The organism is Burkholderia cenocepacia (assembly GCF_900446215.1).
In the GTDB taxonomy this organism is placed as follows: domain Bacteria; phylum Pseudomonadota; class Gammaproteobacteria; order Burkholderiales; family Burkholderiaceae; genus Burkholderia; species Burkholderia cenocepacia.
Genome location: NZ_UAQZ01000013.1, coordinates 681,492 through 737,364 on the forward strand (window position 1 = coordinate 681,492; position 55,873 = coordinate 737,364).

A 55,873-nucleotide genomic window follows, 5' to 3' on the forward strand; every position below is an offset into this window, starting at 1 on the left:
CGAGCCCGAGCGCATGCTGCCGTTCGTTCCCGGCCTGCCGTCGCTCGACGAATTTCCGGTTGCCCAGTGGCGTCGTTGCATCGAGCGCGCATGGAAGACCATCACGCCGGCCCGGCTCGCGTACGGGCCGGTCGAAGGACTGCCCGAGCTTCGACGCGCGGTGGCCGCGTACATTCGCGTCTCGCGCGGCGTGCGCTGCGACACGGGCCAGGTATTCATCACCGACGGCACGCAGAGCAGCCTCGAACTGTGCGCGCGCATGCTCGCGAATCCCGGCGAAAACGGCTGGCTCGAGAACCCGTGCTACAACGGCGCGAGGACCGCGTTCCGCTCGACCGGCCTGAATCTCGTGCCGATCGAGGTCGATCGCGACGGCATGGCGCCGACCGACGAGCAGTGGCGCACTCACCCGCCCCGGCTGATCTATGCGACGCCGTCGCACCAGTACCCGCTCGGCGCGCTGATGAGCCCCGGGCGGCGCACGGCGCTCGTCGAGCGCGCCCGCGCCTGCGGCGCGTGGATCATCGAGGACGACTACGACAGCGAATTCCGTCACGGCGGCCAGCCGCTGCCCGCGATCCAGGGCCTGCATGCCGACGCGCCGGTGTGCTATCTCGGCACGTTCAGCAAGACGATGTTTCCGGCCCTTCGGCTCGGCTTCATGGTGGTGCCGCCGGTACTGGTCGACCGCTTCACGAGAACGCTGCGCGAACTGGTCCATCGCGGCCATTCGGCCGACCAGCTGGCGATGGCCGAATTCATCGATACCGGCCTCTTTGCGCGGCACCTGCGGAAGATGCGGGCGCGCTACGCGGACCGGCGCAGCTGCCTCGAAGCGGCACTCGCGCGCCATCTCGGCACGTCGCTGAGCGTGCGGGAAAGCCCGGGCGGCATGCATCTCTCCGCGGATCTCGCCGCGCCGCTGCACGATACCGACGTCGCGCGGGCAGCAGCCGCGGAAGGCTTGCTGCTGCAACCGCTGAGCAGCTACTGCATCGGCGACGGCCGCCGATACAACGGCTTCGTGCTCGGCTATTCAGGGCTGAGCGACGCGACGATCGAGACAGCGGCGATGCAGTTCGCGGCCGTCATCGACCGGCACCGCCGCGCGCGGCGCTGAATGTCGCTCACAGTTGCGATTCGATCGGGAACAGCCCGAGAAACCACACTTCCATCCGCCGCGCGGCGGACACCTCCGGCTCATGATCGATCTCGGTGACCTTCCCGCCATCGGTCTGAATCCACTTCAGTCGCCCTTTGCCGGCCGGATCGGTTCTCGGCTCGACACGCCAGGCGATCTGGTCGAGTCGCCCTTCCAGGTCGTTGGCGACCTGCGATGCAATCGCCGGGCTCTCGCAGTAAACGCCGATTTCCGTATTGAGGTTCAACGAGCGCGGATCGAGATTCATCGACCCGATGAAGATGCTCTTGTGATCGAACACGTAGGTCTTCGCATGCAGCGACGCGCGCGACGAGCCGATGATGACCTGCTTCGAAATGCTCTTGTCGCCCGATGGCCGGCGCTCGTAAAGCCGCACGCCCGCATTCACCAGATCGCTTCGATAGCGCCGGTAGCCGGCATGCACGGCCGCCACGTCGGTCGACGCGAGCGAATTGGTCAGCACCGTCACGCGCACGCCGCGCGCCGTCAGCGCGCGCAGCCGCTCGACGACGTCCTTGCCCGGCACGAAATACGGCGACACGATCAGCAGGTCGTGCTGCGGCTGCAACGCGAGCGCACGCAACTGCGGCATCAGATGCCCGTCGCTGTCCTTTGGCGCGTGCGCGATCTTCGACGGATCGTCGTACAGCACCGTCGCATGCCCCCACGACAGCTCCGTGCCCTGCCCGTGGACGATCCGGTCGAGCCGCTGCCGGGCTTCCAGCACGTACGGATTGTCCTCCATGGCCCGCAGGTAGTCGCGCAGCCGTTCGCGCTCGCGGTCGAGCCCGCCTGGCGCCGCATCGTGGCCGACCAGCGTATCGACCGGATACGCGTACGGCGAATTCCAGAACGTGTCGAATTCGGTCGAGATGTCCTTCACGACCGGGCCGTGAACCACGACGTCGAGATCGCCGAATTCCAGCATCGACGACGCGCCGAAGTACTCGTCGCCGATATTGCGGCCGCCGACGATCGCCGCCTGGTTGTCCGCGATCATCGCCTTGTTGTGCATGCGCCGGTTGACGCGCGAAAACTCGAATACCGTGCCGAGCTTCTTGAACCGGCGCGTGGCCACCGGATTGAACAGCCGGATCTCGATGTTCGGATGCGCGCTGATCTCGAGCAGCTTGCGGTCGTCCGCGTTGGTGCCGAGATCGTCGAGCAGCGCGCGCACGCGCACGCCGCGATCGGCCGCGCGGATGACCGCATCGGCCAGTTCGTGGCCGGTCAGGTCGTCGTGCCAGATGTAGTACTGAAGGTCCAGCGAGCGGTCGGCGCGATCGGCGAGCAACACGCGGGCGTCCAGCGCATCGACCGGATCGGTCAGCAAATGAAATGCGTCCTGCCCGGGATGCGTACCGGCCTGCTGCCGGAACGCGGCGCCGAGCCGCGTATCGTCCGTATCGGTGAATGCATGGGTCGGCGCGCGATCGGCCTGCGGCGGAAGACTGGCGCACGCGACGAGCGCCAGCGACGAGAGAATCGCACCCCACGAACGCAGCATGGTCATGATGGCCGCCCCTCACGGTCGGGCAAAGTTGGTTGGTGTTTGTTCTCGCTGCCCGATCGCGCGCGGCGCGGGTCGGCGGTCGCGCGCTCGACGGGAATCCGGTCGTGCGCGGCGGTCGCGCCACAGCATACTTCGATTGATAGCGGGACGGCACGCCCTCCGTGTTTCCCCGGTGGCGGCGATACGACATGCGGCGCCGACGTGCACCCGTTCAACGCGTTCGACACATTCGGACCGCACACAAAGAAAAACCCGCGACGCATGATGCCATCGCGGGTTTTACGACGTTCCGCGATCGCTCGAGGAACGTAATCTGGTGGGCCCCCCGGGAGTCGAACCCGGCACCAACGAATTATGAGTTCGCTGCTCTAACCAAGCATGAGCTAGGGGCCCAGACGAGAAGCGCGGCGTGCTACACGCCACCCCGACAACGAAGCCGGGCCGGCATTGTAACAACAAAGACGACAGAGGGAACGAACGCCACCGGCATCATGCGGATACCGGCGGCGTTCGTAACGGAGACGCTGGAAATCAGTTCCCTTCGAGGAACGACTTCAGCTTGTCGGAACGGCTCGGGTGACGCAGCTTGCGCAGCGCCTTGGCTTCGATCTGACGGATCCGCTCGCGCGTGACGTCGAACTGCTTGCCGACTTCCTCGAGCGTGTGATCGGTGCTCATCTCGATACCGAAACGCATCCGCAGCACCTTCGCCTCGCGCGGCGTCAGCGAATCGAGCACGTCCTTCACGACGTCGCGCATGCTGGCATGCAGCGCGGCATCCGCCGGCGCGACCGTGTTGGTGTCCTCGATGAAGTCGCCGAGATGGGAATCGTCGTCGTCACCGATCGGCGTTTCCATCGAGATCGGCTCCTTCGCGATCTTCATGATCTTGCGGATCTTGTCTTCCGGCATCTCCATCTTCTCGGCGAGCGTTGCCGGATCCGGCTCGAGACCGGTTTCCTGCAGGATCTGCCGCGAGATGCGGTTCATCTTGTTGATCGTTTCGATCATGTGAACCGGAATACGGATCGTGCGCGCCTGGTCCGCGATCGAGCGCGTGATGGCCTGACGGATCCACCACGTCGCATAGGTCGAGAACTTGTAGCCGCGACGGTATTCGAACTTGTCCACCGCCTTCATCAGGCCGATGTTGCCTTCCTGGATCAGGTCGAGGAACTGCAGGCCGCGGTTCGTGTACTTCTTCGCGATCGAGATCACGAGACGCAGGTTGGCCTCGGTCATTTCGCGCTTCGCCTGACGTGCCTTCAGTTCGCCGGCCGCCATCTGACGGTTGGTTTCCTTCAGGTCCTTCAGCGGCAGCACGACGCGCGCCTGCAGGTCGAGCAGGCGTTGCTGCTGTTCGCGGATCGCCGGGACGTTACGCGACAGCACCGCGCTGTACGAATGGCCTTCCGCGGTGATCTTCTCGGCCCAGTCGAGATCCGTCTCGTTGCCCGGGAAGCGCGCGATGAATTCCGAGCGCGGCATGCCGCACTTGTCGACGACGATGTGCAAGATCTGACGCTCGACCTGACGCACTTCGTCCACCTGCGCACGCAGCGTGTCGCACAGGCGTTCGACGGTACGCGCGGTGAAGCGGATCGTCATCAGCTCGCTCTGGATCGTTTCCTGCGCCTTCAGGTAGGCCTTCGACTTGTAGCCTTCCTTCTCGAATGCGCGGCGCATCTTGTCGAACCACTCGCTGATCTGCGAGAACTTCTCGAGCGACGCGCGCTTGAGGGCTTCGAGCTGGGCGGCGTTCGCCGATGCCTGCGCGGCACCGTCGTCTTCCTCCTCTTCCTCTTCTTCCTCTTCCTCTTCGGCTTCCTCGTCCTCGTTCTCGATCGCTTCCGCTTCCTTCGCGGAGAAACCGTCCGTATCGGCGGCGTCCGCAGCATTCGGATCGAGCAGGCCGTCGACGAGCTCGTCGACGCGGATCTCTTCGTTCGCGACGCGTTCGGCCATCGCGAGGATGTCGGCGATCGTCGTCGGGCACGCGGAGATGGCCATCACCATGTGGCGCAGGCCGTCCTCGATCCGCTTCGCGATCTCGATTTCGCCTTCGCGCGTGAGCAGCTCGACCGTGCCCATCTCGCGCATGTACATCCGGACCGGATCGGTCGTACGGCCGAATTCCGAATCGACGGTGGACAGCGCGACTTCGGCTTCCTCTTCGACTTCATCGTCCGACGACGCGGCGGGCGCGTTGTCGTTCAGGAGCAGCGTTTCCGCGTCCGGCGCCTGCTCGTAAACCGCCACGCCCATGTCGTTGAACGTGCCGATGATGCCCTCGAGGGCTTCGGTCTCGGTGAAGTTGTCCGGCAGGTGGTCGTTGATTTCGGCGTACGTCAGGAAGCCACGCTCCTTGCCGAGCTTGATCAGCGCGCGCAGTTTCACGCGGCGCTCTTCGAGCTCCTCGGCCGTGCCCGGCGTGCTCGTCGCGAACGCTTCCTTCAGCAGCGCCTTTTCCTTGGCGCGACGATCGCGCACCTTGGATTTGCCCGGTGCAGCCGCGGCTGCGGGCTGCTCGTCGCTCTGATTTGCGTCGTCTTCGACGGATACTTCGTTCAGCTTTTTGGTCATGGAGTTCGCCGTACCGGCTATATCGACTCGCGGCTGCTGGACGACAGCCGGTTGAACCGTGGGTGCATGAGTAGTACGTACTGCCGTTTCGTCCGCGTCGGCAGTCGTGTCCCTTGCGCTTTTCGCACTTGCCCGCTTCGCCGCCGGCTTGGCCGGCCCGGAGTCGGGTCTGGCGGCAGCCCGTGTTCTGGCTGCCGGCGCCGGCGCAGCCTGAGCAGTGCCGGCCGCGGTTTTCTTTCCTGCAGGGGCTGACGTGGCTGAAGACGTTGTCCTGGTGGAAGAAGCAGACTTGGCCGCTGTGACCTTCTTGGTCGGCTCCGTCGAGCCCTTGCCTGTTGCTTTCTTTCCGCCTGTCGTCTTTGCCATCGCGATTCTCGCCTCTGCTTAGAAAACAAACCGCTGGAAACCTTATATTATAGCACGCTGGGGAGCCCTCTCTAAGCGCCCCGGCCGCCTACAGCCCGAGCCGACGCTTCATGTCGGTTCGCTGCTGGTTCAATTCCGTCAATTCGGCCAATTCCTCGGGGGTGAAGGTGGATTGCCGCGCCAGCCTGTCCAGCCGGTCGCAGCAGGCGTCATAGCGCATCTTGAGCACCGCTGCCTGCAGCTCCTCCCCCGCAATCCGCTCCTGCTCACGTTGCCGCTCGGGCACCGTCTCGTCTTCCGGATTCTGTAACAGCAAATCGCGGACGTTTTCATCATAGTCCAGAATTTCGCGGAAGATTTCCTCGTAAGTCGCCCCGTTCGAGGACGTCCTCAGGACATCCGACAGCAGCCGGAACTCCGCGCCTTCGCCCAGCGCACGCGCATGATCGACGACTTCCGCGAACAGCTCGCCGATGCGCGGCAGCGCGCGCAGGGTCGCAATCTGTTCGTCGTCGAGCTGCGATGCGACGCGCGGATGCATCACCAGCGTGCGCAGCGCGCGCTTTTCGCTGTCCGTCACGCGGCGCCGCTCGCTGCGCGCGGGCGCCTGGCGCGGCGGCGTCGCGATGCGCGTGTCGACGTCCGACAGCCCCGCGACCTCCTCGAACGGGATATCGAGGCGGTCGGCGAACATGTGCATGATCTGCGCGCGCAACGCGTTCGCGGGCAGCGCCTGCAACAGCGGCTTCGCATCGAACAGCGCCTTCGCGCGGCCTTCCGGCTGATCGAGCGCCTTGCCGGCAATCGCTTCGTTCAACAGAAATTGCGACAGCGGCATCGCGCGCTCGACCTGCTCGGAGAACGCCTCCGCGCCGAACTCGCGCACGTAGCTGTCCGGATCGTGCTCGGTCGGCAGAAAAAGGAACCGGATCGTCCGGTTGTCGCCCGCATGCGGCAGGCATGCCTCGAGCGCGCGCCGCGCCGCGCGCCGCCCGGCCGAATCGCCGTCGAAACTGAAAATGACCGTGTCGGTCTGGCGCAGCAGCTTCTGCACGTGAATCGGCGTGCACGCGGTGCCGAGCGTCGCGACCGCGTTCGGAAAGCCGAGCTGCGCGAGCGCGACGACGTCCATGTAGCCTTCGACGACCAGCACGTACTTGCGCTCGCGAATCGCGAGGCGCGCCTCGAACAGCCCGTACAGCTCGCTGCCCTTGTTGAACAGCGGGGTTTCGGGCGAGTTCAGGTACTTCGGTTCGCCGCTGCCGAGCACGCGGCCGCCGAACCCGATCACCTGCCCCTTCACGTTGCGGATCGGGAACATGATCCGCTCGCGGAACCGGTCGTAGCGGCGCGCGACGCCCTGCGCGTCGGTTTTCTCGCTGACGATCACGAGCCCCGCCTCGACGAGCGACTCGTCGCGATAATCCGGGAACGCGGCCTCGAGGTTCTGCCAGCCGTCCGGCGCATAGCCGAGCCCGAAGCGCGCGGCGATCTCGCCGGTCAGGCCACGGTTCTTCAGGTACTGGATCGCAACGGTCGCGCCGCGCAACTGCTTGCGATAGTAGTCGCACGCCGCCGTCATCGCGTCGGACAGCGCGGTCGCCACCGATTTCGACACGGGCGCCGGATAGTCGCCGCCACCGCCGCCGCCCCCACCGCCGCCGCGCATCGACGGCTCGTGCGGCACGGTCAGGCCGACGGACTGCGCGAGTTCCTGCACGGCCTCCGGGAACGTGAGCCCCGCATGTTCCATCAGGAAGCCGATCGCCGTGCCGTGCGCGCCGCAACCGAAGCAGTGATAGAACTGCTTGGTCGGACTGACGGTAAACGACGGGCTCTTCTCGTTATGGAACGGGCACAACCCCATGAAGTTGGCGCCGCCCTTCTTGAGCTGCACGTACCGACCCACCACGTCGACGATATCGACGCGGTTCAGCAAATCCTGCAGGAACGAATGCGGAATCACCGTGGGATCGAGCGAAAAAAGACAATACGACGCCCGGCGCACGCATCGCTGGGCGCGCCGGGAACGGGTTTTACTTCGTGAGCGCGGCCTTGACCTGCGCGGAAACGGCCGTCATGTCGGCACGGCCGGCGAGCTTGGCCTTCAGCACGCCCATCACCTTGCCCATGTCCTGCGGGCCGGCTGCGCCGGTTTGCGCGACCGCCGCCTGGACTTCGGCCGCCACTTCGGCGTCCGACAGTTGCGCGGGCATGTAGCCGCCCAGCACGGTCAGCTCGGCCTGCTCCTTCGCGACGAGATCGTCGCGGCCGGCCGCCTGGAACTGGCTGATCGAATCCTTGCGCTGCTTGATCATCTTGTCGATCACGGCCGTGATGCCCGCGTCGTCGAGCGTGACCCGGTCATCGACTTCGCGCTGCTTGATCGCGGCCATCAGCAGGCGAATCGTTGCCAGGCGCTCGCTGTCCTTCGCGCGCATCGCGGCCTTCATGTCTTCGCTGATCTGCTCTTTCAAACTCATCTTTCACCCGGGATGGAAACGTGAATCCGACGCCCGCGAACGGGCGTCAACACAAAAACCCGCTTGGGACAGTGTCTCAAGCGGGTTGCTCGAATCCGGCATCGGCGACTCGCCGCCTGATCGGTTGCGCGATCGCACCCGATCGCACGGAGTCGCCGGTGCGCCGCTCAGCGAACCGCGCGGCGCCCAATCGTTCAGTACAGCTTCTTCGGCAGCGTCTGGCTGCGAATACGCTTGTAATGACGCTTCACCGCAGCAGCCTTCTTGCGCTTGCGTTCTGCGGTCGGCTTCTCGTAAAACTCGCGCGCGCGAAGCTCGGTCAGCAGACCGTTCTTCTCGATCGTGCGCTTGAAGCGACGCATTGCAACTTCGAACGGCTCGTTCTCTTTAACGCGAATGATCGTCATGATCCGACACGAATAAAGGTTTGCAGGGAAAGACTACCGAGTATAGCAGAGCGATTGCCCAAAGGCACGGGGCCGGGCCCCGCCAACCGGGCGCCGGCCGGGCGCGTCAGGCGCCGCGCGCGTACTCGGCCGCGGCCTGCCCGGCCGCCGTGCCGGACGCCCATGCCCACTGGAAGTTGTAGCCGCCGAGCCAGCCCGTCACGTCCACCGCCTCGCCGACGAAGAACAGCCCCGGCACGCGCGCGCTCATCATCGTCGCCGACGACAACTCGCGCGTATCGACCCCGCCCTTCGTCACTTCGGCCTTCTTGTAGCCTTCGGTGCCATTCGGCGTCAGCGTCCAGCCGGACAGCGCGTCGCCGATCTGGCGCAGCGTCTTGTCCGGCAGGTCCGCGAGTCGCGCGTCGGCCGCGACGCGATGCGTGTCGAGCCACGCATGCGCGAGGCGCGACGGCACCCAGTCGGCGAGCAGCGAACCGATCTGACGCTTCGACGTGCGTTTCGCGTCGAGCAGGTCAGCCACCGTATCGCGCTGCGGCAGCAGGTCGACGCGAATCGGATCGCCGGGCTGCCAATAGCTCGAGATCTGCAGGATGCCCGGCCCGGACAGCCCGCGATGGGTCAGCAGCAGGTCCTCGACGAATTCGCCGCCGCGCTTCTTGTCGCCGGTCGAAACGCGCACTTCGAGCGATACGCCGGACAGCGGCGCGAACGGCGCCCAGTCCTGCGGCGCGAACGTCAGCGGCACGAGCGCCGGCCGCGTATCGACAAGTTTGTGGCCGAACTGCTTCGCGAGCCGGTAGCCGAAGTCGGTCGCGCCGATCTTCGGGATCGACAGGCCGCCGGTCGCGACGATCAGCGCGCGCGCACCGATCGGCCCCGCCTGCTGCGTGTCGAGCGTGAAGCCGTCGGATGGCGCATGGCGCACCGCGTCGACGACGACGGGCCGGCGCCACGCGATGCCGCCCGCGTCGCACTCGTGCTTCAGCACGTCGATGATCGCGTCGCTGCCGTGGTCGCAAAAAAGCTGACCCTTGTGCTTTTCGTGCCAGGTCACGTGATGGCGCTTGAGCAGCCCGAGGAAGTCGCGCGGCGTATAGCGCGCGAGCGCCGAGCGTGCGAAATGCGGATTCGACGACAGGTAGTTGTCGGGCCCGGCGTACAGGTTCGTGAAATTGCAGCGGCCGCCGCCCGAGATGCGGATTTTCTCGGCAAGCCGCGGCGCGTGATCGAGCAGCACCACGCGGCGGCCGAGCTGCCCGGCGACCGCGGCGCTCATCATGCCGGCGGCACCCGCGCCGATCACGGCGATGTCATAGGTTTCCATGGCGCGGATTGTACCTGCCCGGCATCGGGCCCGGGCCGCCGCCAGCGGCCGCCTGCCCTCGCCTGCTATACTTTCCGGTTACGTTGACCTACCTGCGGCGCGTCCGAAACGGCGTGCCCCGCCCTCACCCATGCTCGTTCTCGGCATCGAAAGCTCCTGCGACGAAACCGGCCTCGCGCTCTACGACACGCAGCGAGGCCTGCTCGCGCACGCGCTCCATTCGCAGATCGCGATGCACCGCGACTACGGCGGCGTCGTGCCCGAGCTCGCGTCGCGCGACCACATCCGCCGCGCGCTGCCGTTGCTCGAGGAAGTGATGGCGCAAAGCGGCACGCGCCGCGACGACATCGACGCGATCGCGTTCACGCAGGGCCCCGGCCTCGCCGGCGCGCTGCTGGTTGGCGCGAGCATCGCGAATGCGCTCGCGCTCGCGTGGAACAAGCCGACCGTCGGCATCCATCACCTCGAAGGCCATCTGCTGTCGCCGTTGCTGGTCGACGCGCCGCCGCCGTTCCCGTTCGTCGCGCTGCTGGTGTCCGGCGGCCACACGCAGCTGATGCGCGTGACCGACGTCGGCGTGTACGAGACGCTCGGCGAAACACTCGACGACGCGGCCGGCGAAGCGTTCGACAAAACCGCGAAACTCATCGGCCTCGGCTACCCGGGCGGCCCGGAAGTATCGAAGCTCGCCGAAACGGGCACGCCGGGCGCGGTCGTGCTGCCGCGCCCGATGCTGCATTCGGGCGATCTCGACTTCAGCTTCAGCGGCCTGAAGACGGCCGTGCTCACGCAGATGAAGAAATTCGAAGCGGCGAAGTTCGACGGCGAAGCGCTCGAACGCGCGAAGGCCGACCTCGCGCGCGGCTTCGTCGATGCGGCCGTCGACGTACTCGTCGCGAAGTCGCTCGCCGCGCTGAAGAAGACGAAGCTCAAGCGCCTCGTGGTCGCGGGCGGCGTCGGCGCGAACCGCCAGTTGCGCGCGGCACTGTCGGCGGCCGCGGCCAAGCGCGGCTTCGACGTGCACTACCCCGATCTCGCGCTCTGCACCGACAATGGCGCGATGATCGCGCTCGCGGGCGCGCTGCGGCTCGGCCGCTGGCCCGAACAGGCGAATGCCGACTACGCGTTCACGGTGAAGCCGCGCTGGGATCTCGCATCGCTCGCGGGCTGACTCGCGTCACGCGCCACCACCGGCAGGAAAACAAAAAGGCCGCTCGTTCGAGCGGCCTTTTTCATTGGCGTGACAAAACGCCGCAGCGTTATGCAGCCTGCCGCTTGTCGCGCTCGATCAGCGCATACGCGCTGTGATTGTGGATCGACTCGAAGTTCTCGGCTTCGAGCACGTAGGCGACCACCCGCTCGTCCGCATCGAGACGCTGCGCGACGTCGCGCACGAGATCCTCGACGAACTTCGGGTTCTCGTATGCACGCTCGGTCACGAACTTCTCGTCCGGCCGCTTCAGCAGACCCCACAGTTCGCACGACGCCTCTTCTTCCGCGATGCGGATCAGCGCCTCGACCGGCAGATCCGCAGCCAGCTCCGCGTCGATCGTCACGTGCGAGCGCTGGTTGTGCGCGCCGTACTGCGAGATCTTCTTCGAGCACGGGCACAGGCTCGTCACCGGCACGAGCACCTTCAGGAACAGGCGCGTATCGCCGTTGCGGCTTTCGCCCGCGAGCGTCACTTCATAGTCGAGCAGGCTTTGCACGCCGGACACCGGCGCCGTCTTGTTCACGAAATACGGGAACGTGACTTCGATGCGGCCGGCCTCGGCCTCGAGCTTCTCGAGCATCGACGCGAGCATCGCGCGGAAGCGCTCGACCGTCAGCGGCGCGCGATTCTCTTCGAGCAGCGCGACGAAGCGCGACATGTGCGTGCCTTTCTGGTCGGCCGGCAGACGGACGTCGAGGTTCCAGACACCGACGGTCGGTTGCACGTCGCCGCTTTCGGTGCATACCGTCAACGGATGCCGGACCGCCTTCACGCCGACGCGCTGAATCGGGATCTGACGGGTATCCACCGTGCTCTGCACGTCGGGCATCACGAAGGCGGGATTCATCTGGTTCATCTTGTTCAATCCTTGTAAGCCGCGCGTCCGACGACGCGCACGCCGCATCATGCGGCAGCCGGAAAAGCAACATGGGCCCGCAGGCCCATGTTTTCCGCATCAATGAAGACCGGTTGCGCCAGTCGCACCGACGCCGCCCGCGGGCGGCGCCAGCTTACGCGACGCGCTTCGCCTGACCGGCGACATCGGCCGCCGGATTCAGAAAGCGTTCGCGAATCGATTTCGCGATGCCCGCGCCGTCGAGGCCGCATTGCGACAGCAGCTTCGCGGGGTCGCCGTGATCGATGAACAGGTCAGGGAGGCCCAATTGTAGTACGGGTCGGATAACCCCACTCTCCATCAGGGCTTCCACGCAGGCCGAGCCCGCGCCGCCCATCACGCAGCCTTCCTCGACCGTCACGACGTAGTCGTGCGTTTCGGCGAGCTCGCGCACGAGCGCTGCGTCGACCGGCTTCACGAAGCGCATGTTCGCGACCGTTGCGTCGAGTTCCTCGGCCGCGGCGAGCGACGGTGCGACCATCGTGCCGAACGCGAGGATCGCGACGCGCTTGCCTTCCGGCTGCGACGTGCGGCGACGCACTTCACCCTTGCCGAGCGGGATCTCGGTGAATTCCTTCACCGTCGCCACGCCCGTACCCGCGCCGCGCGGATAGCGCACCGCGGTCGGGTTCGGCTGCTGCAGCGCCGTGTGCAGCATCTGGCGGCATTCGTTCTCGTCGGATGCGGCCATGATCGTCATGTTCGGGATGCAGCGCATGAACGCGAGATCGTACGCGCCCGCATGCGTCGCGCCGTCCGCGCCGACGAGGCCCGCGCGGTCGATCGCGAACACGACCGGCAGGTTCTGCAGCGCGACGTCGTGGATCAGCTGGTCGTACGCACGCTGCAGGAACGTCGAGTAGATCGCGACGACGGGCTTCAGCCCTTCGGTCGCGAGACCGCCCGCGAACGTCACCGCATGCTGCTCGGCGATGCCGACGTCGTAGTAGCGATCCTTGAAGCGCTTCTCGAACTCGACCATGCCCGAGCCTTCGCGCATCGCGGGCGTGATGCCGACCACGCGCGTATCGCGCTCGGCTTCATCGCACAGCCACTCGCCGAACACCTGCGTGTACGTCTTCTTCGCGGGCGTCGTCGACGGCTTGATGCCTTCGGCCGGGTTGAACTTGCCGGGGCCGTGATAGAGCACGGGATCCGCTTCGGCGAGCTTGTAGCCCTGGCCTTTCTTCGTCACGACGTGCAGGAACTGCGGGCCGCGCAGTTCACGGATGTTCTGCAGCGTCGGGATCAGCGAATCGAGATCGTGACCGTCGATCGGGCCGATGTAGTTGAAGCCGAACTCCTCGAACAGCGTGGCCGGCACGACCATGCCCTTCGCGTGCTCCTCGAGCTTGCGCGCGAGTTCGAGCACCGGCGGCGCGACGCTCAGCACGCGCTCGACGCCCGCGCGCGCAGCCGCATAGAAGCGGCCCGACATCAGGCGGGCGAGATGGCGATTCAGCGCGCCGACCGGCGGCGAGATCGACATGTCGTTGTCGTTGAGGATCACGAGCAGCTTCGCATCTTCCGACACGCCCGCGTTGTTCATCGCCTCGAACGCCATGCCGGCCGTCATCGCGCCGTCGCCGATCACGGCGATCGAGAAGCGGTCGTCGCCGTTCAGCTGGCTGCCGATCGCCATGCCGAGCGCCGCCGAGATCGACGTGCTCGAGTGCGCGGTGCCGAACGTGTCGTATTCGGATTCGCTGCGACGCGGGAAGCCCGAGATGCCGTCGTACTGACGCAGCGAATGCATCTGGTCGCGGCGGCCCGTCAGGATCTTGTGCGGGTAGGTCTGGTGACCCACGTCCCAGACGATGCGATCGTTCGGCGTGTTGAACACGTAGTGCAACGCGATCGTCAGCTCGACCGTCCCGAGGTTGGACGACAAATGGCCGCCCGTCTTCGACACGCTGTCGAGCACGAACGCGCGCAGTTCATCCGCGAGCGGTTGCAGTTGGCGACGATCGAGGCGGCGCAAATCCGCCGGGTCGTCGATGGTTTTCAGCAAGTCGTACATCGTCGTTCCATTGTAGGAAATCAAACGCGCCCGCATTCTTTTGCACGCACCGTAGCGTGTGCGCGGCGGCGGGCTTTCGCGTCAGCTGACCCGGTTCACTACCAGGTCGGCAAGTTCGGCCAGACGCTGTGCGCGTGCGCCGAACGGTTTCAGCGCGTCGTGCGCTTCGGCGCGCAGCTGCGCTGCCAGCTCGCGCGACGCCTCGAGACCGAGGATCGATACATAGGTCGGCTTGTCGTTCGCCGCGTCCTTGCCGGCCGTCTTGCCAAGCGTCGCCGAATCGGTCGTGACGTCGAGAATGTCGTCGACGACCTGGAAGGCCAGACCCACGGCCCCCGCGTACACGTCCAGCGCAGCCATCGTTTCCGTCGAAGGCGTCTCGCCGGCCAGCGCACCCATCCGCACGGCCGCGCGCAGCAAGGCGCCCGTCTTCATCCGGTGCATCGTCTCGAGCTGTTCGCGCGTCAGCTTCAGGCCGACGCTCGCCAGGTCGATCGCCTGCCCGCCGGCCATGCCGATCGAGCCGCTCGCGAGCGCCAGCTCGCGCACGAGCGCCGCCTGCTGCACCGGCGACAGCGCGTCGGCGTCGGTCAGCGCGACGAACGCCTGCGATTGCAGCGCATCGCCGACCAGCAGCGCCGTCGGCTCGTCGTACTGCACGTGCACGGTCGGCTTGCCGCGACGCAGCGCGTCGTCGTCCATGCACGGCATGTCGTCGTGCACGAGCGAGTAGACGTGGATCATCTCCAGCGCCGCCGCCGCCGCGTTGCGTGCCGCCTCCGTCGCACCGGTCAGCTCGCCTGCTGCATGGCACAGCAGCGGGCGAACGCGTTTGCCGCCACCGAGGACCGCGTAGCGCATCGCCTCGTGAAGTTTCGCGGGCATCGCGGTTTCAGCCGGCAGATAGTGGCCGAGTGCGTCCTCGACACGGTCAAGCACGGACCGCATCCATTGTTCGAATGTCATAGATCGTCGTCTTCGCCGTCCGTGGCGGCCGTTCCGGACGAAAGCGGCTTCAGCGTCGCGCCGTCGAGCACGCGAACCTGCTGCTCCACTTTCTCGAGCTGCTGTTGGCAAAACGCAACGAGGGTCGCACCGCGGCGATACGCCGCCAGTGAATCCTCGAGGCTCAGCGCGCCGCCTTCCATCCGGGCAACCAGCGTCTCGAGTTCCGCGAGCGCCATCTCGTAATTGTCCGGCAACGGTTCGGTGCCATTGCCGGGCGGCGTGGCGCCTGGGGATGCGGTTTTCGCCATGGACGAGGGTGTCAAATTTCAAAACAAGTCGGACATTCTACGGCAAAAGAGAATTTTCCGACCTGCCGTCTTGGGCGCCCGCGCACAATCCCGGCCCCATCTTCGATGCACAGTGTGCGCCTTTCGACGGCCGCCCGACAAAAAATTGACACAAATCAGGCACTTAATCCTAGCCTTGCGAGGCGAACCGGGTATAATTCTCCGTTTCCCTAAATCGATTTTTCGATGGTTGGGTTGTTCACTGCTTTCACGCTAACACCGGGAGTGGGAATGTCCAATCTGAGCGATGCGCTTCAGTTGAAGTCGGCCCACAGCCAGCTTCCAGTCACTGCATATTTCGATGAGGCGCTACTCGAGCGCGAGATCGAAACCCTCTTCAAGAAAGGACCTCGTTACGTCGGGCACGAGTTGATGGTGCCCGAGGCGGGGGATTATTTTGCGCTGCCGTCCGAGAAGGAAGGCCGCGTGCTGGTCCGCAACCAGACGAACCAGATCGAACTGCTGTCGAACGTGTGCCGCCACCGGCAGGCGATCATGCTCAACGGGCGCGGCCACACGCAGAACATCGTGTGCCCGCTGCACCGCTGGACGTACGACCTCGAAGGCGAGCTGCTCGGCGCACCGCACTTCCCCGACAAGCCGTGCCTGAACCTCGGCAAGAGCCCGCTGCAGAACTGGCAGGGGCTGCTGTTCGAGGCCGAGGGCCGCAACGTCGCGCGCGATCTCGCCAACCTCGGCACGAAGCATCACTTCGACTTCTCCGAGTACCAGTTCGATCACGTCGAAGTGCACGAGTGCGATTACAACTGGAAGACGTTCATCGAGGTCTACCTCGAGGATTATCACGTCGTCCCGTTCCACCCGGGCCTCGGCAGCTTCGTGTCGTGCGACGATCTCAAATGGGAGTTCGGCGACTGGTACAGCGTGCAGACGGTCGGCGTGCACAACGCCCTCGCGAAACCGGGCAGCGCGACCTACCAGAAATGGCACGAGCAGGTGCTGAAGTTTCGCAACGGCGTGCCGCCGGAGTTCGGCGCGATCTGGATGGTCTACTACCCGGGCCTGATGATCGAGTGGTATCCGCACGTGCTGGTCGTGTCGTGGCTGATCCCGCGCGGGCCGCAGAAGACGACCAACATCGTCGAGTTCTATTACCCCGAGGAAATCGCGCTGTTCGAACGCGAATTCGTCGAGGCCGAGCGCGCCGCCTACATGGAGACGGCCGTCGAGGACGACGAGATCGCGATGCGGATGGACGCGGGCCGCCGTGCGCTGATGGCGCGTGGCGAGTCGCAGGTCGGCCCGTACCAGAGCCCGATGGAAGACGGGATGCAGCACTTCCACGAGTTCCTGCGCCGCCACCTCGGCGACCTCTGACAGCGGAGGCGGCGCGCTGCCGACGCCGGGCCGCCGGCAAACGAAAAGACGGGCTTCGGCCCGTCTTTTTTTGTTTAGACTTGGAGTGTCAGGCCATTTGCACTCCAGGGAGCCGTCATGCCACACACTCATTACACCACGCTCATCTCCGCCGCCAATCTCGCCGAGCGCCTGGCCGCGGCGCCCGGCAGCGTGGCGCTGTTCGACTGCCGCTTCGATCTCGCCGATCCCGGCGCCGGCGAAGCCGCCTACGCGGCCGGCCACCTTCCCGGCGCGCAATACCTTCATCTCGACCGCGACCTGTCGGGCCGCAAGACAGGCACCAACGGCCGCCATCCGCTGCCGACCCGCGACGCGCTCGCCACGCTGCTCGCCAGCCGCGGCCTCAAGCAGGGCCAGCAAGTCGTCGCGTACGACGCGCAAGGCGGCGCCTATGCGGCGCGCCTGTGGTGGCTGCTGCGCTGGCTCGGCCACGATTCGGTCGCGGTGCTCGACGGCGGCCTGCAGGCGTGGGAAGCGGCCGGCCAGCCGCTGACGACCGACGTGCCGCAACCGGCCGCCGGCGACTTCCGCGCCGCAACGCCGCTCGAATCGACGGTCGATGCAGCGGCCGTGCTCGCGAACGTGTCGTCAGCCGCGCGCGTGGTGATCGATGCACGCGCACCGGACCGCTATCGCGGCGAAAATGAAACGATCGATCGGGTGGGCGGCCACATTCCCGGTGCGCGCAACCGCTTCTTCAAGGACAACCTGGCCGCCGACGGCCGCTTCAAGACCGGCCATGAATTGCGCGAGGCGTTCGCCACCGTGCTGGCCGGCACCGAGCCAAACCGCGTGATCCTGCAATGCGGCTCCGGCGTCACCGCCTGCCACAACGCGCTGGCGCTGGAAGTGGCGGGCCTGCACGGCGCGTCGCTGTACCCGGGTTCGTGGAGCGAATGGAGCGCCGATCCGTCGCGACCGATCGCGACCGGCCCGACGCCGTAAGCGCGCGTACGGCGCGGCAGTCACGCAGCGGCGGCCTCGGCCGCCGCTTGCCGTTTACATCACGCCGAACTTGTGGAACCACTCGATCGCGCGTTTCCAGCCATCCTCGGCATCGGCCTTCACGTAGCTCGGCCGGTAGTCGGCGAAGAACGCATGGCCGGCATCCGGATACACGACGATCTCCGATTCGCGCGCGAGCTTCGAATCGCTCGCCTGGATCGCCTTGCGCATGTTCGCGAGCGACGCCTGCGTGATGTTCTGATCCTTCTCGCCGTACAGGCCGAGCACCGGCACTTTCAGCAACGACGCGTGATCGACCGGGTTGAACGGCGTCATCTCGTCGGTCTTGCCTTCGACGAACCCGTACCACGCCACCGCGGCCCGCACGTGCGGATTGTGTTCCGCATACAGCCACGCCTGGCGACCGCCCCAGCAGAACCCGGTCACGCCGAGGCGCGTCAGGTCGCCGCCGTTCTTGCCGGCCCACGCGACCGTCGCATCGAGATCCTCCGTCACCTGCCGGTCCGGCACCTTGCTGACGATGTTGTCGACCAGCGCCTGGATCGTCGGATATTTCGCCGCGTTGCCCTGTCGCGCAAACAGGTCCGGCGCGATCGCCAGATAGCCGAGCTTCGCGAAGCGCCGGCAGACGTCGGCGATATGCGCGTGCACGCCGAAGATCTCGTGAATCACGATGACGACCGGCAGGTTCGTCTTGTCGACCGGCTGCGCGCGATAAGCCGGCACGCTCGCATCGCCCGAGCGGATTTCGATGGTGTCGACGTCCAGGCCGGCGCTGTCGGTCGTGACCGTCTGCGCCGACACGGGCAGCACGGCCGCCGCGAAGGTGCCGCCGAGCGCAGCCTGCATGAACTTGCGGCGCGAGAACGGGACATGGGGGACCAGGCTGTCGACTTCGGGTTTCAACATGAATGCACTCCTCGATTGGGCGCCGCCGTCACGATCGCGGAGACGGCATGACGGGGCATCGCACCGGCGCGCGGCGCGGATGTTGCGGCGGTTGGCACCCCGCCGCAAACGAAAACCCGGACAAGATGCCCAATAATCCGTTGTCGCGTCAACTGTCAGATGTGTAAGACTCGATTACGACGCGGTGCGGCGGCGCGTAGCGACGATCGTCGCGCGACCGAATCCTTGCGAATCGAAAAGAAAAACGGGCGGGGAATACGCAGGACATTGCGCATTCCCCGCCCGCTCCGCACACGAGCGCGATCAGTGCAGCTTGACGCGCGGCAGCGTCGTGCGTCGCAGCCAGTGCGCAATCGTGTCGAGCATCATCCGCGGATAACCGTGCAGCGCGGCAATGTGCATCCGGTACAGCGACATGTACATGAAGCGTGCGAACAGCCCTTCGATCAGCATGTTGCCGCCGATCAACCCGCCCATCAGATTGCCGACCGCGCTGAAATGGCCGAGCGACACGAGCGAGCCCAGGTCGCGATACGTGAATTCGGGCAGCGGACGCCCTTCCAGCCGACAGCCGATCGCCTTCAGCAGGAAGCTCGCCTGCTGGTGCGCGGCCTGCGCACGCGGCGGCACGTTGCGCTCGTTACCAGGCCATGCGCATGCCGCGCAATCGCCGAGCGCGAATATGTTGTCGTCGGTGAAGGTTTGCAGCGTGCGGCGCACGTCGAGCTGGCCCAGCTTGTTGACCTGGAGCCCATCGAGATTCGCGAGCACCGACGGCGCCTTGATGCCGGCCGCCCAGACCGTCAGGTCGGCACGCACGACCTTGCCGCTCGCCGTGTGGACGGCCCCGGGCGCCACCTCCGTCACGCGCTCGGCGAGCATCAGCCGCACGCCGATCTTTCCGAGCAATTCAGCCGTCGCCGACGAGACGCGTTCCGGCAGCGCCGGGAGGATCCGCGGCCCCGATTCGATCAGCACGATGCCGACGTCGTGCCGTGGATCGAGTTTGTGCAACCCGTAGGCCGACAACACCTGCGCGGTATTGCGCAGCTCCGCGGACAGCTCGACGCCCGTCGCGCCGCCGCCGACGATCACGACCTGGATACGCGGCTCGGCCGACTCGCCCGGCGCGGTCGGCGCCGGCGCCTGGTGCTCCGCGCGCATGCATGCCGCGATCAGCCGCTTGCGGAAGCGTTCGGCCTCCCCGACCGTGTCGAGCGCGATCGCGTTTTCCGGTGCGCCCTGCACGCCGAAGAAGTGGGTCGTGCTGCCGATCGCGATCACGAGCGTGTCGTATTCCAGCTCGCGTGCCGGCAACAGTTCCGCGCCGTCGCTGTCGTTGATCGGCGACAGCGTAACGCGCTTCGCCGCGCGGTCGAGCCCGGTCAGCTCGCCCTGCTGGAACTCGAAGCCGTGCCAGCGCGCCTGCGCCGCATATTCGAGCTCCTGCGTGAACGGGTCCATGCTGCCGGCCGCGACTTCGTGCAGCAGCGGTTTCCAGATGTGCGTCGGATTGCGGTCGACGAGCGTGACGAGCGCACGCGCGGGACGATTGCCGCGCGCGCCGTAACGGTCGCCGAGCCGCGTCGCCAGTTCCAGGCCGCCGGCACCTCCGCCTACGATGATGATCCGATGCATCCGATTCCCCCTTTGCGATTCGAAACTGCTGCCGCCGGATGAAGCAAACGCCGTGCACTCGCGCCGCCCGGTGGATTAACCGGTTCGGACATCATCGATGTGCAGTTCGAAGCACTTCGATGCATCCGATCCGGAACGCGGGGCGCGCCGCCCCGCGTCAATGACATGATTGACATGCATTGTCCGGGAGCTTGCGCGTTGACCACAAGCAAACCATCTCGATATTCAGCATCCCTGCAACAATATGCCGCGGGAAACGGGAATCGCTCGGGGGTGCGTCAGTGTGCCTCTTCCCAGTTCGCGCCGGCGCCCACTTCGGCGACCAGCGGCACCTTCAGCTTCGCGACGCCGCACATCATTTCCGGCAGTTTCTCGCGCACGAGCGACAGCTCGCCTTCCGGCACCTCGAGCACCAGTTCGTCGTGCACCTGCATGATCATCCGCGATGCAAGCCGGTCACGCGTGAGCCAGTCGTCCACCGCGATCATCGACAGCTTGATCAGGTCGGCCGCCGTGCCCTGCATCGGTGCATTGATGGCCGCGCGCTCGGCCGCCTGACGGCGCGGGCCATTGCCGCCGTTGATCTCGGGCAGCCACAGGCGGCGACCGAAAACGGTTTCGACGTAGCCCTTCTCCTTCGCGGTTGCGCGCGTGTCTTCCATGTACTGCGCGACGCCCGGATAGCGGGCGAAATAGCGGTCGATATAGAGCTTCGCCGCGTCGCGCGTGATGCCGAGGTTCGATGCGAGCCCGAACGCGCTCATCCCGTAGATGAGCCCGAAGTTGATCACCTTCGCGATCCGGCGCTGGTCGGAATTGACCTCCAGCGGCGTCACGCCGAACACCTCGGCGGCCGTCGCGCGGTGAATGTCCTCGCCCTGCGAGAACGCGCGCAACAGCGACGCGTCGCCGGAGATGTGCGCCATGATCCGCAGCTCGATCTGCGAATAGTCGGCCGATACGATCCGGTGGCCCGGCGCTGCAATGAACGCCTCGCGGATGCGCCGGCCTTCGGCCGTGCGCACCGGAATGTTCTGAAGATTGGGATCGTTCGACGCCAGGCGGCCCGTGACCGCGACGGCCTGCGCATAGTTCGTATGCACGCGGCCGGTGGTGGGATTCACCATGCGCGGGAGCTTGTCGGTATAGGTCGACTTCAGCTTCGACAGCCCGCGATGCTCGAGCAGCAGCTTCGGCAGCGGGTAGTCCTCGGCCAGCTTCTGCAGCACTTCCTCGTCGGTCGACGGCGCGCCGCTCGGCGTCTTTTTCACGACCGGCAACTGCAGCTTCTCGAAGAATATCTGCCCGATCTGCTTCGGCGAGCCGAGGTTGAATTCGCCGCCCGCCAGTTCGTACGCCTGCCCCTCGAGTTCGATCAGGCGCGTCGCGATTTCGGTGCTCTGCGCGTGCAGCCGCGCATCGTCGATCAGCACGCCCGTGCGCTCCATTTTGCGCAGCACGAGCGACACCGGCATCTCGATCTCGCGGTACACGCGCTCGAGGCCCGGCTCGCGGGCGACCTGCGGATACAGCGCGTGATGGAGCTGCAGCGTGATGTCCGCATCTTCGGCTGCGTATTCGGCGGCCTGCGCGAGCGCCACTTCGTCGAAACCGATCTGCTTCGCGCCCTTGCCGGCCACGTCTTCGTACTTGATCGTCTTGACGCCCAGATGACGCAGTGCGAGGCTGTCCATGTCGTGCGTGCGGTGCGATTCGACCACGTACGATTCGAGCAGCGTGTCGTGCTCGATGCCGTTCAGTTCGATGTCGTAGTTCGCGAGCACCTGTGCGTCGTACTTCAGGTGCTGGCCGACCTTCTTGCGATCGGCCGATTCGAGCCACGGCTTCAGGCGCGTGAGCACTTCGTCGAGCGGAAGCTGCTCGGGCATGTCGGGCCCGCGGTGCGCGACCGGCAGGTAGGCCGCCTTGCCCGGCTCGACCGAGAACGACAGGCCGACGAGCCGCGCGAGCATCGGATCGAGCGCGGTCGTCTCGGTGTCGAACGCGGTCAGCGCGGCCGCGTCGATCTTCGCGAACCACGCGTCGAACTGTTCCCAGGTCTGGATCGTGTCGTATTCGCGCACGACGTCGGCCGCGATCACCGGGGCCGGCTCGCCTTCCGGCGCATCGGCGCCACCGCCTTCCGCGGGTGCGTTCTCGACTTCGCGCAGCCAGGTCTTGAAGCCGTAACGCGCGAAGATGTCGCGCAGCAGCTCGCGCGCCTCGCCGTCGGTCTTCAGCGACGCTTCGATCGATTCGAGATGCGGCGCGAGATCGCATGACGTGTCGACGGTCACGAGCTTGCGGCCGAGCGGCAGGAAATCGAGCGCACGGCGAAGGTTGTCGCCGACCACGCCCTTGATGTCGGCCGCGTGCGCGATGACGCCGTCGAGGCTTTCGTATTGCGACAGCCACTTCACGGCCGTCTTCGGCCCGCACTTCTCGACGCCCGGCACGTTGTCGACGGTGTCGCCGATCAGCGCGAGATAGTCGATGATGCGCTCAGGCGGCACGCCGAACTTCGCGATCACGCCATCGCGGTCGAGCGTCTCGTTGGTCATCGTGTTGACGAGCGTGACGCGCTCGGTCACGAGCTGCGCGAGATCCTTGTCGCCGGTCGACACGATCACGTTCATCCCGTGCCGTTCGGCTTCGCGCGCGAGCGTGCCGATCACGTCGTCGGCCTCCACGCCTTCGACCATCAGCAGCGGCCAGCCGAGCGCGCGCACGGCGCCGTGGATCGGCTCGACCTGCAATGCGAGATCGGGCGGCATCGACGGACGGTTTGCCTTATAGTCGGCATAAAGGTCGTCGCGGAACGTCTTGCCCTTTGCATCGAACACGCAAGCGCTATACTCTGCACTGACTTCCTTGCGCATACGGCGCAGCATGTTGATGATTCCGTAGAGCGCTCCGGTCGGCTCCCCGCCAGGGCCACGCAAATCAGGCATCGCATGGTAAGCCCGATACAGATAGCTCGAACCGTCAACCAATAGCAGGGTCTTACCTTCCAGATTTCGTTCTTCAGGCATTATGAACAAGAGAAAAGTGATTCCGAGTCTGCGTTCGCTCGCAGATCAAGAACGCGCGACGGCCAAGAAGGCGCGCGCATCGTGGCAGATGTTCACGATTATGGCAGAGTTTATCGAGGCGACCGAGTACCTGTCGGAGATCCGCCCGGCTGTCAGCATCTACGGTTCTGCCCGCCTCAAACCCGATACCCCGCACTACAAGCTCGCCGCGCAGATCGCGCGCAAGCTGTCGGACGCCGGCTTCGCGGTGATCTCCGGCGGCGGCCCCGGCATCATGGAAGCCGCGAACAAGGGCGCGCACGCCGGCAAGGCGCCGTCGGTCGGCCTGAACATCGAGCTGCCGCACGAGCAGGCCGGCAACCACTATCAGGACATCTCGCTGCGCTTCCGCCACTTCTTCACGCGCAAGGTCACGTTCGTGAAGAACTCGGATGCGGTGATCGTGATGCCGGGCGGTTTCGGCACGCTCGACGAACTGTCCGAAGTGCTCACGCTGATCCAGACGAAAAAATCGCGCCTCGTGCCGATCATCCTCGTCGGCAGCGAATTCTGGCAGGGGCTGCTGCAGTGGTTCCGCGATCAACTGATTCCGATGGGCCTGATCAATCCGGAAGACATGGATCTGATGCAGGTGATCGACGACCCCGACCAGGTGCTCGACGCGGTGCTCGCGTTCTACGAGGACAGCGGCGAGGAAGAAGGTTCGGACGAGGAGGATCATCCGCCGCGCCCGGAAGAAGACCGGATGTTCTATCTGTAACCGGTCGGTGACGACAGCCGGCCGAGCGCCGGCTGTCGTGCTTTTCATTCAACAGACAGTGCGCTCCGGCGGCTCGCCGGGCGTGACTTTGTAACGCGCTGTTAATACCCGTTCACCGCCGCGCGCGGTCGAATGTCAAATCTCCGCAGTCGGCGCGGCACCATGCGGCGGGATCGGCCGCACCAGCCGGCCGCCAATGTCAAACGGCGGGCCCATCGCGTGCCTGCGCGCCGCCAATTCTCCGTAATAATCACGACTCGCCTTTTCCGTCGTGCCGCAGCACACTGCATTGTGTCGGCGCGGCGTTCCCCCGGTGGAACGGTCCCCCTCGCTTCCATCGCGTCGCGCCGGCCTATTCATCACGACACCACGGAAAAGAACATGCAACGCTCGCTGATCGCCCTCGCCTTTGCCGGCCTCGGCCTTTCGCTGTCCGGCCTCGCTCACGCCGTCAACGTCGACGTCAACATCGGCACGCCCGCGCCGGTCGTCGTCGCCCCCGCGCCCGTCGTGGTCGCCCCGGCGCCGGCGATCATCGTCGGCTGGCATGGCGACCGCTACTGGGACGGCCGCCGCTACTGGGAGCGCCGCGAGTGGGAGGATCACCAGCGCTATCGCGGTCGTGGCGGCTATCACTGCCCGCCGGGACACGCGAAAAAGGGCGAGTGCTGAGCGCCCGAGCGAAGGCCCGTCAGGCCCGCACGCGGAAGCAGAAAAACGAAGGCCGCACGCGAACGAAGGTTCGCGTGCGGCCTTTGTCGTTGCGCATGCCGCTGCGCGGTGGCGTTACTGAAACGCCACTTCCGCAAAGCTCCGCAGCTTGCGGCTATGCAGCTTGTCGAGCCCGTTCGTGCGCAGGATCTCCATCGCTTTCACGCCGATCTGCAGATGCTGATCGACCTGCCCGCGATAGAACGTGTCGGCCATGCCCGGCAGTTTCAGCTCGCCGTGCAGCGGCTTGTCCGATACGCACAGCAACGTGCCGTACGGCACCCGGAAGCGGAAGCCGTTGGCTGCGATCGTCGCGCTTTCCATGTCGAGCGCGATCGCGCGGCTCTGCGACAGCCGCTGCACGGGCTCGCGATGGTCGCGCAGTTCCCAGTTGCGGTTGTCGACGCTCGCGACCGTGCCCGTGCGCATCACCCGCTTCAGTTCCGCGCCCTCCAGCCGCGTGACCTCGGCCACGCCGCGCTCGAGCGCGAGCTGCACTTCGGCCAGCGCCGGAATCGGCACCCACAGCGGCAGGTCGGCGTCGAGCACGTGATCTTCCCGCACGTAACCGTGCGCGAGCACGTAGTCGCCGAGGCGCTGCGTGTTGCGCAGCCCCGCGCAGTGACCGAGCATCACCCAAGCGTGCGGACGCAGCACCGCGATGTGATCGGTGATCGTCTTCGCGTTCGACGGGCCGACGCCGATGTTGACCATCGTGATCCCGCTGCCGTCCGCACGCTTCAGGTGATACGCGGGCATCTGCGGCAGGCGCGGCGGCGCGGTGCCCTCGGCCGGCTCGCTGCCGAGGTTCGCGTTGTACGTGACGACGTCGCCCGGCTCGACGAACGCGCTGTACTCGCTGCGGTACGCGCGCACCTCGGGATCGTCGCTTTCGGTCATCAGCGTGCGGCCGAGCTTCACGAACTCGTCGATGTAGAACTGGTAGTTCGTGTAGAGCACGTAGTTCTGGAAATGCGTGGGCGACGTCGCCGTGTAGTGACGCAGCCGGTGCAGCGAGAAGTCGACGCGGGCCGCCGTGAACAGCGCGAGCGGATGCGGCTCACCCGGCGCCGGCTCGAACGTGCCGTTGACGATGCGGTCATCGAGATACGACAGGTCGGGCGTGTCGAAGATGTCGCGCATCGCGAGCAGGCGGTCGCGATCGAGTTCGCCCTCGAGATGGATGCCTTCCGGAAACGCGAAATGGATCGGAATCGGCTGCGACGACACGCCGATCTCGATCTTGACATGGTGGTTCTTCGACAGCAGACGCAGTTGCTCGCGGTAGTAGTTCGCGAAGAGATCGGGGCGCGTGACGGTCGTCTCGAATACGCCGGGACCCGCGACGAAGCCGTACGAGCGGCGCGAATCGACGTGCGTGTTGACGTCGGTCCGGATCCGCACGAACGGGTAGCACGCGCGCACGTGCTCGGTAATCGCTTCGTGGCGGCGATAGCGCGCGAACGCATCGCGCAGGAAGCCCGTATTCGTGTCGTAAATGGCGGACAGCCGCGCGACGGCGGCGACCGGATCGTCGAAAGCCTCGACCGACGGGCTTTCGGGCGACAGCACACGGTGCCGGCGGCTCAAATCGTTTTTCATTTTCATCACCTCGTCAGATCCGACGACATTACCACGGAACCCGGTCGCCCTTATGGCCGCCCCTGCGCACGCAGGGGCCGGATGGCGCGCAGTATTTGCTAAAATCGGTAGGTTCACTGGAGACTCATCATGAAGCCGCTCATTTTCGTCGCCGCTGCCGTCGCGTTTGCCGCCGCCGGCGTCGCTCACGCCGCCGGCGGCACGCCTGACGCCGACGCGCAGGCCCGGGCCGAGGCCAACGAAGCCGCCGGCCTGCCCGATCTCCGCAAGATCAACCGGCCGGGCGCCGAAGTCACGTCGAAAGTGGACTTCGCCGACATCCGCCGCACGCCGAGCTTCCACGAAAAGAGCAAGAACGGCACCGAAGTCACCGAGTACCGCGACCGCGGCAAGCCGGTCGAGATCGACGTGAAATCGAACTTCGGCACGCGCTACCAGATGAGCTCGACGCCCGACACGTCGCCGAAGCCGCACGATGCGGGCATCCCGATCACGCGCCTGCCGTCGCTGAACCTGCGCTACTGATTCCGTGGCGTGGCGCACCGGGCGCCGCGCCGCCCCTTCACCTGTTGTCGCGATGCACGCCGCCCGCGTGCCGACACCCTGACCTGACGCATCCCGCATGGCCGTTTTCACCGCTGTTTCCGACTCCGATCTCGCGCAATGGATGCGCCACTACGAACTGGGCGACGTGCTTGCGTTCCGCGGCATTCCGTCCGGTATCGAAAACAGCAATTTCTTCCTGACGACGACGCGCGGCGAATACGTCCTCACGATCTTCGAAAAGCTGACGGCGCAGCAGCTGCCGTTCTACCTCGACCTGATGCGCCATCTGGCCGCCCACGGCGTGCCGGTCCCGGACCCGATCCCGCGTGACGACGGCGCGCTGTTCGGCGAACTGCACGGCAAGCCGGCCGCGATCGTCACGAAGCTCGACGGCGCGGCCGAACTCGCGCCGGGGGTCGAACACTGCATCGAGGTCGGACAGATGCTCGCGCGCCTGCACCTCGCGGGCCGCGACTATCCGCGCAGCCAGCCGAACCTGCGCAGCCTGCCGTGGTGGCAAGAGAACGTACCGGCCATCGTGCCGTTCATCACGGACGCGCAACGCACGCTGCTCGAAGGCGAGCTCGCCCACCAGGCCGGCTTCTTCGCGTCGGACGACTATGCGGCGCTGCCGGCCGGGCCGTGCCATTGCGACCTGTTCCGCGACAACGTGCTGTTCGCGCACGCGGCGCCCGGCACCGGTCACGACGTACGCCTCGGCGGCTTCTTCGACTTCTACTTCGCGGGCTGCGACAAGTGGCTGTTCGATGTCGCGGTGACCGTCAACGACTGGTGCGTCGACCTCGCGACCGGCGTGCTCGACGTCGCGCGCGCCGATGCGCTGCTGCGCGCGTACCAGACCGTCCGGCCGTTCACGGCCGAGGAACGTCGCCACTGGAGCGACATGCTGCGCGCCGGTGCGTACCGCTTCTGGGTGTCGCGCCTGTACGATTTCTACCTGCCGCGCGCGGCCGAGATGCTCAAGCCGCACGACCCCGGCCATTTCGAACGCATCCTGCGCGAGCGTATCGCGCATACGCCCGCGCTACCCGAGATCCAAACCGCATGCAACTGATCGAAGTGCCCGCGAAAACGGGCTATGTCTGGTTCCGTCAAGGCATCTGGCTGTTCCGCCGGAATCCGCTCGCGTTCATCACGCTGTTCTTCACGTACCTGCTCGCCATCACGCTGGTGTCGATGGTGCCGGTGATCGGCTCCGCGCTGCCGCTGGTGTTCATTCCCGGCATCGCGGTCGGCTTCATGGCCGCGTGCCGCGACACCGTGGCCGGCAAGACCGTGATGCCGACGATCCTCGTCGACGGCTTTCGCTCGTACGGCACCGTCGCGACCCAGCGGCTGCTCGCGCTCGGCGTGATCTACGTCGCGTCGATGGTGCTGGTGTTCGCCGCTTCGTCGTTCGTGGACGGCGGCGCGCTGTTCCACGTGATGATGGGCGCGGCCGACGAAGCGAACACGACGCCCGAGACGCTCGCCGCGCAAGGCACGCTCGGCGCGCTGTTCTTCGCGACGCTGCTCTATCTGCCGGTCGCGATGCTGTTCTGGTTCGCGCCGGTGCTGGTCGCATGGCATGACGTCCCGCCCGCGAAGGCGCTGTTCTTCAGCGTCGTCAGCTGCTGGCGCAATCGCGGCGCGTTCGTCGTATACGGCGTGCTGTGGTTCGCCGTCGCGCTCGGCACGTCGCTCGCGCTGTCGCTGCTGCTGCAGGCGCTCGGCGCCGGCGCGTATGCGCTGACGATCATGATGCCGGTGACGATCATCATCGTCACGATGCTGTACTGCTCGTTCTACGCGACCTATCGCGGCTGCTTCGGCGTGCAGGAGCCGGGCGCGCCGACGACGATGTCCGGCCGCTGAACCCGCTCTTTCGGCCGGCGCATGTCGGCCGCCGTCGCACTGTTTCGCGCCGGGTCGTCGCCCGGCGCGCTTCTTCTGATCCCTTTTCGCGTCTCGCCTTCCTCCGGCCACCCCTGTTCAATCGAATCTTTTGCGCGCAAAATAATTTGCGTACAAATCGTTCGCGCATCCGCCGCGCTTCCCGAACCATGGATCGCCTGCCCCCGCTGCCCCAGACGCTCGACGAGCAATTGTGCTTCGCGCTTTACGCGACTTCGCACGCGATGACGAAGGCGTACAAGCCGCTGCTCGACAAGCTGTCGCTAACCTATCCCCAATATCTCGCGATGCTCGTGCTGTGGGAGCGCGACGACATGGCCGTGAAGGACATCGCCGCGCGGCTCGACCTCGATCCCGCCACGGTCACGCCGCTGCTGAAGCGGCTGGAAGCGCTCGGCTACGTCGAGCGCGCGCGCAGCGCGGCTGACGAACGCGTCGTCAACGTGCGTGTGACGTCGGCCGGCCGTGCGCTGAAGGATCGCGCGCGCTCGGTGCCCGCCGAGCTCTTTTGCGCGATGCAGCAAACGCCCGAATTCCTGATCCGGCTGCGCGCCGATCTCCAGCAGTTGCGCGACGCATTGTCGGCGGCCAACGAACGCTGACGCGCCAAGCGCAGACGACCTCGCCCGGCGCTGCCGGGTTTTTCTTCAAAATTTCATTTGCACACTAATGATTTGTGCTCTATATTTCACTCGTGGCCGGCGACACCCGTCTGACCGGACCGCTTTTCTCCCTCTTCCCGACAAGAGCTGCACGATGAACATTCTGTACAAGACCAGCGCCACGAGCACGGGCGGCCGCGACGGCCGCGCGGTATCCGCCGACCACAAGCTGGAAGTGAAGCTGGCCGCGCCGCGCGAACTCGGCGGCACGGGCGCGGAAGGCACGAATCCGGAGCAACTGTTTGCCGCAGGTTACTCGGCCTGTTTCCTGAGTGCGATGAAATTCGTCGCGGGCCAGAACAAGCAGACACTGCCGGCCGATACGCAGGTCACGGCGGAAGTGGGCATCGGCCCGAACGACGCTGGCGGCTTCGGGCTCGACATCGAACTGCGCGTGTCGCTGCCGGGGCTCGACAAGGCCGACGCGCAGGCGCTGGTCGACAAGGCGCACCACGTGTGCCCGTACTCGAACGCCACGCGCAACAACGTGCCGGTGCGCCTGGCGGTCGTCTGACGCGACGCAGGGCCAGGAAAAATACAAAAAGGGCGCGTGCGGCACATGCCGCACGCGCCCTTTTGCGCGATTCGTCGAAATGGCGGGCCGCCAGGCCCGCGTGCGCCGCTTAGCGCGCGCCGATCGAATACGGGCGGTTCAGCGCCGCGTCGCGATCGATCTTGCGCATGCGGAATTCGAGGTCGTAGATGTCGGTGGCTTCGGCCAGGTACGCGTCGGTGCGCTCTTTCGCGGCCTTTTCAGCGTTCTTGGTCAGCATCAGGAAGAGGTGGCTCAGCAGGTACATGTTCGATCTCGCTATTCAAAGGTTCTGGACTAGGGTTTTCCCGAATTATAGGGAAAACCCTAGTCTTTGACCAGCGTCGATCAAACGATGCGTCGTTCGGTCGCCACAGTGCGCTGATTGGCTTCGAAAAAGGCCCAGATCATCGCGCTTGCGTCGGGGCCGACTGCCGCATGAAACGGCACGGCTTCGTCGCCGCCGGCCCATGCGTGATCGAGCCCTTTCACATGGCACAGCCGCACCACCGGCTCGCCGTCGCGGCACACATCGGTGATCTGGGCGCCCGTTTCGCGCGTCTCGACCCGTTCGCCGCCGCGCAGCGCGCCGCGGCTGTCGGCGAGCCCGTTCAGACGCATGAACTGCACGGTCAGTTGATCGGCATTCTTCGGCGCGACGACATGATCGCCGTCGCCCTGGACGATCAGCGCGGGCATGCCCGGATACGCGCCGCCCTCGACCAGCGCATCGACCGCCGCGGCCGGGTTTTGCCGCAGGCCGCGCCGCATCACGTCCATCGCGGTGATGCCGGAATTCGCCTCGCCCAGCGCCGGCCCCGAGTGCAATGCGACCGCCGCGAAACGGTCCGGATGGTGCAGTGCAAGAAGCGACGCCAGACCGGCGCCGGCCGACAGCCCCGCCACGTAGACGCGCGACGCGTCGAAGCCGTGTTCGTCGACCAGCGCGTCGACCAGCGACACCACCGCATTCGCCTCGCCGCGCCCCGCGCGGTCGGTGTCCTCATACCAGTGCCAGCAGCCGTGCGCGTGCGCGCGCAGCGACTGTTCCGGATACAGCACCGCGAAGCCGTGCTTGTCGGCCAGCAGGTTCATCCGCGTGCCCTGCGCGAATTCGTCGACCGACTGCTGGCAACCGTGCAGCATCACGACGAGCGGCATCGCGCCGCGTCGGCGGCCGGGCGGCACGTAGAGCCCGTACGCGAGATTCTGGACGAGGCGGCCGAGCGCGGGCGCCATCGGATGCTCGCCGCGCGTCCATTCGCCCGCAGCCCACGCGGCCGCGCGCGGCCGCACGCGCGATTCGCGTGGCGGGGACAGATCGGATACGGCGGAAGAGGTGGCGGCCTCGAGTGCGTCGCGTGTGATGCGCTGCGCATCGCGTGCCGCGCGCTTGGCGGCCGGAGACAGCATGCGTTTCATGCCGCCCAGCCATACCTTGGTCAGACTTTTGGTCATCGATCGGGCTCGCAGTCAGGAAAAATAGGGGCGCCATGAAGGCACCACAACGGGTGCATCGTTCGACTTTGTGCAATGCACCATAACATTGTTTCTGGGATTTTTCCTGCGCGCCGATAGTTCCCGGCGGCGCAAAAAACGGGCCTCATGCGGACGCGGCGCTATACTGGGGTTTCGCCGCTTGTATCCGTTGTAGTCGTTCTTCCCGGCTCGCGCGTTGATTTAAGCATCCTCCCCGCCTTCGTTCGTCTCCGATGTTCGACCTGTCCTCTCACCTGTGGATCACGATCACCGCGTTCGGCGGCGCCGGCCTGACCTTGCCGCTCGCGATCACGATTGCCGTCTGGCTCGCGCTCGGCTACTCGTGGCAGCGCGCGGCCGCATGGCTCGGCGTGCTCGCGGCCGCGATCGGCGTGGTGGCGCTCACCAAGATCGCGTTCCTCGGCTGGGGCATCGGCATTCGTGCGTGGGATTTCACCGGGTTCAGCGGCCATGCGATGCTGTCGACGTCGGTGTATCCGGTCGCGATTTTCCTTGCGCTGATCCGCACGCGCACGCCGGTGCGGATCGCCGGCATCGCGCTCGGCCTGGCGGCCGGCATCGCGGTGGGCGTGTCGCGCGTCGCGCTCGACGCGCATTCGCCGTCCGAATCGATCACCGGCTGCATCGTCGGCGCGATCGCCGCGCTCGCGTTCATCGCCGGCTCGTGGCGCGCGGTGCCGCACCGCTGGTCGGTGCCCGCGGTCGTCGCGAGCCTCGCGCTCGTCACCGTGGCGCTGCACGGCATCACGGTGCCGTCGCATCGCTGGGTCACCAAGGTCGCGCTGCAACTGTCGGGCCACGAGCGCCCGTTCGTCCGCGCGCGCTGGAAGGCCAACCCGAACTACCATCCCGCGTCGCAGCCGTCGTCGCTGCAGCGCACCGAATCGGCGCCGCGCACGCTTCACACGTGACCGGCGGCCCGGCCGTCACGCCCGCCCCTTTTCACGTCTGACCATTTCATGCGCACCGTCGCATGAACAGTATGTCGAGCGTTATAACCCGCCCTATATTACGATTACGGTTTCCACCCATTCGAAACGAATCCACCATGCGCTCAACCGTCCGTCCGCTTCGCCGCACCCTGCTTCGCCTGCTGCCGATCGCCACGCTTGCCGCCGGGTTCGCGTTCAGCGCGCCCGCTTCCGCCGCCGACGAACTGGTCGTGTCAGCCGCCGCCAGCCTGACGAACGCATTCAAGGCCGTCGGCGACGCGTACGAGAAGCAGCATCCGGACACCAAGGTGCTGTTCAACTTCGGCGCATCGGACGTGCTGATGCAGCAGATCGCCAAGGGCGCGCCGGCCGACGTGTTCGCGTCGGCCGACCAGAAGGCGATGGATCGCGCGGTGAACGAAAAGGTGATCGTGCCCGGCACGCGCCGCGATTTCGCGGCGAACTCGCTGGTGCTGATCGTGCCGGCGGACAGCCACGCGGCCGCGCCGACGTCGCTGAACGACCTGACCGCGCCCGGCGTGAAACGCATCGCGTACGGCGACCCGGCCTCGGTGCCGGTCGGCCGCTACACCGAGGGCGCGCTGCGCGCGGCCGGCGTGTGGGATGCGGTCAGCGCGAAGGGCGTGCTGGCCGCCAACGTGCGCCAGAGCCTCGACTACGTCGCCCGCGGCGAGGTCGACGCGGGCTTCGTGTTCGGCACCGACGCCGCGATCATGCCGGGCCGCGTGAAGGTCGCGCTGACGGTGCCGACCCGGACGGCCATCACCTACCCGATCGCCGTGGTCAAGGACAGCCGCCACGCCGCGCAGGCGCAGTCGTTCATCGATTTCGTCGCGTCGTCCCAGGGCCAGGCCGTGCTGTCGACGTTCGGCTTCAAGCCCGCCAAGTGAGCGACTCGCGATGCAAGACGCCTGGGTCCCGCTGCTGCTGTCACTGAAGGTCGCCGGCTGGGCGACCGCGCTCGACATCGTGCTCGGCGTCGCGGCCGCGTTCGTGCTCGCGCGCTGGCGCTCGCCGTTGCGCGACGTCGTCGACTCCGTGCTGACGCTGCCGCTCGTGCTGCCGCCGACGGTGCTGGGCTATTACCTGCTCGTGCTGCTCGGCCGGCGCGGCGTGTTCGGCGCGTGGCTCGACACGCTCGGCATCGAGCTGGTGTTCACATGGCAAGGTGCGGTGATCGCGTCGATGGTCGTCGCGTTTCCGCTGATCCTGAAATCGGCGCGCGCGGCGTTCGAAGGCGTCGACCCGCATCTCGAGCGCGCCGCGCGCACGCTCGGGCTCGGCGAAGTCGCGGTGTTCTTCCGCGTGACGCTGCCGCTCGCCACGCGCGGGATTCTCGCGGGCGCGCTGCTCGCGTTCGCGCGCGCGCTCGGCGAATTCGGCGCGACGCTGATGATCGCGGGCAACCTGCCCGGCCGCACGCAGACGCTGTCGGTCGCGATCTACGCGGCCGTGCAGGCCGGCGACGACAACACGGCCAATTTCCTCGTGCTGGTGACGTCGATCACCTGCGTGCTCGTGCTGCTCGCGACCGGCTGGCTCGTGCCGTCGCGCGCCCGGCGGAGCCAGCTGACATGACGCACCTGTTCCATCCGTATCGCCGGCGCCGTCCGGCTAGCGGCCTGCCGCGGCGGAGGCCCGCATGAGCCTCGTCGTCGACATCCGCAAGACCTACGCGAACGCCGAGCGGCGCTTCACGCTCGACATGTCGTTCACCGCGACGACGCAGCGCGTCGTGCTGTTCGGACCGTCGGGCGCGGGCAAGAGCATGACGCTGCAGGCGATCGCCGGGCTGCTGACGCCCGACGCGGGCACGATCACGCTGAACGGCGAGCCGCTGTTCGACGCCGCGCGCCGCATCGACGTGCCGACCCGCGAACGCCGGGTCGCGTACCTGTTCCAGGACTACGCGCTGTTCCCGCATCTGAACGTGCGGCAGAACATCGCGTTCGGGCTCACGTCCGGGCTGCGCAACCCGCGCGCGAAGACGGTGCCGCCGGAGGTCGCGTACTGGCTGCGCGCGTTCGACCTCGAAGCGCTCGCGGGGCAATATCCGTCGCAGTTGTCAGGCGGGCAGAAGCAGCGCGTGGCGCTCGCGCGTGCGCTGGTCGCGCAGCCGCGCATCCTGCTGCTCGACGAACCGTTCGCGGCGCTCGACGGCGCGATGCGCCAGCGCATGCGCCACGAGCTCGCCGAACTGCAGGCGCGGCTCGACATCCCGATGGTGCTGATCTCCCACGACCCCGACGACGTCGCCGCGTTCGGCGACCAGGTCGTGCAGTTGAGCGAAGGACGCGTGCAGGCGAGCCCGCCGCACGCCGAGTGGCCGACGCGCGTCACCTGAACGCGCGACGCCATGGTCGTGAGCGTGGCGCCGGTCGCCACGTTGGAGCCTGAGAGACGCCGCAGCGCGGCACATGCTGAAAGCGGACACGAAGCCGGTGCGATGCGGACGAACGCGGCACCGGCTTCGCGCCGTCACCGCACGCCGGCCCCGGGAGCCGCGCGGGCGGCCGGGTCAGCCCGTCACCGCCAGGATCACGCTCGACGCCTTGAACAGCGCGATCGCGCGCCGGCCGGCGTCGAGCTGCAACGCATCGACGCTGTCGTTGGTCACGACGGCCGTCAGCGTCCCGCCGCCGTCGAGCGCGAGCGTCACCTCGCTGTTCACCGCGCCCGCAGCGACGACGTCGACGCTGCCGTGCAGCCGGTTGCGTGCGGACACTTTCAGATCGGGCCCGCCATCGTCGACCGCGAGCACGACCCACGACGCCTTCACCAGCGCGCACGCGTCCGCCCCTTCCCGCAGCCCCAGCGCGTCGGCGCTTTCGTGCGTCAGCACGGCGACGACCGACTGTCCGCCGGGCAACGCAAGCGTCACCTCGTCGTTGACGGTGCCGCGCACGATCGACGCGACCTTGCCGAACAACTGGTTGCGCGCGCTGGTCTTCATCCCGATCCGGCCGATCAGCGCCCAGTCGACGTCGAAGCCGGCCACGGCCGCGCTCGCGGCCTCGATGAAGCGGCGATGCTCGCGCTCGATCGTGCGGAATGCGGCGATCAGCGACGTCGCGCGCGGCGTCAGCGTCGTGCCGCCACCGCCCTTGCCACCCGTCGAACGCGCGACGAGCGGTTCGCCGGCGAGATTGTTCATCGTGTCGACCGCATCCCACGCGGCCTTGTAGCTGAGGCCGACGGCCTTCGCCGCGCGCGTGATCGAACCGGTGTCGCCGATCGCCGCGAGCAACGCGATGCGCGTCGCGCCGCCGAGCGTCTGGTCGCCGGCGCGCAGCCACAGCTCGCCGCCCAGTTCGAGCGGTTCGGCGGACGAGGAGGAATGCGGAGCGTCGGTCATCATCGGCATGCGTGCGGGAAACGGGCGGCCATTATAGGGTCGGCGCGCAGCGCTCAGCCCGGCTTGCCGTCGAGCTTCGGCGGCCGCAGGCTGGCCAGCAGCGTCTCGGCGTCGCGCGCCGCGCGCTGTTCGAGCGCGGCGCCGTAGCCGCGCACGAAACCGAGCTGATACGGCGGCGCCGCGAGTTGCTCAAGATGGTGCAGCGCAACCATCGCGTCGTTCGCTTCGCCGAGCACGCTCTGCACGCGCGTGAGCGTCTTGACCGTCTCGTTGCGCGTGCGGCGCGACGCGAGCGACGCGAAGAATTCGAGCGCGTAGCGCAGCCGCTTCGCGTCGATCCGCACCTGATGGCGTGCCGCCGTGTCGAGCGACGTGAGCGACGGCGATCCATAGAGATGACCGAACAGCCGCCGCACGCGCTTGGTCGCGTGACGCCGCAGCGACGGTGCGTCGTCGCCGTCGGCCGCCGGCAGCGCGAGCGCGCTCAGCCATTCGAGCCAGCCGAGCGTCAGCCGCGCATAGCGGGCCGAATGCAGCGCCTGGCGCAGCTCGACGCGCGCGGCCATCGACTGCGCGCGGGCGGCGTCGAGCGTGCCGTCCCAGTCGCCGCCGCCGCCGTCGGCCGCGATCAACGCGGGCAGGCTCTCGGTCGCGAACACGTCCCAATCGCGCACCGTGCCGAGCAGCGCGGCGAGCCAGCGCAGGTCGACGCCGAGCGTGTCCTTCCATTGATCGTCGGTAAAGCGCGGGAAGAAGCGCATCAGCGTGCGCAGGCGGCGCAGCGCGACGCGCATCTGGTGCACGAATTCGGGATCGTCGCGCTCGAGCACGCCGCATTCGTTGCCGAGCCATTGCGCGGTGATGTCGCCGGACAGCGCGAACAACGCGGCGCGCTGCGTGCGGATGCCAGTCAGATCGACGGACTGCGCCTTGACCAGCACGGCGGCCACCGGTCCGCCCGCACAGGCGCGGTCGATCACGCTCGTCAGTTGCACGAAGGCGGGCCACGCGCCGCTCAGTTCGCGCGCCGCGGCAAACAGCGCATGCAGCGCGGCCGTGCGCGCGGCGACGGTTTCCCAGTCGGGCGCGGCCAGGCGCAGCTCGACGTAGCGGCGCGGCGGCTCGCCGCCGCCGTGCAGCGTGATGTCGTCGAGCGTCATCTCGACCACGACGCCGCTGTCGTCGGCCCAGCGCCCGTGCCGCCGCTCGCTGACGATGCGCAGCGCCGCCGCCTGGGCGCGCGCTTCGTCGGTGTCCGGTGCAACGCCGCCGGTTTCGGCGGCCGCCGCATCAGCCTCGGCCTCGGCTGCGGTACGTGTCGCGGGTATCGGCAGCGGCGTCGCGACGACGATCCCCGCGTGCTCCGCGTCGAACAGTTCACGCTGCGTGACGCCGGGAGCGAACGTCTGCGTGCGCGAGGCGACGATCCGCGTGCCGTGCGCGTTCGATTCGACCCAGGTCCACCAGTTCGCGCCGGGGCTCCGCTCGGCCTCCTCGATCTGGCACGGCTCGATCGTCACGCGCTCGTGGCCGCGCCGCATCCGGACCTGCGGGCAGATCCGCCACGCGCGCACGAGTTCGGCGCCGAACTCGCGCTGCGCGCCCCGGGCGCGGCTCGCGCCCTTGACCGGCCACCCTTCCAGCGACAGCGACAACACGATTTCCAGCACACGCGACATGGAGGCTCCTGCACATGAAGGACCGCCGGCGCATCGACCGCGCCGGCGTCGCTCGTGAAGCAGCTTCCATAGTACACGCCGCCCAAACGCGCAGGCGTCGATCCGGCCCCGCCGCCCTGTGGCAGGTCAAGCCGGCACGTCAGACCGCGTATTGCGCGATGCCGTTGCCGAACGACCAGTCCTCCTTCAGCACTTCGACCAGACTGATGAATACGTCTTCCTGTCGCACGCCGGGCTGCTGCGCGAGGTTCTCGGCGATCGTCCGGTACAGCGCCCGCTTCTGCTCGAGCGTGCGCGTGTTGTTCGCGGTGATCTGGATCATCACGAGGTCGTCGCTGCGCTCGATATCGTAGTAGTGACGGCCGAACACGAAGTTCTCGGCCGCATGCTCGGTCACGACCATGAAGATGTCGTCCTCCGGCACGTTGAACGTGTGCATCAGCGCGCGGTGCACGCCGTCGACGAGGGCCCTGCGGTAGGCGGCCGGTTTGCCTTCGCGTACGGCGATACGGGTGAATGGCATGGTGCTGCTCCTGTCGGTGAGTGACGTTGAAGAACGAAAACACAGCGTCAGGTTAGGCGCGCCAACTTATAATGAACAGTCATTGATCAATATTTCATTCATTTTCATTTGAAATGAAAGTACTCGATCTCGATGCCGTCCGCGCGTTCGTGCTGGTCGCCGACCTCGCCAGCTTCACGCGCGCCGCCGATGCGCTCGGCACCACCCAATCGGCCGTCAGCCTGAAGCTGAAGCGGCTGGAGGCGCATCTCGGCAAGCCGCTGCTGGCGCGCACGCCGCGCGTCGTCAAGCTGGCCGCCGACGGTGAGAATTTCCTGCCGGCCGCCCGCGCGCTGCTCGACGCGCACGAACATGCGCTCGGCGCGATCTCGACCGGCACGGTGCGCCTGTCGCTCGGCGTCAGCGAGCACGTCGCGGTGCCCGACCTGCCGGCCGTGCTCACGAGCCTGCACCGGCAGGATCCGGGCCTGTCGCTGGAAATGCATCTCGGGGCGTCGACGAGCCTGCTGCCGCAATACGACGAACGGCGGTTCGACGCGGTGATCGTCCGCCACGAGCCCGGCGAAGATCCGCCGCGCGACGACGGCACGCTGCTGTTCACCGAGCCGCTGACCTGGCTCGCCGCGCCCGACTGGGCGCCGCGCGCCGGCGAGCCGCTGCCGCTCGCGGTGCTGGCCGGCCCGTGCGGCGTGCGGGCCGCCGCGCTGCGCGCGCTCGACCGCGCGGGGCTGCCGTGGCGCGAGCGCTTCACGGGCGGCGGGGTCGCGGCGGTCACGGCCGCCGCCGCGGCAGGGCTGGCCGTGTGCCCGCTCGCGCGCCGCGTCGCGCCGCGCACGCTGGTCGACGTCGGCGCGAAATTCGGGCTGCCGCCGCTGCCGCAATCGCAGGTCGTGCTGTATTCGCGCGTACGCGACGCCCGCGCCGCGGCCGCGTTGCGCAGGTTCGCCGACAGTCTTGCAATCTCGGCGTAAACTAGCGGGCTCCGCCGCAATCTCCAGACGAATTCCGATGAAGCCCGAAGCCCGCAAGCACCTCCGCGCCAACCTGCTGATGCTCGGCGCCGCCGCGATCTGGGGTTCCGCTTTCGTCGCGCAACGCCTGAGCCTCGACGTGATCGGGCCGTTCCTGTTCACGGGGCTGCGGTTCCTGCTCGGCGCGCTCGTGCTGGTGCCGCTGCTGACGGTCAATACCGCGTCGCGCGCGCAGCTCGCGGCGATCCGGCGCGAACCGGCTTTGCTGCTGCCGGGTGTCGCGCTCGGCGGGCTGCTCGCGGTGTCGATCTCGCTGCAGCAGTTCGGCCTGCAATACACGCGGATCGCCAACGCCGGCTTCATCAGCTCGCTGTACGTCGTGATCGTGCCGCTGATGGGCGTGTTCGCGCGCCACCGGATCGGCGCGGGCACGTGGTTCGGCGCGTTGCTGGCCGCGATCGGCCTGTATTTCCTCAGCATCGACGAGCACTTCTCGGTGCTCTACGGCGACTGGTTCCAGCTCGCGGGCGCCGTCATCATCGCCGCGCACGTGATGGCGGTCGGCCATCTCGCGAAACGTCACGATCCCCTCGTGCTCGCGTTCCTGCAGTTCGTCGTGTGCGGCGTCGCGTGTCTCGCGGTCGGGCTGGCCGTCGAACCGGTCAGCGTCGCGATGCTGCGCGGCGCACTGCCGACGTTGCTGTACGGCGGGCTGCTGTCGGTCGGGGTCGGCTATACGCTGCAGGTCGTCGCGCAACGCGACGCGGCGCCCGCGCACGCGGCCGTGATCTTCAGCATGGAAGGCGTGTTCGCGGCGATCGCCGGTTGGGCCGCGCTCGGCGAAACGCTGACGCTGCGCGCGCTGGTCGGCTGCGCACTGATGCTCGCCGGCCTGCTCGCGTGCCAGTTGCTGCCGAACGGCGACGCACGGAAAAAGGACGAGGACGCGCTGCCGGCGTGACGCCCACCGTCCCTATAATGGCGATTCGCGTGACTTTCACGCCAACCGCTTCCGACAGGCCTGCTCCGTGACGTCCACTTCCGTCGATCCCGCCGCCGACCTGCTGCGCGAACGCGCAGCGCACTACGCCGCCCAGGCGGCGCTGTTCCTGCGCGACCAGGCGCTCTCCACCGCGTCGCACGACCTGCGCAGCCCGCTGAATGCGATGCACAGCTGGGCCTACGTGCTCGAGCGCCAGCTCGCCAATGCCGATCCGAACCTGCAGCGCGCGCTCGCGGGCATCCGCACCGGCATCGACCAGCAGGTCGCGCTGATCGACGGCGTGCTCGACGCGCCGCGCGCGGAAACGCGCACGCTCGCGCTCGCGCCGCGGCCGTTCGCGCTGCGTGCGCTGCTCGACGACACGATCGCGCTCGTGCGTGTCGCGCTCGCCGACGCACGCCAGGTCGCGCTCGACGCGACGCTGCCGGACGGCGAGCCGTCGCTCACGGTCGACCGCGAACGCGTCGCGCAGGCGCTGTGGACCCTGCTGACGACGGCCGTCGAGGCCAGCGCCGCGGGCAGCCGCGTCGCGTTCGCGTGCACGCGCGACGGCGCGCAGTTCACCGCGCGCGCCACCTGCACGGTGAACGCCGACGTACTCGTCGACCCGGAACAACCGCACGCGTTCGAATCGTTCGCGCGGCGCGAAATGCTGCGCGAGCGCGACGCGAAACGCAGCGCGTGGACACTCGCGCTGTGCCAGCGCGTCGCCCTGGCGCACGGCGGCACGTTCACGCACGACGTGTTCGCCGACGGCGCGACCGCCACGATCACCTTCTCGATTCCCTGCGAGGCGCCGGTGTAAGCAAGCGGTCGCCCGATACATTACGAATTCCTTTCTGGCTCTATACTGATGGGCCTGTCATAACCGGAGCGATTCTTTGTTACAGATCTTCGCGCTCATCGGCGCGTTGTTCCTGGTGGCCCTGAACGGGTTCTTCGTTGCGGCCGAATTCGGCCTCGTCAAACTCCGCGCGACGCGCGTCAAGACCCTCGCCCGCAAGCACGGCCTGCGCGGGCGCATCCTCGCCGTCGTCCACGGCCGGCTCGATGCGTATCTTTCCGCGTGCCAGCTCGGCATCACGCTCGCGTCGCTCGGCCTCGGCTGGGTCGGCGAACCGGCGTTCGCGCAACTGATCGGCCCGCTGCTCGACCTGATCGGCGTGCAGTCCGAACGCGTCGTGCATCTGATCTCGCTGGTGTTCGCGTTCTCGCTGATCTCGTTCCTGCACATCGTCGTCGGCGAACTGGCGCCGAAATCGATGGCGATCCGCCAGTCGGAGAAGGTCGGCCTGTGGGTCGCGCTGCCGCTCTACGCGTTCTACTGGGCGATGTATCCGGCGATCTGGGTGCTCAATACCAGCGCCAACGCGGTGCTGCGGCTCGCGGGGCTGTCGGCCGACCACGGCGGCGACGCGCACTATTCGACCGACGAGCTGAAGCTGATCCTGCGCAGCCGCCGCAGCGCGGCCGGCAATGCGGCCCAGCCGGCGCGCGGCACGTACAGCAACGACGAATGGAACACGCTCGCGCATTCGCTCGATTTTTCGTCGATGACCGTGTCGGACCTGATGCGGCCGGCCCATGAAATGATCGGCCTGCGGCGCGACCTGCCGCTGCCCGACAACATGGAGATCGTCGCGCGGCACCGTTTCAGCCGCTATCCGCTGTTCGAGGATGCGTCGCGCGAACAGGTGAGCGGGCTGATCCACCTGAAGGACCTGCTGCTCGCGCGTCACGCGGGCGCCGCGCTCGACGATCTGTCCGACTACGTGCGCCCGGTTCAGTACGTGAAGCCCGACACGCCGGCGCTGGAGCTGTTCCGCCGCTTCCGCAAGGGCGCCCCGCACTTCGCGCTGGTCGGCAACAAGGGCGAGAAGCCGATCGGCTTCCTGACGCTCGACAACCTGCTCGGCGCGCTGGTCGGCCAGATCCACGACGAGTTCCGCCAGGGCGATGCGGACTGGAGCCGCCTCGACGACGGCACGCTGATGGGCAAGGGCAGCCTGCCCGTCGTGTCGCTCGAGCAGGCGCTCGGCATCGACATCGACGAAGGCCGCGCGGAATCGGTCGGCGGCCTCGTGATCCAGGCGTTGAGCGACCTGCCGACCGAAGGGCAGCGCGTGTCGTTCGACCGCTTCGACGTCGTCGTGAAGAAGATGAACGGGCCGCGCATCGTGCTCGTGCGCGTCTATCCGAAGATCGCGAAAGAGGCCGACGAATGACGGCCGCGCGTTGCGGCGCACGATGAACGCGCCGCTGCCGCGCTGCTGCGTGATCACGCCGGAACCGGCGTCCGCGTCGGCGGCCGATCGGGCCGCGTTTCTCGACCGGCTGTCGGCCGTGCTCGCGCGCGGCGAAACGCTCGTGCAACTGCGCGTGAAATCGCTCGACGCGGCCGCGTTCGCGGCGCTGGCCGCCGCGGCGCTCGCGCGCTGCGACGCCGCCGGTGCGCACCTGATGCTGAACGGCCCGATCGACGCAGCCGGCGTGATGCGGCTCGACGGCGCCGGCTGGCATCTGGACGGCGCCGCCTTGCGCGGCGTCACGCAGCGGCCGCTGCCGGCCGACCGGTGGGTATCCGCCGCGTGCCACTCGCAAGACGACCTGCTGCTGGCCGCACAGGCCGGCGCGGATTTCGTCACGCTTTCGCCGGTGCTGCCGACGCTCAGCCACCCCGGCGCGCCGACGCTCGGCTGGGCGCGATTCGATACGCTGGCCGCCCAGGCCGCGATGCCCGTGTTCGCGCTCGGCGGCATGACGCGCGCGCATCTCGACGACGCGCGCCGTCATGGCGCGTACGGCATCGCGGGGATTCGCGGGTTCTGGTAATTCGGGGCCTTCCGGGCGCGCCGCCGGGTGCGACCGCGCGCGGTCCCGCCGCTTCACAACTTCATCGGCTCATGCATTCAGGTTCGCACGCATCCCGCGCCACGAACCGTCGTCGATGCGACGCACGTCGTGCGTCAACGCGTAGCGATTGACGTCGCCCGTCAGCCACGCGACGAGCGAATACGGCGGCAACTCCCCTTCATCGACCCGGTCGCGCGCGCGCGCCGGCGTCTCGAACACCACCCGCCCGCCCGGTGCGTCGAACGGCACCGCGTCCGGCGACAGGTTCAACGCGATCGTCAAGGTTTCGTCGTCGGCGAGCCGCCACGATGCGCACAGCGCGTCGGCATCGCCGTCGCCGTCCGCCTTCAGCGCGCGTGCGTCCTGCGGCCGGCAATCGGACAGCCTTGGCGCGATCAGCTTGGCGCGCACCGCGAGCGCCGACTGCACGAAATGCGCACGATCGACGTCGCGCGCGGTTTCGTCGAAGACCAGCGGGATCTGCGGCGTGAGCAACGACAGCGCGAGCGCGGCCAGTCCGGCCGCCTGCCCGTGATCGCCGTGGCCGCTGTCGCGCCATGCGCCATCGGACAGCACGAGCGACGTCAGCGCCAGTCCGCCATCGGCGGCCATGCCGTCCGCCGACGCGGCCGGCTGGTACGCCGCGCCCGCCGCGGTCAGCGCGCGGGCGAGCGTGTGAATCGACTGGTGCGTGGAAATGCCCTCGTGGGCCGACGTGTCGCGCCCCGTGAGCCGGTGCAGCGCGCGTTCGCCGCAGCCGTTCCACTGCGCGTCGAAATGGGTATCGGCCAGATGCGCGGGGTGCCGCTCGCTGCCGAGCACGAGATGGATCAGCCGGTCGGCCGGCACGGCCGCGCGCACGCGGTCCGCGATCTCGCGCAGCCACGACACGCCGATCCGGTCGGCTTCGCGCAGGCGCAGCCCGTCGCAACGGTATTCGTCGATCCAGTACAGCGCGTTGTCGCAGAAGAAATCGCACACTTCCGGATGATCGAGCGCGAGCGGCGCGGCCTGCAGCGGATCGTCGCGCGTATGGAAGAACGGCCCTGCGTAGTGGCGCAGCGCATCGGTGCCGCTGCCGAAGCGCGCGTAGTCGAGCTCCAGCAGCACCGCGAGACCGTAGCCATGCGCGGCATCGATCAGCGCCTTCAGCGCGTCGGGGCCGCCTTCGGCCGCGAGCGGCGCGAACGGCAGGCTGTCGTGCGGCGACGCGAGCAGCTCCAGCGCGGTCACGCCGAGGCGCGCGAGCTGCGGCAGGCGACGGCGCACGGCGTCGAAGCCGCCCACCGCGTGCGGGCGAATCGCGTAGAGCGCGATGTCTTCCCACGCGCGCCCGTGCCAGAACGTATTGCGCCACGTGAACGCGCGCGGATCGACGACCTCGCTGGGGCCGTTGAGCCCTTCGGGTTGCGAGCGCGACGCGGGATCGGGAATCGACACGGTATCGTCGAGCCGATAGCGGTAACGCGCACCCGCGCCGCAGTCGACGAAGACTTCGAACCAGTTCGGGCCGGCGCTCGTCATCGGCACGAGCGTCGGGCCGTAGCCGATATCGAGTTCGAGCTGGACGTGGGTGCTGCCCGGCGCCCACACGCGGAAATGCGTGCGCGGCGTCGGGCTGAGCGCGCCGCAGGGCTGCGCGCCAAACGGCAAGCAATGGATGTAGTGCTGCGCGTACGGATCGTGCGGACAATCGGACATCATGCGCTCCTCGTGCGTACCGAGCGGCATGGCCGCGCCACTGGCGCAGCGCATCGGGGCCCGGCATGCGACGGCCAGGCTGGGGAGAGAAACGAGTATGCGCCGGATTCGCCACCGCGATGCACCGTGGTCAGACATTTTTAAATGCGAATCGACCCCGGCCAACCACCCGTGGAAACGGGCGACCGTCACGCGCCGGCGAGTCGGGTAGTCGGCATACCGGAATGATCGCTCGCCTTGTTGCGCCGGCCGCGCGCCCCTACGCTCTGCGTGATGCTCGCGGACACGTCGTCCGCGCACCGACCCGAGGACTCCGCCATGTCGCTTCCCGCCAGCGCCGCGAAATTCGATCCGTCACGCGCCCACGAATACGCCGAGCAATCGCGCATCGCGCTGGCTGGCTACGATGCCTGCCACGAACTCGCCGCGTGCATGCTCGCGTCGGCGATCGGGGCGGCCGATGCCCGGATTCTCGTCGCGGGCGCGGGCGGTACGGGGCAGGAAATCTGCGTCACGGCCGCGCTCGAACCGGGCTGGCGGTTCACGGCCGTCGACCCGTCCGCGCCGATGCTCGCGCTCGCGCGCTCGAACGTCGAAGCAGCGGGTTTCGGCGCGCGTACCGCGTTCGTCGAGGACGGCGTCGACGCATTGCCCGACGCGCCCGCGTTCGACGGCGCGACGCTGATCGGCGTGCTGCATCACCTGCCGGGCGACGACGCGAAAGTCGCGCTGCTGCACGCAATCGCGCGACGCCTGAAGCCCGGCGCGCCGCTCGTGCTCGCCGGCAACCATCGCCGCTACGCGGACCATCCGCGCCTGCTCGATGCGTGGCAGCAGCGCTGGCGCATGAAGGGTGCCACGCCCGACGCGGTGCGCGCGCAACTCGCGAAAATCCTGCAGGGCGCCGATCCGCCCGCATCCGAGGAAGCCGTGTTCGCGCTGCTGCGCGACGCGGGCTTCGACGCGCCGCTGCGCTTTTTCGCGAGCCTGTTCTGGGGCGCGTGGATCGCGGTGCGACGCGCGTGACGGTTCGATGCGGCCCGCGATGGCCCGCCCCACGCGATTCGCGAACGCGCCGCAGGCACTCGGTATGATGTCGTTCCCGCCCCCTTCCGGCCTCGACATGCTCACCGTCCATCACCTGAACAACTCGCGTTCGCAGCGCGTGCTCTGGCTGCTCGAAGAACTGGATGTGCCATACGAGATCGTGCGCTACGCACGCGATCCGAAAACGATGCTCGCGCCGGCCGAATTGCGCGCGATCCATCCGCTCGGCAAGTCGCCCGTCGTGACCGACGACGGCCGCACGTTCGCCGAATCGGGCGCGATCATCGAATACCTGGTCGAACGCTACGGCAACGGGCGCCTCGCGCCGCCGCCCGGCTCGCCCGAGCGGCACGACTACACGTACTGGCTGCACTACGCGGAAGGGTCGGCGATGCCGCCGCTGCTGCTCAAGCTCGTCGCGCTGCGGATCGCGCATGCGCCGATGCCGTTCTTCGCGCGGCCGATCGCGCGCAAGATCGCCGCGACGCTGCAATCGGGTTTCGTCGATCCGCAGATCGATCTGCATCTCGGCCATGTCGACGGCGCGCTCGCACGCAGCGGCTGGTTCGTCGGCGACGGCTTCAGCGCGGCCGACATCCAGATGAGCTTTCCGCTCGAAGCCGCGACCGCGCGCGGCGGCGGCAGCCGGTATCCGGCGATCGCGCGCTTTCTCGACACGATCCATGCGCGGCCGGCGTACCAGCGGGCGCTGGAGCGCGGCGGCCGGTACGACCTGCTCAAGTAACCGGCGTCAGCTCAGCAGCCCCGCCGCGACGTTGATCGACAAGCCGAGCACGGCCATGTTGAAGTAGAACGACAGGATCGACTGCGCGAGCACCGAGCGCCGCGCGGAGCGGTTCGCGAGCGACACGTCGGCCGTCTGCGACGCGACCGCGAGCGTGAACGCGAAATACAGGAAATCCCAGTAATCGGGCTCCGGGTGTTGGTCCGGAAAGCGGAGCGCGCGATCGCTGCTCGGCGAGCCGTAATAGAGCCGCGCGTAGTGCAGCGTGAAGATGGTCGGGATCAGGAACCACGCGCCGAACAGCGTCGCGCCCGTGATCGCGTAGTGGCTGAGCCCCGCGCTGAAGCCGACGCTCTTCGCGGTCGCGAGCTCGATCGCGATCGCCGCCACGCTCGCGACGGTCGCGAGGCACACGACGGTCAGCACGGTCGTCGCGTTTTCATCCTCGCGGATCGCGACTTCGCGCACCTTGTGATGATGCGCGGTGACCATGCGCACCCACATCAGCACGAGATACAGCCAGACCGCGCAGTCCCAGCCAATCAGTGCGCGCGCGGTCGGGCGCAGCGGAAACGGCAGCAGGACCGCGCACAGCACGCCGGCGACGAATGCCGCGACCATGCGCGGCCGGTTGCGTAATACCTGCGGATAAAGCGTCATCGTGTGATTCCGAAAGCGGATGGAAAGGATTCGGCCGGTGCGCGGGAAAGCCGCCGCGCCGGCGGGTAACGCGCCCCGATTATCGCCATTCCGTCGTCACGTGGCGATGGGCGCGAGCGCCTAAGATAAGGGGATGACTGCCCCCGCCCTGCTCTGCCGCCATCCCGCGAACCCGGCCGGCCGCGACTTCGTCGTCGGCGACCTGCACGGCTGCGTGGACGTGCTGCGCGCGCTGCTGCACGACGTCCGCTTCGATCCGGCGCGCGACCGGCTGTTCTCGGTCGGCGATCTCGTCGACCGCGGCCCGGCCTCCGACACCGCGCTCGACCTGCTCGACCGGCCGTGGTGTCACGTCGTGCGCGGCAATCACGAGGAAGTGCTGAGCCTCGTCGCGCGCGGCAAGCTGCCGCCCGACGCGTGGCGCAGGATCGGCGGCGACTGGGGCGCCGACCTGCCGCCGGAACGGCTGCGCGCGCATGCGGCGCGCGTCGACGCGCTGCCGCTCGTGCGGGTGATCGGCGACGGCCCGACGCGCTTCAACGTGCTGCACGCGGAATTCTTCGGCTCGGACGCGGAGCTCGATACCGGCAGCTATCCGCACGACGTGCGCGAGCGGCTGATCTGGGGCCGCGATCTGGTCCAGGGGCTCGCCGATCCGGCGCGGCAGGCCGGACTGTCGCTGACGTGCACCGGGCACACACCGGTGCGTGAGCCGCAACGGATCGGCGCGCAATGGTTCATCGACACGGGTGCGTTCGCGCCGGCCGGGCGGCTCACGCTCGCCGAGCCGCGCACCGGCCGCACATGGTCGATGACGCAGACCGAAGCGCGCGAGCGCCACGCGGGCGACTGGCCGCTACCCTGACGCGCCGGCCGGCGCCTGCGTCCCCACGCGAACCCTAGCCGACCTGATTCAGTTCGAACACCGCATCGACGGCCGAGCCGTTCCAGTTGTATTCGAGATAGGCCGCATGCTGGCAGTCGCGCAGCAGCGTCGTGCGGAACGCCGCGAGACACTCGCCGCGCGGATCGCGCACCGACGGATAGACGATTCCCGCGCCACCCGCGTTGCGCACCGCGCGACCGAAGGCCTGCCCCGCGCGGTAGTCGACCGGGTCCAGCAGCGCGGGATCGCGCTGCGGCCACGTGCGCACGTCGGCGACGTCGCCGTGCGCGAACACGGTATAGAGCCGCATCTGCTGGCGCATCGGCGGCTCCTTCGTCGCGGCGAGGAACAACCCGCTGTGATAGCGCGTTTCGGCGATCGCCGTGTCGCGCGAGCGGGTGCAGTAGAACACGCCGTAGCTGCCGTCCGAAAACCGGCTGCCCAGCGGATTCAGGTGCGTGAACGCGGCCATGATCGGCCCCCAGCCCTGCCCGTAGCGGCGCTCGGCGGGCGGCACGAGCTCGAGCGTGCCGACTTCGTTGCGGATGCGGTCGTTGGTCAGCGATTCGAGTGCATAGAGCGCGTCGAAATCCTCCGCGGACGCGACGCGGTCGAACAGGTTGATGGCAGGAAAACGGGTGGGAATCACGCGATAGGCCGGTGCCCAGTCGACGGTGGTCGTGGGCCACCGGGTGACGTCGGTCGGTGTCGTCACGCCCAGCCACCCCGCATCGCATCGAGATATTGGCGAACGGCCACCAGATCGCCGACGTTGCCGGCCAGCATCCGGTCGAGTGCGCGCTTGCCGCCGAACGGCGCCGCATCGTTGGGCCGCTTGACCCACGCATCGGCCGCGGCGGGCTGCGGCAACAGGATCTGCAACCCCTTGTAGATGCCGAGCAGCAGCGACAGGCGCTCGAGCGTATCGCGCGGCAGGCGCGCCGATTCCGGCGCGGCCTTCCACTTGAAGAACGTCGAGCGGCCGGGCGACCCGAGCAGCACGATCTGCTCGTCGATCGTCAGTTCCCAGTCGCGCGCGATGTTGAAAAACGCGCGCAGGCCGGCCGCCGACATCTGCGCGACCGAAGCGTGCGGCAAGGCGGAATGCGAATCGTAGGCGGGCTGTGACATGACGGTTAGTCTCGAAACGAATCTACTAACAAGATTAGTCCATTCTCGTATTTTTGCAAGGGTCGCACCCAGCGATCGCGCACGTCCATCCGACAAATCGATATTTTTTGTCCATTCTGGACTCTGATTTTATTTTCTGCGTTAATGGCCGTGCGGACCCCGCGTCACGGCGCGGGTCGTGTCCGTGGAGACCGTGTCGCACAGAAACCGGATGCACCACGCCAAGGAACGCACCATGAAGAGACTGATTGCCGCTGTTTCGATCGCCCTGCTCGCGGTATCCGCAGGCCCCGCCGTCGCGAAGGACTGGACCACGATCCGCTTCGGCACCGATGCCAGCTACGCGCCGTTCGAGTCGAAAGCGCCCGACGGCAAGCTCGTCGGCTTCGACATCGACCTCGGCAACGAGATCTGCGCGCGCCTGAAGGCGAAATGCGTGTGGCTCGAGAACGATTTCGACGGGATGATTCCGGCGCTGAAGGCGAAGAAGTTCGACGCGGTGCTGTCGTCGATGTCGATCACGCCGCAACGCGCGCAGCAGATCGGCTTCACGACGAAGATCTACAACCAGCCGACGCGGCTCGTCGTGAAGAAGGGCTCGCCGCTGCTGCCGACCGCCGAATCGCTGAAGGGCAAATCGATCGGCGTCGAACAGGGCACGACGCAGGAGACGTATGCGAAGGCGTACTGGGGCAAGCAAGGCGCGAACGTCGTGTCGTACCAGAACCAGGACGGCGTGTATGCCGACCTGATCGCCGGCCGTCTCGACGCGGCGCTGCAGGATGAAGTGCAGGCCGCGATCGGGTTCCTGAAATCGCCGCGCGGCGCGAACTACACGTTCGTCGGGCCCGAGCTCGTCGACGAAAAGGTGCTCGGCATCGGCGCGGGCATCGGCTTGCGCCAGGAAGATACCGACCTGAAGGCGAAGATCGATCGCGCGATCCTCGACATGGTCAAGGACGGCACCTACAAGCGGCTCGCGTCAAAGTACTTCGACTTCGACATCTACGGCAGTTGAAAACGGCGTCGCGCGCGTACGGATACAGCTTCCGTCGCGCGCGTCCGACCGCCCCTCCCCTTGCAACCGGATGGCAACGGCATCGAGCGGTTCGCCGTCGCATCGAATGCAGGTCGTCTTGCGTCGTATGCGGCACACGGCAGGACCCTGCATTATTGTTTGGACTGCAGATCGACTCCCTGAGACAACGACACGCCATGCGAATGGATGTCGTGCCGTTCTGGTCAATAGGCGAAGATCGGGCGTCGCGGTACCGGCGCCCGTGTGCACATGCCCATGCGGACCGGGTTCGCGTGCAGGAAAGTGCCGACCCGGCGCGGATGACCGGCAACCAGCCGGATCCGCCTCGCACCGGGCGCGGAGAGATGGCCTGTCGAGGCATGCCGGTCGGCCGCAAGCGCGACGTTCGAGCGGCGATGTCCCGAATCACGGCGATCGCGGCCAGCGGACCGCGGCGTGTGATGATCGATCATTTTTCTACCCCGTTTGCTGTCTGATGTTTGTTCCGGCAACCGGACGATGCCGATGCCCCGGCGATCAGGCGACGACGTCCCGTGCTCGCCGCGACGCGGCTGCTGCCCCGCGCGCGGCCGCCGCATCCCCGCGGACTGCGTCCTGGCCGGTACCGAAGGCTTGCGCCGCCTGACCGGACGGACCTCGCGTCGTCGACTCTCGCATGTCCCTCTTCGCAAGGACCGGGCCAGCGCTGCGCGAGCCCGGCCGGACAAGGCGATGGTCAGGCCGGCTGACGGCCGGCACGGGTGTGGCATACGGGAAGTTACGAAACTGAAACATCGGGGCCGCGGCGCGCGCCGGCCCGGCAACGGCGGGGCCTTGCGGAATAAGGCTGAACAATGGAGCGCGGAATTTTTACCGGCGACGGACCGGCCGACCGGACCGGTTCGGCGCGGCAATTCCTCCGGCGGCCGACGCGAAATGTTTCATGCGCTTTACATGCCGGCGCCGGCGACGCGTACCGTCCATCGCGCTGGACGCGGCGGCCGATCGCATGGCTATACTGCGACTCCGCTTCACGCGACTTCACGCCGACCACTGCCCACGATGCTCCGTACCTTCGCCGCCGAACGTGCCAGGCTGATCCGCTTCGGCGTGTCGGGCCTGGGCTCGACCGCGCTGCATGCGCTGATCGCCGCCGCGATGTTCGCGCTGTGCGACGCGACGCCCGTCGTCGCGAACGCGAGCGCGTTCGTCTGCTCGACGGCGTTCTCGTATCTCGCCAATACGCTGTGGAGTTTTTCGTCGCCGGTGACGTGGGGCAACTTCATGCGCTTTCTCGCGGTCGCGATGGCCGGCCTCGCCGTGACGATGCTGCTGGCGCACGGCACCGACGCACTCGGGCTCGCCCGCGCGTGGAGCATCGTCGCGGTCGTGCTGTGCGTGCCGCCCGTCACGTTCGTGCTGCACCGGCTGTGGACCTATCGCTGAGCCGGCCCGCACGCATCGCGCCCGCCGCTCAGCCGACCCGCTGATGCCCCGCGTCGCCCGACGGCGCGCCGTCGTGCCCGCCGCTGTCGCCATTCCCGCCGCTGCCGCCGTTGTTGTCGTGATCGTTCAGCCCGTGCTCGATCATCATCCGGTAGAGCGTCACGCGTGAAATGCCGAGTTCGGCGGCGGCCTTGTTGATCCGGTGGTCGTTGCGCAGCAGCGCATTCTCGATCGCGGTGCGTTCGGCCAGCGCCCGCGCCTGTTCGAGCGTCACCGGTTCGGTTTCGCCGGGCGTGTCGAGCCCGAGATCGTGCGGCGTCAGCAGCCGGCTCTCGGCCATCACGATCGCGCGCCGCACGCGGTTGATCAGTTCGCGTACATTGCCGGGCCACTCGTAGCGCCGCATCGCGTCGAGCGCGGCCGACGTGAAGCCGCTGATCTTGCGGCCGCTGTCAGCCTTGAATTTCTGCAGCACGTAGTGCGCGAGGATGTCGATGTCCTTGCCGCGCGCGCGCAGCGGCGGCTCGTGGATGCGCAGCACGCACAGGCGGTGATAGAGATCCGCGCGGAAGCGCCCGGCCTCGACCGCGCCGTCGAGATCGACGTGCGTGGCCGAGATGATCCGCACGTCCACCGCGATCGATTCCTGCCCGCCGAGCCGCTCGATCTTGCCCTCTTGCAGGAAGCGCAGCAGGCTTGCCTGGCTTTCGACCGGCATGTCGCCGATCTCGTCGAGAAACAGCGTGCCGCCGTTCGCCGATTCGATCCGGCCCGCGCGCCGCTGGTTCGCGCCGGTGAACGCGCCGCGTTCATAGCCGAACAGTTCCGACTGCAGCAGGTGATGCGGAATCGCGCCGCAGTTGATCGCGACGAACGGCCCCTTGCCGCGGCCGGAGCGCTCGTGAATCGCGAGCGCCGTCAGCTCCTTGCCGGTGCCCGACTCGCCCGAGATGAACACGCTCGCGTCGGTCTTCGCGACCTTGCGGATCGTGCTGAACAGCTGCTGCATCGCCTCGCAGTTGCCGATCATCCCGTGTTCGCCGATCGACGCCGCGTAGGCGGCGCCGTCGACGCGATCGAGCGCGGCCATCCCGCGCGCATGGCCGAGCACGTGCGAAATCCATTCGTACGGCAGCGGCAGCGTCACGTAATCGAAACAATAGCTGCGGATCAGTTCGCGCACGGCGGGGCCGATCGTGATGCCGGCCTGCGCGATGGAAATCCAGCCGATCGCCGGCTGGCTCAGACACATCTTCAGCGCGGGATAGTCGCGCGACGTGAAGCCGGTGAAATCGACGAGCCCCGCGGCCACGCTCACGCCGGAGGTCATGTTCTGCGCGGCGCCGGCCGTCTTCGCGACCGCGATCTCCCAGCCGAGCCCGCGCAGTTGTGCCAGCAACGGCTCGTCGGGCGTGCGCATGATCACGAACAGCTTGCGTCCGGCCTCGGGGGCGGTGACGGACACGTCCGTCATCTCGGGCGCCGCCTGCCCGTTTGCGTCGGGTGACCTTGCAACCATCGTTGTTCCCCGCTTGGCGTTGGTATCGCGCGCCGGCTCGCCGCCGCGTACGACGGACACGATCGAACCGACATATTGGCCGTATTTCCGTCCGAATAAAATCCCCCTGCGCATGAATCGCGCCGGAGGTCGACGTTGTCATGAACGGTATATCGATGCGGCCGGCCCGCGGCTAGATGGGTGTTATCCCGGTGGCGGGCGCCGCGCGCGACCGGAAAGGCCCGGCCCCGACCGCGCAAAGCCGCGCCGGTGCTGGCGCACGGCGATCGTGGAGGACGCGGCGCACGCCCGATTCGTGCGCCGGCCCATGCGCGCGCAACCGGTCCGCCGGGCAGGCGGACGCCCGGGCAACCGGTTCCGGTTGATTTTCGTCAATCGTCGGAAGAAGCCGGCTGATGCACGAACGCAACATGCGCGGCGCCCCGCCGTGCGGCGGGTGAGGGGTCAGCGGCCCGACGCGAGCGGCGCGGGCGTGTTCGCGCGGCCGCGGCCGGCCGGCGCGCCGCCGTGTTCGCCATAGGTGGCGGCCAGTGCATCGACCCGCGCGAGATGGTGGCGATTGTCGTGATCCCACGGGTGGAAGCCCGGCCGGAAAAAACTCAGCCATTCGCCGGCGATGCGCGGGAACAGCCCGCGACGCGGCCCGTACAGGAACGCGATCATCCGCAGCATGCCGCGCACGTGATGGCCGGCGCCGCGATCGCGCCACAGCAGCGTCGCATGCATCAGGAACACGGTCGGCCAGAACGTCAGCGTCGTCAGCAGATACACGCCGATGCGGATCAGGTAGCGACGCAGCCCCGGCTTCATCGCGGCATTCCACACGTCGAACGACACGGCCTTGTGCTCGGTTTCCTCCAGCGCGTGCCAGATCCACATCTGCCGGTAGCCTTCGACCGAACCGTCGAGGCGCGTCGGGTCGCGCAGCAGCCAGTCGGCGAGCATCGCCGTGTAATGCTCGGCCGCCACCGTATGCGCGAGCTGCACCGAATGCGGCAGCTTGCGCTTCATGTAGCCGAGCACCGTCCACACGCGCTGGTCCAGCTTGCGCGCGGGTAGCCGGTTCGCCTGCATCAGCTCGTTGTATTCGATGTGCTCGCGCGTATGCATCGCTTCCTGGCCGATGAAGCCGAGCACCTGCTGCTTCAGCACGGGATCGTCGATCCGGTCGCGATAGTTGCGCACCGAATCCATGAAGAAGCGCTCGCCGGCCGGAAACAGCAGCGACAGCGCGTTGAAGAAATGGGTCACGTGCGACCCGAGGCCATGCCAGTCCTTCGCGCGTTCGACCGGCAGGTCGAAGCGCAGGTCGCGGCGCACCGGCATGATCCCGGCTGCGGTGGCGGAAGCGGCTGACTTCATGTTCATCGTTCTCCTGTTGCGGAGCCGTCCGGCGCATCGTCCGACGCGGCCGGCGCAAGCCCGGGCGGCGCATCGCGCGCCGCCAAAATCCTGACATCGACAGATGTAACGATAGGCCGCGCGCGCCGGCGCATGCAAGCCGCGCGGTAGATGCGCGCTTCCAAACAGGGCACGGTCGGAAAGACGGAAAAAACGGCGCTCGAACGACATTCGGCCGGGCCGCGATTCGAACGCGGGCGCGCGCGTCGGGGCGAGGCGCCGGATGCGGCGCGGCGCCCCGCCAGCGGCCCGCCAGCCCCGTGCGGCGGGCCTTTCGCGGGATCGGGCAACGCTCGTGCAGCAGGCTGTCACGTGAGCCGTTCGCATCGATTCATACGCGCCGCGCACCGTCGCGGTGCACCCTCGCCCGCGCGGCTCGCGAAAAATTCAAACACGCGTTCCAATTGCGTTTCGGGCGCTCACGCCGGCACGCCCCGCCACGCGGCCCCGCTCAGCGTGAAACGGCGCGAAATCCACGCGCGCCGGCCCGCTGCGCGCTCGCCTACAATAGCGGTTTCACGCAACCTCTTTCAGGAGAAATCATGTCCGTCATCACGACCGAATCGGGCCTCAAGTACGAAGACCTGACCGAAGGCACCGGCGCGGCAGCGCAAGCCGGCAAGACCGTCAGCGTCCACTACACGGGCTGGCTGACCGACGGTCAGAAATTCGATTCGAGCAAGGATCGCAACGACCCGTTCGCGTTCGTGCTCGGCGGCGGCATGGTCATCAAGGGCTGGGACGAAGGCGTGCAGGGCATGAAGGTCGGCGGCGTGCGTCGCCTGACGATCCCGCCGCAACTCGGCTACGGCCCGCGCGGCGCAGGCGGCGTGATTCCGCCGAATGCAACGCTCGTGTTCGAAGTCGAACTGCTCGACGTCTGACCCTGCACCCCGCCGTTTCCTTCCCGATGGAACGCATCGCCTCCCCCGCCATCGCGCTGCGCCGCTACGCCACGTGCGAAGCGTCGGACGTGCACGACTTCCACCAGGTCGTGCTCGGCGTCGATGGCGCGATGGTGATGGCGGTGGACGGAATCGGCCAGCGCATCGACCGGCACGCGGCCTGGCTGATTCCGGCCGGCGCGCGCCACGACTACGCGGGCCTCGGCGACAATCGCCAGCTCGTGATCGACCTGCCCGCCGCGTCGCTCGCGGTACCGCAGCGGCTGTTCGACCATGCGCGGGCCGTGTCGATCGACCCGGCGCTCACGTCGCTCGTCGCGCAGGTCGCGGCGGCCGCCGCGCAACACGATGCGCCGGACGGCGACGCACGGCAGGCCGCCGCGCACCGCTTTCAGTGGCAGGCCGCGGCTCGCCTGTGCGACGCGCTGCTCGACGATGCGGGCATCGCCGCGCCTGCGTCGGGCCTCGATTTCGCGCGCATCGACCGCTGGCTGCGCGCGCGGCTCGCCGAACCGCTGCGCATCGCCGATCTCGCCGCGCACTGCGGCTACGGGATGCGGCGCTTTCATCAACTGTTCGTCGATGCATTCGGCGAAACGCCCCATCGCTACCTGCAGCGGCTGCGGCTCGACGCCGCGATCGTGCTGCTCGCCGACGGCCG

Annotated in this window: 53 protein-coding genes and 1 tRNA gene (2 of these 54 only partly in view); 27 read left to right on the top strand and 27 right to left on the bottom strand. The window is 67.6% G+C overall.

The window, feature by feature from the left end; genetic code table 11:
* Positions 1-1,120: the 3' portion of a MocR-like pyridoxine biosynthesis transcription factor PdxR gene (gene pdxR, locus DTA15_RS25715; RefSeq protein ID WP_006489060.1), read on the top strand. Its footprint begins 347 nt before the window's first position; only the last 1,120 of its 1,467 coding nucleotides appear in the window; the start codon falls outside the window, past its left edge; it ends in the stop codon at positions 1,118-1,120.
* A 7-nt stretch (positions 1,121-1,127) separates the two neighbouring features.
* Here the strand turns inward: pdxR and DTA15_RS25720 are convergent, their stop codons facing one another.
* The 7 genes from DTA15_RS25720 to DTA15_RS25755 all read right to left on the bottom strand — a co-directional run bounded on the left by DTA15_RS25720 (position 1,128) and on the right by DTA15_RS25755 (position 9,841).
* A complete protein-coding gene (locus DTA15_RS25720) occupies positions 1,128-2,675 on the bottom strand; it encodes a phospholipase D family protein (RefSeq protein WP_006489062.1) in 1,548 nt (515 codons plus the stop codon).
* Between the two features lie 314 nt (positions 2,676-2,989).
* Positions 2,990-3,068: transfer RNA gene (locus DTA15_RS25730), tRNA-Ile, on the bottom strand.
* A gap of 138 nt (positions 3,069-3,206) precedes the next feature.
* A complete protein-coding gene (gene rpoD, locus DTA15_RS25735; RefSeq protein WP_077020949.1) occupies positions 3,207-5,624 on the bottom strand; it encodes an RNA polymerase sigma factor RpoD in 2,418 nt (805 codons plus the stop codon).
* Between the two features lie 88 nt (positions 5,625-5,712).
* Positions 5,713-7,590 carry a DNA primase gene (gene dnaG, locus DTA15_RS25740; RefSeq protein ID WP_012493193.1) on the bottom strand — a complete coding sequence of 626 codons (1,878 nt, stop codon included), beginning with the start codon at positions 7,588-7,590 and terminating at the stop codon, positions 5,713-5,715.
* A gap of 70 nt (positions 7,591-7,660) precedes the next feature.
* A complete protein-coding gene (locus tag DTA15_RS25745; RefSeq protein WP_006489061.1) occupies positions 7,661-8,107 on the bottom strand; it encodes a GatB/YqeY domain-containing protein in 447 nt (148 codons plus the stop codon).
* 194 nt (positions 8,108-8,301) lie between these two features.
* Complete coding sequence (gene rpsU, locus DTA15_RS25750) at positions 8,302-8,514, bottom strand: 30S ribosomal protein S21 (RefSeq protein WP_006479415.1); 213 nt, start codon at positions 8,512-8,514, stop codon at positions 8,302-8,304.
* Between the two features lie 106 nt (positions 8,515-8,620).
* The gene (locus DTA15_RS25755; RefSeq protein WP_006496002.1) at positions 8,621-9,841 is read right to left on the bottom strand and encodes a BaiN/RdsA family NAD(P)/FAD-dependent oxidoreductase; all 1,221 of its coding nucleotides are present in this window, start codon (positions 9,839-9,841) and stop codon (positions 8,621-8,623) included.
* A 130-nt stretch (positions 9,842-9,971) separates the two neighbouring features.
* On the opposite strand from DTA15_RS25755, the gene tsaD reads away from it, so the two are divergent.
* Entirely contained in the window at positions 9,972-11,012 is a 1,041-nt protein-coding gene (gene tsaD / locus DTA15_RS25760) for a tRNA (adenosine(37)-N6)-threonylcarbamoyltransferase complex transferase subunit TsaD (protein WP_006486450.1), read from the top strand.
* An 88-nt stretch (positions 11,013-11,100) separates the two neighbouring features.
* Here the strand turns inward: tsaD and folE2 are convergent, their stop codons facing one another.
* The 4 genes from folE2 to DTA15_RS25780 form a co-directional block, all read right to left on the bottom strand.
* Positions 11,101-11,910, bottom strand: a complete 810-nt coding sequence (folE2, locus tag DTA15_RS25765; RefSeq protein WP_006486446.1) for a GTP cyclohydrolase FolE2 — start codon at positions 11,908-11,910, stop codon at positions 11,101-11,103.
* A gap of 154 nt (positions 11,911-12,064) precedes the next feature.
* A complete protein-coding gene (dxs, locus tag DTA15_RS25770) occupies positions 12,065-13,969 on the bottom strand; it encodes a 1-deoxy-D-xylulose-5-phosphate synthase (RefSeq protein ID WP_006486458.1) in 1,905 nt (634 codons plus the stop codon).
* Between the two features lie 81 nt (positions 13,970-14,050).
* Positions 14,051-14,935, bottom strand: a complete 885-nt coding sequence (locus DTA15_RS25775; protein WP_006486453.1) for a polyprenyl synthetase family protein — start codon at positions 14,933-14,935, stop codon at positions 14,051-14,053.
* Positions 14,932-15,225 carry an exodeoxyribonuclease VII small subunit gene (locus DTA15_RS25780; RefSeq protein ID WP_006479428.1) on the bottom strand — a complete coding sequence of 98 codons (294 nt, stop codon included), beginning with the start codon at positions 15,223-15,225 and terminating at the stop codon, positions 14,932-14,934. The genes DTA15_RS25775 and DTA15_RS25780 overlap by 4 nt, the downstream gene beginning before the upstream one ends.
* A gap of 270 nt (positions 15,226-15,495) precedes the next feature.
* On the opposite strand from DTA15_RS25780, the gene DTA15_RS25785 reads away from it, so the two are divergent.
* Both DTA15_RS25785 and DTA15_RS25790 read left to right on the top strand, forming a co-directional pair.
* Complete coding sequence (locus DTA15_RS25785; protein WP_006486437.1) at positions 15,496-16,602, top strand: aromatic ring-hydroxylating oxygenase subunit alpha; 1,107 nt, start codon at positions 15,496-15,498, stop codon at positions 16,600-16,602.
* Positions 16,603-16,719: 117 nt separating this feature from the next.
* On the top strand, positions 16,720-17,589 hold the full coding sequence (locus tag DTA15_RS25790; protein WP_006486463.1) for a sulfurtransferase: 870 nt from the start codon (positions 16,720-16,722) through the stop codon (positions 17,587-17,589).
* 54 nt (positions 17,590-17,643) lie between these two features.
* Here the strand turns inward: DTA15_RS25790 and DTA15_RS25795 are convergent, their stop codons facing one another.
* The 3 genes from DTA15_RS25795 to polA form a co-directional block, all read right to left on the bottom strand.
* On the bottom strand, positions 17,644-18,519 hold the full coding sequence (locus DTA15_RS25795; RefSeq protein WP_006486435.1) for a dienelactone hydrolase family protein: 876 nt from the start codon (positions 18,517-18,519) through the stop codon (positions 17,644-17,646).
* Between the two features lie 303 nt (positions 18,520-18,822).
* Complete coding sequence (locus DTA15_RS25800) at positions 18,823-20,157, bottom strand: NAD(P)/FAD-dependent oxidoreductase (protein WP_006486476.1); 1,335 nt, start codon at positions 20,155-20,157, stop codon at positions 18,823-18,825.
* Positions 20,158-20,435: 278 nt separating this feature from the next.
* Positions 20,436-23,189: a DNA polymerase I gene (gene polA / locus DTA15_RS25805; RefSeq protein WP_012493192.1), complete on the bottom strand. Its 2,754-nt coding sequence runs from the start codon at positions 23,187-23,189 to the stop codon at positions 20,436-20,438.
* A gap of 1 nt (position 23,190) precedes the next feature.
* On the opposite strand from polA, the gene DTA15_RS25810 reads away from it, so the two are divergent.
* A complete protein-coding gene (locus DTA15_RS25810) occupies positions 23,191-23,949 on the top strand; it encodes an LOG family protein (RefSeq protein WP_006486470.1) in 759 nt (252 codons plus the stop codon).
* A gap of 381 nt (positions 23,950-24,330) precedes the next feature.
* Complete coding sequence (locus DTA15_RS25815) at positions 24,331-24,621, top strand: hypothetical protein (protein WP_006486461.1); 291 nt, start codon at positions 24,331-24,333, stop codon at positions 24,619-24,621.
* Between the two features lie 114 nt (positions 24,622-24,735).
* Here DTA15_RS25815 and DTA15_RS25820 read toward each other — a convergent pair whose 3' ends face one another.
* Positions 24,736-26,262: an AMP nucleosidase gene (locus DTA15_RS25820; RefSeq protein WP_012493190.1), complete on the bottom strand. Its 1,527-nt coding sequence runs from the start codon at positions 26,260-26,262 to the stop codon at positions 24,736-24,738.
* Positions 26,263-26,391: 129 nt separating this feature from the next.
* On the opposite strand from DTA15_RS25820, the gene DTA15_RS25825 reads away from it, so the two are divergent.
* The 5 genes from DTA15_RS25825 to DTA15_RS25845 all read left to right on the top strand — a co-directional run bounded on the left by DTA15_RS25825 (position 26,392) and on the right by DTA15_RS25845 (position 29,898).
* A complete protein-coding gene (locus DTA15_RS25825; RefSeq protein WP_006486478.1) occupies positions 26,392-26,787 on the top strand; it encodes a hypothetical protein in 396 nt (131 codons plus the stop codon).
* A 97-nt stretch (positions 26,788-26,884) separates the two neighbouring features.
* Entirely contained in the window at positions 26,885-27,883 is a 999-nt protein-coding gene (locus tag DTA15_RS25830) for a homoserine kinase (protein WP_006486428.1), read from the top strand.
* Complete coding sequence (locus DTA15_RS25835) at positions 27,874-28,683, top strand: BPSS1780 family membrane protein (protein WP_006486425.1); 810 nt, start codon at positions 27,874-27,876, stop codon at positions 28,681-28,683. The genes DTA15_RS25830 and DTA15_RS25835 overlap by 10 nt, the downstream gene beginning before the upstream one ends.
* A 188-nt stretch (positions 28,684-28,871) precedes the next feature.
* A complete protein-coding gene (locus DTA15_RS25840) occupies positions 28,872-29,324 on the top strand; it encodes a MarR family winged helix-turn-helix transcriptional regulator (RefSeq protein WP_006486455.1) in 453 nt (150 codons plus the stop codon).
* Positions 29,325-29,478: 154 nt separating this feature from the next.
* Positions 29,479-29,898, top strand: a complete 420-nt coding sequence (locus DTA15_RS25845; protein WP_006486430.1) for an organic hydroperoxide resistance protein — start codon at positions 29,479-29,481, stop codon at positions 29,896-29,898.
* Positions 29,899-30,007: 109 nt separating this feature from the next.
* On the opposite strand, the gene DTA15_RS25850 is transcribed toward DTA15_RS25845, so the two are convergent.
* Both DTA15_RS25850 and DTA15_RS25855 read right to left on the bottom strand, forming a co-directional pair.
* A complete protein-coding gene (locus DTA15_RS25850) occupies positions 30,008-30,184 on the bottom strand; it encodes a DUF3563 family protein (protein WP_006486452.1) in 177 nt (58 codons plus the stop codon).
* Between the two features lie 80 nt (positions 30,185-30,264).
* Positions 30,265-31,374, bottom strand: coding sequence for an extracellular catalytic domain type 1 short-chain-length polyhydroxyalkanoate depolymerase (locus tag DTA15_RS25855; RefSeq protein ID WP_006486448.1), 1,110 nt, complete (start codon positions 31,372-31,374; stop codon positions 30,265-30,267).
* Between the two features lie 254 nt (positions 31,375-31,628).
* Between DTA15_RS25855 and DTA15_RS25860 the strand changes: the two genes are divergently transcribed.
* The 4 genes from DTA15_RS25860 (at position 31,629) to DTA15_RS25875 (ending at position 34,713) form a co-directional block, all read left to right on the top strand.
* Entirely contained in the window at positions 31,629-32,327 is a 699-nt protein-coding gene (locus DTA15_RS25860; RefSeq protein WP_006486432.1) for a phosphatase PAP2 family protein, read from the top strand.
* Between the two features lie 137 nt (positions 32,328-32,464).
* Positions 32,465-33,259, top strand: a complete 795-nt coding sequence (modA, locus tag DTA15_RS25865) for a molybdate ABC transporter substrate-binding protein (protein WP_006486460.1) — start codon at positions 32,465-32,467, stop codon at positions 33,257-33,259.
* Between the two features lie 10 nt (positions 33,260-33,269).
* Entirely contained in the window at positions 33,270-33,947 is a 678-nt protein-coding gene (gene modB, locus DTA15_RS25870) for a molybdate ABC transporter permease subunit (RefSeq protein ID WP_006486472.1), read from the top strand.
* A 64-nt stretch (positions 33,948-34,011) separates the two neighbouring features.
* Positions 34,012-34,713, top strand: a complete 702-nt coding sequence (locus tag DTA15_RS25875) for a sulfate/molybdate ABC transporter ATP-binding protein (RefSeq protein WP_006486467.1) — start codon at positions 34,012-34,014, stop codon at positions 34,711-34,713.
* A gap of 174 nt (positions 34,714-34,887) precedes the next feature.
* Here DTA15_RS25875 and DTA15_RS25880 read toward each other — a convergent pair whose 3' ends face one another.
* The 3 genes from DTA15_RS25880 to DTA15_RS25890 all read right to left on the bottom strand — a co-directional run bounded on the left by DTA15_RS25880 (position 34,888) and on the right by DTA15_RS25890 (position 37,926).
* Positions 34,888-35,724, bottom strand: coding sequence for a TOBE domain-containing protein (locus DTA15_RS25880; protein ID WP_034178523.1), 837 nt, complete (start codon positions 35,722-35,724; stop codon positions 34,888-34,890).
* Between the two features lie 53 nt (positions 35,725-35,777).
* Positions 35,778-37,403 carry a CHAD domain-containing protein gene (locus tag DTA15_RS25885; protein ID WP_006486423.1) on the bottom strand — a complete coding sequence of 542 codons (1,626 nt, stop codon included), beginning with the start codon at positions 37,401-37,403 and terminating at the stop codon, positions 35,778-35,780.
* Between the two features lie 139 nt (positions 37,404-37,542).
* Positions 37,543-37,926: a tautomerase family protein gene (locus DTA15_RS25890; protein ID WP_006486465.1), complete on the bottom strand. Its 384-nt coding sequence runs from the start codon at positions 37,924-37,926 to the stop codon at positions 37,543-37,545.
* Between the two features lie 113 nt (positions 37,927-38,039).
* Between DTA15_RS25890 and DTA15_RS25895 the strand changes: the two genes are divergently transcribed.
* The 5 genes from DTA15_RS25895 (at position 38,040) to DTA15_RS25915 (ending at position 42,732) form a co-directional block, all read left to right on the top strand.
* A complete protein-coding gene (locus DTA15_RS25895; RefSeq protein ID WP_012493188.1) occupies positions 38,040-38,897 on the top strand; it encodes a LysR family transcriptional regulator in 858 nt (285 codons plus the stop codon).
* Between the two features lie 37 nt (positions 38,898-38,934).
* Positions 38,935-39,858 carry a DMT family transporter gene (locus DTA15_RS25900; RefSeq protein WP_006487555.1) on the top strand — a complete coding sequence of 308 codons (924 nt, stop codon included), beginning with the start codon at positions 38,935-38,937 and terminating at the stop codon, positions 39,856-39,858.
* A 67-nt stretch (positions 39,859-39,925) separates the two neighbouring features.
* The gene (locus DTA15_RS25905) at positions 39,926-40,705 is read left to right on the top strand and encodes a sensor histidine kinase (RefSeq protein WP_006493112.1); all 780 of its coding nucleotides are present in this window, start codon (positions 39,926-39,928) and stop codon (positions 40,703-40,705) included.
* A 76-nt stretch (positions 40,706-40,781) separates the two neighbouring features.
* Positions 40,782-42,125 (top strand): hemolysin family protein, encoded by a 1,344-nt coding sequence (locus DTA15_RS25910; protein ID WP_006486244.1) that lies wholly within the window; start codon positions 40,782-40,784, stop codon positions 42,123-42,125.
* Positions 42,126-42,147: 22 nt separating this feature from the next.
* Positions 42,148-42,732 (top strand): thiamine phosphate synthase, encoded by a 585-nt coding sequence (locus DTA15_RS25915; RefSeq protein WP_034178569.1) that lies wholly within the window; start codon positions 42,148-42,150, stop codon positions 42,730-42,732.
* Between the two features lie 69 nt (positions 42,733-42,801).
* On the opposite strand, the gene DTA15_RS25920 is transcribed toward DTA15_RS25915, so the two are convergent.
* Positions 42,802-44,454, bottom strand: coding sequence for a DUF3459 domain-containing protein (locus tag DTA15_RS25920; RefSeq protein WP_006486141.1), 1,653 nt, complete (start codon positions 44,452-44,454; stop codon positions 42,802-42,804).
* A gap of 318 nt (positions 44,455-44,772) precedes the next feature.
* Here DTA15_RS25920 and DTA15_RS25925 point away from each other — a divergent pair, with 318 nt between their 5' ends.
* Both DTA15_RS25925 and DTA15_RS25930 read left to right on the top strand, forming a co-directional pair.
* The gene (locus tag DTA15_RS25925) at positions 44,773-45,480 is read left to right on the top strand and encodes a class I SAM-dependent methyltransferase (protein ID WP_006486143.1); all 708 of its coding nucleotides are present in this window, start codon (positions 44,773-44,775) and stop codon (positions 45,478-45,480) included.
* 97 nt (positions 45,481-45,577) lie between these two features.
* A complete protein-coding gene (locus DTA15_RS25930; RefSeq protein WP_012493186.1) occupies positions 45,578-46,246 on the top strand; it encodes a glutathione S-transferase in 669 nt (222 codons plus the stop codon).
* Between the two features lie 6 nt (positions 46,247-46,252).
* Here the strand turns inward: DTA15_RS25930 and DTA15_RS25935 are convergent, their stop codons facing one another.
* On the bottom strand, positions 46,253-46,906 hold the full coding sequence (locus tag DTA15_RS25935; protein WP_006486145.1) for a DUF1345 domain-containing protein: 654 nt from the start codon (positions 46,904-46,906) through the stop codon (positions 46,253-46,255).
* Positions 46,907-47,039: 133 nt separating this feature from the next.
* On the opposite strand from DTA15_RS25935, the gene DTA15_RS25940 reads away from it, so the two are divergent.
* On the top strand, positions 47,040-47,771 hold the full coding sequence (locus DTA15_RS25940; protein WP_006493108.1) for a metallophosphoesterase: 732 nt from the start codon (positions 47,040-47,042) through the stop codon (positions 47,769-47,771).
* Between the two features lie 34 nt (positions 47,772-47,805).
* Here DTA15_RS25940 and DTA15_RS25945 read toward each other — a convergent pair whose 3' ends face one another.
* Both DTA15_RS25945 and DTA15_RS25950 read right to left on the bottom strand, forming a co-directional pair.
* Positions 47,806-48,507 carry an RES family NAD+ phosphorylase gene (locus DTA15_RS25945; RefSeq protein WP_006490695.1) on the bottom strand — a complete coding sequence of 234 codons (702 nt, stop codon included), beginning with the start codon at positions 48,505-48,507 and terminating at the stop codon, positions 47,806-47,808.
* Positions 48,504-48,923 (bottom strand): MbcA/ParS/Xre antitoxin family protein, encoded by a 420-nt coding sequence (locus DTA15_RS25950; RefSeq protein WP_006490694.1) that lies wholly within the window; start codon positions 48,921-48,923, stop codon positions 48,504-48,506. Before DTA15_RS25950 ends, DTA15_RS25945 begins: the two co-directional genes overlap by 4 nt.
* A 235-nt stretch (positions 48,924-49,158) precedes the next feature.
* On the opposite strand from DTA15_RS25950, the gene DTA15_RS25955 reads away from it, so the two are divergent.
* The gene (locus DTA15_RS25955) at positions 49,159-49,941 is read left to right on the top strand and encodes an ABC transporter substrate-binding protein (protein ID WP_006490696.1); all 783 of its coding nucleotides are present in this window, start codon (positions 49,159-49,161) and stop codon (positions 49,939-49,941) included.
* 224 nt (positions 49,942-50,165) lie between these two features.
* Here the strand turns inward: DTA15_RS25955 and DTA15_RS25960 are convergent, their stop codons facing one another.
* Positions 50,166-50,414, bottom strand: coding sequence for a hypothetical protein (locus tag DTA15_RS25960; RefSeq protein ID WP_077020940.1), 249 nt, complete (start codon positions 50,412-50,414; stop codon positions 50,166-50,168).
* Positions 50,415-51,003: 589 nt separating this feature from the next.
* On the opposite strand from DTA15_RS25960, the gene DTA15_RS25965 reads away from it, so the two are divergent.
* Entirely contained in the window at positions 51,004-51,387 is a 384-nt protein-coding gene (locus DTA15_RS25965) for a GtrA family protein (RefSeq protein WP_012493184.1), read from the top strand.
* Positions 51,388-51,415: 28 nt separating this feature from the next.
* Here DTA15_RS25965 and DTA15_RS25970 read toward each other — a convergent pair whose 3' ends face one another.
* On the bottom strand, positions 51,416-52,906 hold the full coding sequence (locus DTA15_RS25970) for a sigma-54 dependent transcriptional regulator (protein WP_020979476.1): 1,491 nt from the start codon (positions 52,904-52,906) through the stop codon (positions 51,416-51,418).
* Between the two features lie 444 nt (positions 52,907-53,350).
* Entirely contained in the window at positions 53,351-54,268 is a 918-nt protein-coding gene (locus DTA15_RS25975; protein ID WP_012493182.1) for a metal-dependent hydrolase, read from the bottom strand.
* 581 nt (positions 54,269-54,849) lie between these two features.
* Between DTA15_RS25975 and DTA15_RS25980 the strand changes: the two genes are divergently transcribed.
* Complete coding sequence (locus DTA15_RS25980; protein ID WP_006482165.1) at positions 54,850-55,191, top strand: FKBP-type peptidyl-prolyl cis-trans isomerase; 342 nt, start codon at positions 54,850-54,852, stop codon at positions 55,189-55,191.
* Positions 55,192-55,217: 26 nt separating this feature from the next.
* Positions 55,218-55,873 carry the 5' portion of a helix-turn-helix transcriptional regulator gene (locus DTA15_RS25985; RefSeq protein ID WP_006482167.1) on the top strand. It continues 118 nt past the right edge of the window, so 656 of the gene's 774 nt are visible here — the first part of the coding sequence; it begins with the start codon at positions 55,218-55,220; its stop codon lies beyond the right edge, outside the window.

Bases quoted from the DNA above. Each gene is read 5' to 3' on its own strand.
- DTA15_RS25720 (WP_006489062.1), bottom strand. From the start codon at position 2,675: ATGACCATGCTGCGTTCGTGGGGTGCGATTCTCTCGTCGCTGGCGCTC.
- rpoD (WP_077020949.1), bottom strand. From the start codon at position 5,624: ATGGCAAAGACGACAGGCGGAAAGAAAGCAACAGGCAAGGGCTCGACG.
- DTA15_RS25745 (WP_006489061.1), bottom strand. From the start codon at position 8,107: ATGAGTTTGAAAGAGCAGATCAGCGAAGACATGAAGGCCGCGATGCGC.
- rpsU (WP_006479415.1), bottom strand. From the start codon at position 8,514: ATGACGATCATTCGCGTTAAAGAGAACGAGCCGTTCGAAGTTGCAATG.
- DTA15_RS25755 (WP_006496002.1), bottom strand. From the start codon at position 9,841: ATGGAAACCTATGACATCGCCGTGATCGGCGCGGGTGCCGCCGGCATG.
- tsaD (WP_006486450.1), top strand. From the start codon at position 9,972: ATGCTCGTTCTCGGCATCGAAAGCTCCTGCGACGAAACCGGCCTCGCG.
- folE2 (WP_006486446.1), bottom strand. From the start codon at position 11,910: ATGAACCAGATGAATCCCGCCTTCGTGATGCCCGACGTGCAGAGCACG.
- dxs (WP_006486458.1), bottom strand. From the start codon at position 13,969: ATGTACGACTTGCTGAAAACCATCGACGACCCGGCGGATTTGCGCCGC.
- DTA15_RS25775 (WP_006486453.1), bottom strand. From the start codon at position 14,935: ATGACATTCGAACAATGGATGCGGTCCGTGCTTGACCGTGTCGAGGAC.
- DTA15_RS25780 (WP_006479428.1), bottom strand. From the start codon at position 15,225: ATGGCGAAAACCGCATCCCCAGGCGCCACGCCGCCCGGCAATGGCACC.
- DTA15_RS25785 (WP_006486437.1), top strand. From the start codon at position 15,496: ATGTCCAATCTGAGCGATGCGCTTCAGTTGAAGTCGGCCCACAGCCAG.
- DTA15_RS25790 (WP_006486463.1), top strand. From the start codon at position 16,720: ATGCCACACACTCATTACACCACGCTCATCTCCGCCGCCAATCTCGCC.
- DTA15_RS25795 (WP_006486435.1), bottom strand. From the start codon at position 18,519: ATGTTGAAACCCGAAGTCGACAGCCTGGTCCCCCATGTCCCGTTCTCG.
- DTA15_RS25800 (WP_006486476.1), bottom strand. From the start codon at position 20,157: ATGCATCGGATCATCATCGTAGGCGGAGGTGCCGGCGGCCTGGAACTG.
- polA (WP_012493192.1), bottom strand. From the start codon at position 23,189: ATGCCTGAAGAACGAAATCTGGAAGGTAAGACCCTGCTATTGGTTGAC.
- DTA15_RS25810 (WP_006486470.1), top strand. From the start codon at position 23,191: ATGAACAAGAGAAAAGTGATTCCGAGTCTGCGTTCGCTCGCAGATCAA.
- DTA15_RS25815 (WP_006486461.1), top strand. From the start codon at position 24,331: ATGCAACGCTCGCTGATCGCCCTCGCCTTTGCCGGCCTCGGCCTTTCG.
- DTA15_RS25820 (WP_012493190.1), bottom strand. From the start codon at position 26,262: ATGAAAAACGATTTGAGCCGCCGGCACCGTGTGCTGTCGCCCGAAAGC.
- DTA15_RS25825 (WP_006486478.1), top strand. From the start codon at position 26,392: ATGAAGCCGCTCATTTTCGTCGCCGCTGCCGTCGCGTTTGCCGCCGCC.
- DTA15_RS25830 (WP_006486428.1), top strand. From the start codon at position 26,885: ATGGCCGTTTTCACCGCTGTTTCCGACTCCGATCTCGCGCAATGGATG.
- DTA15_RS25835 (WP_006486425.1), top strand. From the start codon at position 27,874: ATGCAACTGATCGAAGTGCCCGCGAAAACGGGCTATGTCTGGTTCCGT.
- DTA15_RS25840 (WP_006486455.1), top strand. From the start codon at position 28,872: ATGGATCGCCTGCCCCCGCTGCCCCAGACGCTCGACGAGCAATTGTGC.
- DTA15_RS25845 (WP_006486430.1), top strand. From the start codon at position 29,479: ATGAACATTCTGTACAAGACCAGCGCCACGAGCACGGGCGGCCGCGAC.
- DTA15_RS25850 (WP_006486452.1), bottom strand. From the start codon at position 30,184: ATGTACCTGCTGAGCCACCTCTTCCTGATGCTGACCAAGAACGCTGAA.
- DTA15_RS25855 (WP_006486448.1), bottom strand. From the start codon at position 31,374: ATGACCAAAAGTCTGACCAAGGTATGGCTGGGCGGCATGAAACGCATG.
- DTA15_RS25860 (WP_006486432.1), top strand. From the start codon at position 31,629: ATGTTCGACCTGTCCTCTCACCTGTGGATCACGATCACCGCGTTCGGC.
- modA (WP_006486460.1), top strand. From the start codon at position 32,465: ATGCGCTCAACCGTCCGTCCGCTTCGCCGCACCCTGCTTCGCCTGCTG.
- modB (WP_006486472.1), top strand. From the start codon at position 33,270: ATGCAAGACGCCTGGGTCCCGCTGCTGCTGTCACTGAAGGTCGCCGGC.
- DTA15_RS25875 (WP_006486467.1), top strand. From the start codon at position 34,012: ATGAGCCTCGTCGTCGACATCCGCAAGACCTACGCGAACGCCGAGCGG.
- DTA15_RS25880 (WP_034178523.1), bottom strand. From the start codon at position 35,724: ATGACCGACGCTCCGCATTCCTCCTCGTCCGCCGAACCGCTCGAACTG.
- DTA15_RS25885 (WP_006486423.1), bottom strand. From the start codon at position 37,403: ATGTCGCGTGTGCTGGAAATCGTGTTGTCGCTGTCGCTGGAAGGGTGG.
- DTA15_RS25890 (WP_006486465.1), bottom strand. From the start codon at position 37,926: ATGCCATTCACCCGTATCGCCGTACGCGAAGGCAAACCGGCCGCCTAC.
- DTA15_RS25895 (WP_012493188.1), top strand. From the start codon at position 38,040: ATGAAAGTACTCGATCTCGATGCCGTCCGCGCGTTCGTGCTGGTCGCC.
- DTA15_RS25900 (WP_006487555.1), top strand. From the start codon at position 38,935: ATGAAGCCCGAAGCCCGCAAGCACCTCCGCGCCAACCTGCTGATGCTC.
- DTA15_RS25915 (WP_034178569.1), top strand. From the start codon at position 42,148: ATGAACGCGCCGCTGCCGCGCTGCTGCGTGATCACGCCGGAACCGGCG.
- DTA15_RS25920 (WP_006486141.1), bottom strand. From the start codon at position 44,454: ATGTCCGATTGTCCGCACGATCCGTACGCGCAGCACTACATCCATTGC.
- DTA15_RS25925 (WP_006486143.1), top strand. From the start codon at position 44,773: ATGTCGCTTCCCGCCAGCGCCGCGAAATTCGATCCGTCACGCGCCCAC.
- DTA15_RS25930 (WP_012493186.1), top strand. From the start codon at position 45,578: ATGCTCACCGTCCATCACCTGAACAACTCGCGTTCGCAGCGCGTGCTC.
- DTA15_RS25935 (WP_006486145.1), bottom strand. From the start codon at position 46,906: ATGACGCTTTATCCGCAGGTATTACGCAACCGGCCGCGCATGGTCGCG.
- DTA15_RS25940 (WP_006493108.1), top strand. From the start codon at position 47,040: ATGACTGCCCCCGCCCTGCTCTGCCGCCATCCCGCGAACCCGGCCGGC.
- DTA15_RS25950 (WP_006490694.1), bottom strand. From the start codon at position 48,923: ATGTCACAGCCCGCCTACGATTCGCATTCCGCCTTGCCGCACGCTTCG.
- DTA15_RS25955 (WP_006490696.1), top strand. From the start codon at position 49,159: ATGAAGAGACTGATTGCCGCTGTTTCGATCGCCCTGCTCGCGGTATCC.
- DTA15_RS25960 (WP_077020940.1), bottom strand. From the start codon at position 50,414: ATGATCGATCATCACACGCCGCGGTCCGCTGGCCGCGATCGCCGTGAT.
- DTA15_RS25965 (WP_012493184.1), top strand. From the start codon at position 51,004: ATGCTCCGTACCTTCGCCGCCGAACGTGCCAGGCTGATCCGCTTCGGC.
- DTA15_RS25970 (WP_020979476.1), bottom strand. From the start codon at position 52,906: ATGGTTGCAAGGTCACCCGACGCAAACGGGCAGGCGGCGCCCGAGATG.
- DTA15_RS25975 (WP_012493182.1), bottom strand. From the start codon at position 54,268: ATGAAGTCAGCCGCTTCCGCCACCGCAGCCGGGATCATGCCGGTGCGC.
- DTA15_RS25980 (WP_006482165.1), top strand. From the start codon at position 54,850: ATGTCCGTCATCACGACCGAATCGGGCCTCAAGTACGAAGACCTGACC.